The sequence below is a fragment of the Flavobacterium sp. Sd200 genome, assembly GCF_009826935.1.
Classification (GTDB): Bacteria; Bacteroidota; Bacteroidia; order Flavobacteriales; family Flavobacteriaceae; genus Flavobacterium.
Map to the genome: position 1 here is coordinate 57672 of NZ_WUMN01000005.1, position 57671 is coordinate 115342.

Sequence of the window (57671 nt, forward strand, 5' to 3'; positions counted from 1 at the left end):
AATGCTGTGAATTTCCGGTTTCCTTGTTAGCCCAGCGTTGTTCTTTGCTTTCATCCCATCCATGAAATAATAATCCTGATTTTTGGTCGCGGCTGTGTTTTTGAATTAAATCAAACTGAAGTGTTACATCGTCAAATATTTTCTCAGATTGAGCAGTGCTTTTTACGTATTCTGCTGCATAACGCGCATGAAATGGCTCAGCCATATACAAACCATCCAGCCACATTTGAAAAGGATAAACTTTTTTATGCCAATAACCACCATCTGAAGTTTTAGGTTGCGATTCTAACTGCTTATTTAAAGTTGTTATCGCCTTTAAAAAACGTTCTTCTTTTGTTTTTGGATATAGATAAAGCAAAACGTCTCCTGATTTTATCATATCCAGATTTTGGTCTGATAAATTGTATGTTTTTATTGCTCCGGTATTATCTATCATCGCATCTGCATAAGCATAGATATAGTCGTAAAACTTTTGATTTTTAGTTTTTTCATACACTTTAGCGCAGGCACTTAAAACTAATCCGTTAGTATAGCCCCATCGGGGTTCTGAAGTAAAATCTAATTTTGTTGCCTCCGGAAACCGATGAATTTCTGAAAGCATCATCCGTTCTGACCACTTTAAATTTTCAGCTACAATTTTTTCATCTGATTTTTTATTCTCTACTGTATTAATTCCACTTTTACATGCTGCAAGAAATAAACCTGCAACTATTAAATAAATAAAGGAAATTCTATTAATTTTAATTAATGCCATTTTAATTCTTTTTTGAGGTTTACTTCTTACTACTTTGATTATTAAAAACTTTGGTTAAAAAATTATGTACATAATTTACCGTTGGGTCAACCCAGGGATTAAACAACCAAAATGTATGGAGCTGTACATCAAACTTATAAGCTTCGGTATAAATTCCCCAATCTTTCATCATACCTATCAACTCATCCTGGCCGGCATGAAATCTTGGAAACCCACTATTCAAAAATAATATAGGGCATGATTTCTCATTGGCCCAGAAAATTCCCGAGGCATCTTTCCATATTTCCGGTTTTTCATAAAAACTGCCCCCCAGCCATGCAATATCCGGCGAATCAGGTTTGCGATCTAAATTAAGAGACAAAGGAGCCATGAAATCTACTGCACCATCCATATCTACAATGGCCTGTATATCACTCGAAAAGCCTAAATTCCCCTGATTGCCTTCTTTGCCCTCAACACCATTTGTAAGTCCCACCAATAAAGCTAATTGCCCTCCTGCCGAACAGCCCGAAATAGCTATCTTATCAGGATCAATTCCATATTTATCGGCATTAGCCCGCATCCATCGTATAGCCGATTTTATATTAAAAACAGCCGCCGGATATTTTGCTTCCATCGAAAGCTGGTATTCCACACATACCGTTACAAAACCTTTAGCTGCTAATTTTTGGGCCATAGGAACCTGCAATGATTTGTCTCCGGCCCTCCAGCCACCTCCATGAACCATTATTAAAGCCGGATATTTACCTTTCTTCTTGGGCGAAAAAACATCCACATGCAGATCTCTGTCTCCAAAAGGAGTATTTTTTAGTGTGGTATAAACCACATTTCTACTCTCTTTTACATTTGCGGGTAAAGAGTCTATAGCTGGTTTTATTTGAGGGTAATATTTACGGTATTTTTTAAACTCATTTTTTACCGTATAAGAAGTATCTTTTGGAATTTTAATTGCTTTTTCCTGAGCATTTATGCTGAAAGAAACAAAAAAAACAATTAGTAATATATTTTGAAAAATATGTTTCATTGTGTTGAAATTTTATTTGCTAAAAACTTTTTTTAAAAAGCTATCGATATATTGTATTGTTGGGTTAAACCATGGGGCATACAAACAAAATGAATGGGGTGCATCTTTAAATTCTTTTACTTCAGAATAGATTCCGTTTTCATCCAATACTTTAATGTAATCTTCCCGCCCGGCGTGCATCCACGGAACAGAACTATTTATAAAAAGTGTTGGGGGTGTTTTAGAACTTACGTAGCTTAATGGCGATGCTGCCTGCCATAACATTGGATTCTCTTTTTTAGAATATCCAAACCAGTATGTAGCTGCCGAAGTTGATTTAGAATCATCTCCTTCTCTGCCATCGGGATGTACAAAAGATAGCGTTCCGTCAATATCAACTACAGCATTTACCTTAGATTCCTTGTCTGTATTGCAAAGAGTACCTTCAAACAGAGGCATGTTTGCTGTGGTTCCCATAAAAGAAGCCATTTCTCCTCCTGCAGAAAAACCTAAAACAACTATTTTATTTTCATCTACATTATATTTTGAAGCATTACTCCTTACCCAGCGAATTGCCGATTTAATATCAAAAATGGCTGCAGGAAAAAGTGCTTCGGTAGAAAGCCGATACTCCGGTGTAAAACACACATAGCCTAAACTGGCTAATTTTTGTGCCATTGGGTAGTGCTGTTCTCTGCTGCCGGTACGCCAGCCACCACCGTGAATAATAATAACTGCCGTTTGTTTCGGGTTTGTTTTTGGGGTAGTATAAAAAACATCCAGGTTTAATTTGCGCTTGCCTATTTCACAATAACTAATATTACGCTGCTCCTTTACAGAGCTAAACTTAAATTCGGGAACAATTTTAATTTCAGGATGTGTTTTAACGTCATGTTTGTAAGCGCTATGTGTAGAATAAGAAGTATCCCTAACATTTGTTACCCCTTTGTATGACTGGGCATTTAAAGCACTGCTTATTAATAAAACCGGAGCAAAAATTACCTTGAATGTTCTACAGGTTAAAAATATTTTTTTCATTTTACATTCAGTTGCAATTAAAAAATACCCATGCCCAATAGAATTTCTACAAATGCATGGGTATTTTGCCTGTTATAACATTAGTTTGGATATCCCGGATTCTGACCTAAATTAGGATTAGCAGTGCGCTGTTCCTGCGGAATAGGGTAAATTCCCCTAAACCTTTCTGTCTGTGTTGTTTTAAACGTCCATGTACTTGTAAAATAAGACCCAAAACGAATCATGTCTCTCCTTCTGTGTCCTTCCCAAATAAATTCTCTTGCTCTTTCGTTTTCAATATCACCTAAAGTTACACTTGCCAAAGCAGAGGCATTACTCCTTGCCCTTACCTGATTAACTAAATTTAATGGTGTATCGGCTATTGTTGTAGTGCCGCCCCTTAATAAGGCTTCTGCCTTTATCAGTAAAATATCTGCATAGCGCGTTAGAACCAGGTCATTATCTCCATTAGCGCCAGACCACGAAGTACCTACCGGGGTATATTTTAGCACTTTATAGCCTTCGTTATCTTCTGCACTGATTAAATCATTTACTGCAATTAAATTTAACTGCGTTCCGTCAGGATAGGCTAAAGGGGTAACACCGTCTAAATAAAACTGTGGCCCGTATTGAATCAGAGATTTACGTACATCCTGGTCTTCATACCTGTCTAAAGCCTCCTGGTAGGTACTGTATCCGTTTGCAGGAGCAAAAGGTAAATTGTATCTTAATTGGTCTAAGCCATTTTGGGTGTAATTAATAAACTGGTTACCACCTGCATTATTTGAAGGGGATATTGAAAATGATGAAATAACTTCCCTGAAATTTTGCTTATTTGTAGCTTTAAAATTGTCAAGCACCGTAGGTTCTAATGCATAACTGCCGGTTGTTATAATCCTGTCGCACATGGCAACAGCTTCTGTCCATTTAGGGGTTCCTGTATACACTTCGGCATTTAAATACATAGTGGCTAAAAGTGCATATATAGATTCTTTTGTAAATCGGGGGTAATAGCTCGCTCTGCTTACAGTTGTAACCGATGGCATATCTTCTATAGCGGCTAACAATTCTGATTCAATAAATGCAAATACTTCAGCCCTTGGTGTTAATGTGGGTAAATTATTAGGGTCTATCCTTGCTACGGTAACTAACGGTACATTTCCCCAAAAGTCCATGGCATAGAAATAACCATAAGCCCTTAAAGCCCTTGTTTCGGCAATTAGCGCCGTTAAATTTGCACTGTTAGGAGATGCCTGCAAACTTTCTAAAACAGCATTAGCAATACCTATTTCCTGAAAAATATTCTGCCAGGCCCTGCCTGTAGTTGCATTTGTTGGGTCTACAACATGGTTCATTATGTCTATATTGTTTTGGTCAAACCAGCCACCACTTGCCCTGCCCGGTACCAAAAACTCGTCAGTGCCAAACTCGGCAACTCTCCACGGGTCGCCAATACTGGCTACCTGTGATAACGATTGATAAACTCCAACAACAGAAGAAAGTGCTTCGGCTTCGCTGTTATAATATGTTTCCGGAGATAAACTCCCAAAAGTTTCTTCCTCTAAATCGGTGCATCCCTGTAATAATAGCGATACAAAAAGTATAGACGTTATTAATTTAATAGTATATATTTTCATGATAGTAAACTTATTAATTGAAATTATTTTTAAAATGACATGCTTAATCCAATGCTTACAGTTTTAGCTTTAGGATAAGCTAAATAGTCTACGCCCACAGGAGCAATACCGGTTCCTGAAACGTCTGAATTAACTTCCGGGTCTAAACCGGAGTATTTTGTAAATAATAATAAATTTTGTCCTGTAATAAATAATCTTGCACTAGATATAGAAGGAATACTTTCGGTATTAAGGTCATACCCTAAAGTAGCATTATCCAGTCTTATAAAAGAACCGTCTTCTATCCATCTTGAAGAATATTGTTTGGGCTGCGTTCTTGAAACACCGCTTGTTACCGCTTCGCTTAAAACATTTCTACCCGGCAGATTGCTTAGGTAGGCTAAATTATTAGCCGTTAAATTATAAACATCATTACCTTGAGAACCCCTGAAATTAAATCCAAGAGAAAATCTTTTGTATGCTAATGAATTAGTAATGCCAAATGTAAAATCAGGCTGGGCACAACCAATAACTTTCATTTCCGGGTCTATAATTTCAACCCCATTCTCGATACCTTTAAATTCTCTGCCGTAAAAGGTTCCTACCGGCAGTCCCGGCTGTATAAGCTGCGCATAAATTCCCGCAGATAATCCTTGTCCCTGCAATGGGGCCACCTGAATATTATCTCCTTTGTACATACTGTTAGACAGGCTTAAAACTTTATTTCTGTTTCTTGTAAAGTTTATAGAAGTACTCCAGGTAAAGTCGGATTTTCTAATAATCTCGGCCGATATTTCAATTTCTATACCCTTGTTCTGTACACTTCCTACGTTTGCCAGTTGTGTACTAACCGCAGTAGGCGAAGGCACAGGAAGGCGTAATAAAAGGTCTGTTGTTTTTTTAACATAATAATCCACGTTACCACTAATACGCCCTTCAAACAATGTAAAGTCAACACCTGCATTGAATTGGGATGTTTGCTCCCATTTTAAATCAGGATTAGCATATTGTAATGGCAGTACGGTAGTAATTCTTTGCCCGCCCACAATATAACCAGTAGAGGCGGCACCAAGCCTGGTTGTAGAATTTAAATTCCCTATTTCCTGATTTCCGGTAACACCATAACTGGTTCTCAGTTTTAAATCTGAAATGGTATTTGATTTAAAAAATTCCATGTTAGAAACCCTCCAAGCTAAAGACCCCGAAGGAAAAACACCCCATTTATTTCCTGACCCAAACCTACTCGAACCATCCCTTCTTACTGTTGCCGTTGCAAGAATCTTATCATCAAAGTTATAGTTTAACCTTCCGTACATCGAAATTAACGTGTTACTCCCTTTAAAGGATGTTACACCCTGGTTTGTACTGGCTGCCTGCAAACTATACCATTTAAATTCGTCAGATAAAAATCCGGATACAGAATTGCGAATTCCTTCATCAACAAAATATTGATATGAGTATCCTGCAATCGCGTTTACACTGTGTTTACCAAACTGGTTATCATATTTTACAATTGTTTCTAATAACTTACTGTAATCTTCCAGTTTTTGCACACTTGCATAGCCACCCATTCCCTGTCCTAACGGGTTAGACTTTTTTATGTAAGAATTTCTGTTAATACCCTGGTTTGTATAACCTAAATTTACGTTTACACTTAAAGGTTTTAAAATTTTATAGGTAGTAGACAGATTACCCAAAAAACGATTATTAGTAACCTCATCTAAAACATCATTAGGAAACGAAACCGGATTAACCCTATAGGGTAATACGTGGTTGTAATTGCCGTTTTCATCATAAATGGGATACGTAGGGTTAAAAACATACGACTCGTAGTTAATACTTGTACCTGCTTCGCTTCCTACGGTATTTGATACCGGCGAATTGGTTGAAAAAGTTTGTCCGTAATTTACCCTTAAATCAAAAGTTAACTTATCATTTAGCGCCGTATGGCCTACATTGATCCTGGCATTGGCCCTTTCTAATCCCGAGCCAATTAAAACCCCTTCCTGATTGCCATACGCTAATGAAGCCCTATAGTTGGTCTTGTCTGTACCTCCGGAAAATGACAAATTATAATCCTGCGTTTTGGCAGTCCTGTAAATTTCATCCTGCCAGTTGGTATTTGCCCCTAAATCAGAAAAAGTTAGATCTAAATCATTGTTTATTCTTCTGTACTCATCGGCAGATAGTACATCTAATTTATTTGAAACGGTCGAAATTCCTCCTGTAACATCAAGGGTAACTTTTAAATTTCCTGTTTTTCCTTTCTTGGTTGTAATAACAATTACACCGTTTGCACCTCTGGAACCATAAATAGCTGTTGAAGATGCATCTTTTAAAACCGTTACCGATTCTATATCGTTAGGGTTAAGGGTCATTAAGGGATTGGTAGGTTCCTGGTCAAAAAAATTAGTGCCGCTTCCACTGATGTTAGCCGAACTAACACCTGCGCTGGTAGAAATAGGAACGCCGTCGATTACATATAATGGGTCGTTTGTACCTGTTAAAGAGGTGCCCCCACGGATTACTACCCTGTTAGACCCTCCCGGTTTTCCACTGTTTTGAGAAATAACTACACCTGCCATTTTTCCCTGAATGGCCTGCTGCGCACTTAACTGAGGGCCTTTATTAAAGTTTTCTGCTTTTACAGAAGATACAGCCCCCGTTAGATCTTTTTGTTTACTGGAACCGTAGCCAATAACTACAACCTCTTCCAGATTAGAAGCCGCCGGTAAAAGCTGAAAATTTATTTGAGACTGGACATTAACTTTCATTTCCTTTGTTTCATAACCTATATAAGAAACAACTATAATGCTCTCAGTTGTGGGTACTTTTATAGAATATTTACCATCTATATCGGTTTGAGTGGAAATCTGCGTGTCTTTCACAAAAATATTTGCACCGGGAATAGGAACACTATTTTCATCGGTTACTGTACCTGTCACTATGATTTCCTGAATCGCATTTTCTGTAATATTTTCTGCTATACCTGCAATCGGTATCTCTTTAATTATAATGTTTTTATCATTTGTTATCTCAAAATGCATACTGCTGGAGGTAACAATCTGATTCAATAGCTTAGAAATTTCAATAGTACCTTTCTGTAACTGAACCTTTGGTGCAACTTCAAAAAAGTCGTTAGGGTAAATAAAACTGTAATTGGTTTGCTTTTGTATTATTTTAAAAACCTGTTTAACGGATACCAATTGATTTTTTTCAATCGATATTTTTTCCTGTGAAAAAGTAGTTTCGGTCGTGAAACTAAATACGGTTGTACAGAATAGAATTAAGTATGCTCTCATCATAATCAGTAGCAGCCGTCTTTGAAGTACAAAACGGCAATTAATAAAATTAATTTTCATAATTTTGTTTAAGTTAATTGGACAATAGTTTAATTAATACACAGAGAGGTAAGTAGTTAGGACACCGCTAAATATCTATACTACGCCTCTCTTTTCTTTTACCTTAGTATCAGGGTTTTATTCTTAAATTCATATTTTTTTATAATACCATAGTTTTTTATAGACAATAAAATATCTTCGATATTTCTGTTTTTCATTAAAACGCCATTAAATTTTTCCTGCTTAATTGATTCATTTTCAAAAACCACTTCAATATCATACCATCTCGATAAAACTTTCATGATTTCGCTCAGGGATTTGTCTTCAAAACTAAAAACACCTTCTTTCCAGGATATGTCGTTACTAACATCTACCTCGGCAATTTTAATTTTGTTGGTTTCAACATTAATACTAACACGTTGGTTTGGAGTCAGGTTTTGCTTAATATTTTCAAACTGCATTTCAACTTTTCCTTCCACTAAAGTGGTAGAAATGCACGAATCATCTTTATATGCCTTTATATTAAACTGAGTACCTACGACATGAACCTCCTGTTTTTTTTGAAAAACTGTAAAACCGGCTCCATTGTGGGCAGTACTTGGAGAAACATCAAAATAAGCCTCTCCATAAACCAGTTCAACCCCTCTGGTTTTACCTTCTAAAAAATTTACCGGAAACTTAAGTTTCGTTTCAGAGTTTAGCCAAACTTTTGTACCATCAGAAAGGATAATAGAAAACTGCCCACCACGCGGAATGGTCAAATAATTATAAACTACCTCTTTTGATGCTGATTCAGATTGTATATAATGTACTTCTTTCCCGGTACTATTTATGTTTTTGTTTTTATATACTTTACCTTTCTCTAAAATAACACTGGTGCCGTCTTCTAACGTTAATGTTGCTTTATCTGAACCGGCTTCAATTTTGTTAGCAGCAACCTTAGTTGAAATTTCATGGTTTTTATTCTGAAAAACGACTGAAAGAGTTATCAATAAAGCTATTGATGCTGCTACGGTATATTTGAATAAAGACTTCCTGTAAAACGGAATCACCTTTGTTTCTTTAATACCAAAATCCAGCTCTGACCGAATTTTCTCATAAATTCTTTCTTCTACCGTTTCTTTATGCTCAAAGTAAACAGGCCAGTCTTTAATTTCCTGGTTATTTAAAAAGATATGGATAAGAGTATCCCTGTCTTCTTTGGTTATTGAACCGTCAAGAAGTTTAGTGACTAACTCTGAAAAATGCTTTTGGGACAGTTTGCTCATTATCGTTTTTTCTATGCTTATATATATAAGTCTTCAAAAAAGCGATTCACACCTGCTTGATTTGTAATTTTATTTACTTTTTTTTATGTATATAAAAATTTTAACTGTAAATAAATATGATAAACTCAATAGCAGCAGCGGCTCCAAGCGATTCTTTTAAAATTTTCAGGGCTTTAGAAATATGTCCCTCCACAGTGCGTTGCGATATATCCAGATGATCTGCAATCTCTTTATTAGATAACATATTCTCCCTGCTGAGTTTATAAACTTCTTTGCATTTAGCAGGCAAAGAATCAACAACAGTATCTAAATAATGAATTAACTCCTCATGCATTAATTTAGTTTCAGGATTAGCAGCTTCAATATTATTATCAAATAATTCCTGCTTAAGCAACTTTTTATTTTTCTTTAAATGGTCATACACCTTATAAATTGTACTGGTGTATAAATAACTTTTTATTGAAACTTTTATCTCTAATTTTGCTCTCCTTTGCCATAATGAAACAAAAACTTCCTGCACAATATCTTCACTAACCGACTTATCTTTTACAAGATTATAAGCCGCCAAATACATAATTTCCCAATTTTTTTTATAGATAACTGTAAATGCTCCCTCGTCATCATTTTTGATTTGTTCAATCAACTCTATATCGGTAAATCTGTCTACGAATGCCATTTAATTACATTTTGAAGCGTTGTATATCAACTTTTAGATACTATCTGTCTTTAAAATTATGGTTATAGAAGAAAACCATGTTTTATTTGAGTTGGGTGTATTTTACAGACAGGTTGTTTTGGGAAATACAAAAAAGGTGCATGTGCAGTTAATAGTAAAGTGATAAGAAGTAATACTTTTTCCATTCTAAAACGTTTTCGCAATAAATTTAAAATTTATTTAAAGAACTTGGCTATTGGTGCTTTAGTTTTTTTTGTAATCGATTACGAGAAGGTTAGAAATATCAATGACACCTTAAATATTAATATTTTTTGAGTCCTGTCTTTTCTCGTTAAAAGGAAAATTAGATTTCGAATACTGTAGCCAAACATTTGCAGCACAAGCTAAGGAGAAAATTCAATCTTACATTGATAAATTCAGATGAGATATTGAGATATAAAAATCTGATAAACAACTAAATAATTTTTATTCATTTTGAAATTGACAAACATCGATCGCATTACATATTATTGAATACAATGTGATTGATGTATAATATCATATTCAATATTTGTTGCAGAAGTTTACTATCTGTACCATTTTTTTATATTCTTTACTGATTCATCTTTGAAGTTTTTCACCTTAAGTTCGACATGTCAATAATCTAAATTAACTGGATAATATCAGTAGTGTAAGAAATCACATAATCCATTTAGACTATTATATACTAGTCTAAATGGATTATAGATCTCTGATAATTGAAACGTGAAATTTTGAAAAATTGTCAATCTAAACATTATTAATATCCAAAGATTAGGAAGTAAAAAATTATATTGCTTGTTTAATGGCCTATTTGGGTAACGTAATGTCTTTGATAAAACAGAATTGATTACAAGCGACTCCTCATTCTATGGTTTATATTTTTCAAAGAAGGTAAATCTTTGTTATCATTGACTAAATTATAACTTTACATCTATCTACTATGAAGGCTATTTTTTAAGAGTCAAAAACAGCAAAAAAATAATTAATTATTTTAAAACTATCTTTTGCATTCTGGAACCGCCGCTGTATATATAAACAATGTTATCAATTAGACAACTTGGACGTACATGATTCGACTCGTCTATTTCTTTGATATGCCATGTTTTACCTTTATCTAAACTATACAATAAATCATATTGAGTAAAGGCTCCTTTTATATTACCAAGAAATCCTATTATAAGTTTATTATTTGATTTTAAATCTTGAATAATAGAATAATTTTTAAACTTCTTCACTATCTTTTGTTGTTTAGTATCTATATCATAATTTACTATACAAATTTCATTCTGGTTGGTCTTAACATTTCCCGCAATAAGAATCTTGCTATCACCTTGCCTTACTATATTTTTTGGAACTATAGGTAATTCTATTTCTGTTTTAATATCATCAATTTTACCAAAATATGTTTTTTCACTATTGCTAAAAATTGCAAAGGATTTACCTCTGATATTTAATCCTGATAGTATATAATCTCGAACATTGATACTATCTATTATTTGATTATGCTGAAATGAATATAATTTTATTATATCTCTATTATTTGTAAAGTAAATTTTATTATTATCACACCAAATTGAAGATATATTTTTTACTTGTATTAAAGTATTTTTCATCTCTTCTTCTATTTTAAATTGAGTAATAAAAAAATTAAAATCTTCTCTAACATCACTTTGCACTATATAAATTGAGTTATCATAATAAGTTGAAATATCATAATAATGATAATTTGCATTTGAATCTATTTTCATCCAATTATTTCCACCATCAACAGTCTTATAGATATTTGCTTCATATGTTGATTTTGGTAATATATTAGGATCATTTAATTCATCTTCATTTAATTCTTTATAATCTGTTAATGTTCCAAATAAATATCCTTCATTTTCTGTTTTGAAAAACATGTAGGTAAAAGATTGATTTATAGCAGGTATACCTTTACAATTGTACATATAATTATTTTTCTCACTACAGCTAATTAATAAAAGTAAGATCATACTTAATATTAAAAATTTATTCATTAGTTTGTTTTTATTGTTGGTATTTTATCTAAAATTTTATCAATTATTGGGATTGCTTTGTCAGGATCGATACCTTCTCTTAAAGCTTTAGCTTTGACCATAGCTTCGATTTTTTTTCTATTCATTATTAATTCTCCTCCTCTTTTAAGTCCCTCGCCCGGATTGTCTAGCCAATATTCACTGAGTTTTCCCATCATTTCAGTTGCCTGTTCCAAACCTTCTTTACTAGTCAAATCTTTAAAATTTGGAGTAAGGACAACTGCTACTAAATCAACTGTATTCAGCTTATATAATCCTGCATTCCAATAAGCATCTACATGAGAATCGAAAGCAAACTCTTTAAAATCTTTTCCTCCGTTTCTTAATTCAATGGTCGGATCCACTTTTAATTTATCTTCGATTGCAACTTGTAGATTCTTACGTGCATTTTTCAGCCATTGTTTACCCTGTTTAGATAATTGATTGTTTGTTTCATTGGTAAAACGTTGAATATACTTATTACCATAGTTTAAATAATAATCAGGTGCTTTCTTTCCAGGGTTTTGTTTTATAAAATCACGATGTCTCCATTTATAGTAATCAACAGAACCCAATAATGCCTTTGGAAAAGGAGTTGGTTCCATCCCGTCAGGGTCAATCAAATTAATCGGATTCTGATTACAATACACATAAGGATTAACCCCCGGATACTTCTCCATCAACGGGTCAGTACTCAACCAAATACTAACCCTTGGGTTGTAGTACCTTGCGCCGTAGTAATAAAAGCCGGTTTCGGCATCAAGCTCCTTACCGTTAAACTTGTATGGCGTTTCATAATCTTCGGTCAGGCTGTGCTGCTCTGCCATGGTCTCGCCAAAAGGCAAGTTAATAAAAAACTGGTAGGGCTGGCCATTTGCATCTGTTAAATAAGTGCTGGTCCCCAAATGGTCGGGGTGGTAAAAATAAATATTGCCGGGCTCTGGGGCTCTTTGGGCAGTATTATCTTCTTTTACCGTGGCAGTGTTGGGTTCATCTGCGTCCTCATTTTCGGGTTTATACTTTTTAAAGCCGGGCACACCTTTATTGTCTTTAGCCAGCATAGCCGCAAGATCGGCAATTTGCAGTTGGCGCAACTGGTCGGCATTAAAACTATTACCCTCCTTTGGTGCAGGGTTAGCAGTTCTAGGCTCAACAGGCTGCTGTTCGTCTAAAAATATATCGGCCGTCATTTCGCCAATGGCACTCACTATGCGCTGGCTGCCTGCATAATAATGCTTAGAATATTTGCCCTGAGGGTCTACCACAATAAATGCGCTTGGATAGGTAGTGTAGGCATCAAAGGCAACAGTGTTATTTACCAAAGAGCCATTTTCATACAATGCTGCCGAAGCTGCCGATGCTTTTAGCACCCGCTCCCCCCCTGCATCATAAATGTAATGCTGCATATCGTTACCGGCCACCACACGCAGGCGGTTGCTTTCGTCCCAATATAAACTGCGCGGTTGCTGTAAATTATAATGGGTTACCATGTTACCATTTGCATCATACTTGAATTCGTCTGTAACAGTACCTCCGTTTTCAATTGAAAGTACTTTGTGGCTATTTTCTATATATTTATAGGCATTTTTATAAGTATTTTGATTAACAATGCTGCCTCCGTTTTTATGATGCTCCTGATTTTTAACTTCTATACCATGGGTAGTATTATACTCCATCCCTACCTCATAAGTAGAGTTGAAATCATTATTATTTTCATGTTGAGAAATATCTCCAGAAAAATGCCCTTCGGCATGTATAAGCCTGTTTAGGTTGTCGTAAGTATATATATTTTCAAAATCGCCTCCCATATTATTATAAGTAGTAGGACTCGCAGAATTGTATTGCCATGTTATATTACCTACTCTATCATAACTGTACTGATTTTTAATAATACTTTCGCCAGTGGCTGTTAATACATTAAGGTTTTTAAGTCTGCGCATTTCGGGAGTATATTCATAATACGTGTCTGTGCCATTACCATAAAGCAGATAGGTTCGCTGCTCATAATAATCATATTCCATGCGCTGCACATACAGGTAGTTATCGCTGTTTCTTGTTCCTTCTATAGTGTTTAAATTTCCTCCAAGGTCATAACTGTAACGCACCTTTTCTCTATCAGGATATATAATCATTTTAACCCTGTTCCAACTGTCATATTCAAACATAGTTTCAAAAGTACGCGTAGGTATGTTAGGACCTACAATTGTACGCTTATTATATATCATTTCGCCCATGTTTCCATATTCAAAATGCTGCTCTCCGGTGGCATCTTTTTGATAGATGAGCCTGCCGGTAGTATTTCCTGAACCGGGCACACCATATTCATAGACAACATTGGCTATGTTATCGTTTCCGTTAACAGGAGGATATTTAATTTTTTTAAGACGGTTAAAATCGTATTCGTATTTGATAAACCTGTCTTCGGGCAAAAGATTTAAATTTGCCGCAAGGTTTGCCGTTTGCAGCTTGACAAGGTTGCTTGCAAGATCATAATAGTAAGTTGTTCTACCATTATCCGGATGGTCTATACCTTTTTTACGACCAGCAAGATCATAAATATACTTAGTAACCAAGCCTTCATTATCTGTATAGGTTTTTATCTCGCCAATAGTAGTATAAGTAAATCTTGTCCAAATATTGGTAGTACCGGTACTGCTCTCCAATATATTTTTTGTAGAAGTAACTTTACCTGTAATATCTTTAAAAACTTCTGTAATTATTTTATTATTATTATTTTGTTCTACAACAGATCGAACCGAAGCAGCCAGATTACCATAAAAATCATTTTGTATTGTGTATATATTTTCAGAAATATTACCCTCCTGATCCATACTTGAAGTTGGCCTGTCTGCCACATCATATTGTGTTTTTGAAAAATGTTGCGTTTGATATTCATTAAACAGTATATTAACTTCGCAATTTTTTTCTTCATACCATGGGTTGCGCTGCTCTGAAGCACGACCAAACTCGTCATAGAATACTATACCAGACACAGACATTCGCTCCTGCATATCAGGTTTTTCAGGCAATCCGGCATTCATTTCAATATCTTTTTTAACCTGTACAGGTCTGGCAAGCCCATCAGAAAATGTTATGGTTTCTATATCGTTTCCGGGATGGTCCGGGTCATAATGTTTAGTTATGGCAAGTGGCATAAATCTATCATGATAAATACTATCAAAACATGCTAAATTGTATACCTCATTTAAAGTAGGATAATACTCAAACTTAATAGTATAAGGTATCGCCAGCTCTGACTCTTTGGGACCTATAATATATCTTAACCTTCCAAAGCTGTCATATTCATACTGAGAGATATTAGAAGCCATGTCTTTAGTTGATAGTATTTTGTCAAATCTGTAATCATATTCACTTATAGAGCTTTGTCCATACGCATCTGCTATTGCTTTAATATATTTATGTTCAACATCATCATATTTGTAATCGTAATACATGCTTTGACCTGATAAATTAGCAGGATAAGTTACTTTTTTGAGGTTACCATAAGAATCATATTCCATTGTAGTTATTAATTCATCTTGGCCGGCTCCCATGTAAACATTTATACTAAGAACATCACCTGTATATGTATCTACCGTAGTAGTCCTTTTTCTTAATATGGCAGACGAATTGAGTGGCGTTACCACAATACTTTTAGGCACATTGATAATATGGTTTTCATTTAATCCCGGTTCATCATGATACGTAATTTGGGTACTATAATCATCTTCTGTTATTTCGGCACCGAAATTGATATATTTAATTACCCTTCCATACGAATCGTAATCCATGAAAGATTGTGTAAACAAAGGATTAGTAGAGTCAAATTCATATAAATAAGTATCAGTGGCGGTAAGTACAACTGCTGCACCTTTTCTTCCTTCCTGCCCTCCTGTATCAAAATTTGAAGGAAGAAAACCCGTTTCCAACAATCCGGTACTTGTGTTTAAGGGTCTAAGCTTATAGGTATTTAACGTTTTAGAATAAAGTGCATCTTCATCACTGCCTTTCATCATATATGCCTCTTTAAGAAGACCATTCAAAAAGTAGCTTTCGTTATGGTAAAGACTAATATTCGTTCTGTAAACATCGCCTGGTTGACCATCTACTTCAAGCCTGTCAATAGTTTTTACAGTTTCAAAACCATAAAATTCTCTCTCCCTACGATCGTAGCGGGCGTTTATGTATTCGTATTTTTTACGATAAACATCTACACCATCTCCCTCCATATCATATCCGTCTTCTACTACAACATCGGTCATTACCCATTTTGCATGGGGATTATCATACGTAGGACGCACAACATCATAATTTACTGTAAACCTGCCTCCAAGCGGGTTGTATACTGCCTTGAGCATATCTGTTCTTCTTATTCTTGAAGGGTGTACTTTAACGCGCCCCGGAGAGATCTCTTCTAACAGATCGGGGTAGCCATCTCCATCAAAATCTGAAATAGTTTTTTGAGTATTGCTGGTAGAAGTACTTCTCGAAACAGATGCAGATGCAGAAACTATTTTAATAGGAATTACTGTAAAAAATAAATATAGCGGAAAAATATAAGAGTATGTAAATCCTACATTTATAGATGAAGTTGTAGTATTATTAGCCCTTTTGAGATTAAAATCAGACCATGTAACCTGTGGCTCAAAACTATTACCGTCATTCAGCCTTACATATAATCCGTTATTATCGCTTGTCACAATATCCGGCAATCCATCAGAATTTATATCTATGAGTGTATTTTCTGTGTGACTAAGGCTTTTTCCAAGAGTATAACCGCCCTGTATACTGGCATTATTAATACTGGTTCCTAATCCTAAACCTGCTCCGTAGGCAGTAGAACTTCCTTTATTAATTTCAAAACCTTGCCATAATGACTCCTGATTAGGCTGATCATATTCATTTGTATTAAACTGGTTATTATTACCATAACTCATTTTAACAAAGATATTATTACCTGATTTTTCCAGCCTGTCGGCAAGACCATCACCATTTATATCAGCCCACAATTTTGTACCTTCATCACGGCCACTGCTAAATTCTCCTGAAATACCCGCACTAACGCCGCCATTAAATAAATTAAATTTAGCTTTCTTTATATTTGTCCCTGCTGTTTCGGCTGGAGTACCCACAGGAGCAGTAGAACTTTGCTGGTCTGCCCCTTCAGAACCACCGTTTTTCTTACCCATGTAAAAACTGCCACTGGCCGATATACCCCAACTGCTGCTGCCTGTTTCGCCTATATTACCCTCAAACGGGCTTGTTATCTGGCTTGTATTATATAAACCACCCGTTCTTCTTGTAAACTGTACATTACTGTGAGAAATAAGATCGGGATAACGGTCTCCGTTTAGATCCACATAATCAGTAATAGAGATACTTTCTCCATCAAGAGATTTAGAGCCTGATACGTTTACCTGTCCAAAACCTCCACCTGCAGAGATATTTTTGCTTTGACCTCTTGAAAATCTTGATATAGCATAAGCCCCTGTTTGTAAAACATCCTGTGTAATTTCTGTTTCAGGTTCTTCAATTCCATCAAAAACCCTGTTAAGCAATTCTGCCCTGTATGAAGATGCCGAAGCATAGCTTTCAAAATGGCTACCCACCCAACGTTCTACCACCCCACCGTTTACATAATCGCGCTGTGGCCTTGCAGTAATAAACGGTACATTAATTACATCCGAATATTCATTTTGAAAATCAAGTAAGTCCTGTTCAACCGTATTAGAAGGATTGTCAAGGTCTGCCTGATCAAGGTTCATATCGTTAATTTCGTTTACAGCCTCGTTTATGCGTTCACCCCTTTGCTGGGTTATTTCAAGGGCTTCTTCTTTAATTAAACTTCCCTGAAGTCCACCTGACAATGGTGTTGTAGGGCCAGTAACATTTTCGGGAACATACATAAACTGACCCCACTGGCGATACATTGGTCCAAACTGGGGTGCTACCTTGTGGTACAGGTTTACATTTTGTTTATAAAGATCGTAAACCTGGTTATTGGACGTAAAAGTTACAGTAGCAACCTTTGCTGTTGCCTGGGCTATTTTGCCCAATAACGACTCTTGACCTATATTTAGTGCAGTATCATCAATATAGTATCCTATTTCTATTTTATTACCTGCTGTAATATTAGTAGTTATATCTCCGGTACCATAAGATACTGAGCCGTTAGTAACAGTAATTTGCTTTTTGCCAACAAGGTCCCCGTTTTTCTTAACTACAAAATACAGGCTGCCATTATCTGTACCGGAAAATATATTGCTCAAATAAGGCTGTATATTGCAACTGCCCGTCATGAGTGGTGTGTACCTGCTATAAGGTTGCGAACACGCATACATTTTATATATAGAATAATCAGGTATAGGATATTTATTTTCGTTAGTTTCTACACTTCCTTCAATAGTATTTCCATTTTCTGCAATAATGTTCTGATCTGTATTACAAACCATTACAGGCTTCCATTCACATTCTTTCCAGTTAACATTAGAAGTGGCACTTACCTTAAAATAAAATGTAGTATATCCGCCCGTACTGTTTGCCGTAGCCTCTATTTGGCCAAGGTCAATCCCCGAAATTTGGTTAGAGCCTTCGGTTACCAGTACATTTTGGTTAGCAGGGCACACTTTCCTGAATATTGGTGTCTCCGTATATGCCTGATGACTATTAGAATCGTTATCCGAACTTTGGTACACTCTTTTAAATATTTCGTAGGTAATTTCGTCGCTTGGATTGTGGCTTAGCTGTATATCGGGCCATGAAATAGATGCTGTTCCGGTACCCGGAAATACCACCTCTCCACTACTGTCTGCCAATATAAACCCATCAGAATAGGAGGTTTTATATAAATCTAAACCATTCTCGTCAGTCTCATTAACAATGGCTGCATTAGTATATTCCACTCTTGGGTTCCAGTTTACAGCAGGATTGCCATTGTCTATGCTATGCACCCTAAAGTATATTTTGTCACCTTTTTTTACATATAAAGAAGACTGGTGAGGATTGCATGAAGTACTATAATTTGTTATGGTGTTGTTAACGCTGGCATTGCCTGCATTTAACTGTGCACCAAACAACTGACAAAGCTCGCCGGGCTGTGGGCAGGTTGTAGGAGTTGACGGTTCAGGATTGGCGGTTCGTTGTTGTGCTTGTTCATGTTCTATTTGTTGTAGTTCTTTTATAGCTTTTTCTTTGTTTTGGAGCCTTATTTTCCTTTCTAATTCCTTAAGCCCTTTTTGATAAGCATTGTATTGAACTTCAATATCAAGAGGTAACATTTCATTTAGTTGTTCAATTTGTTTCTGGTCATTGATAATTTCATTCTTATTGTCATACCAAGTCGAATGGTCTTCATATTTTTTAAAAATATAAAGACTTTTAAGTGATCGGTAATTTTTGTTGTTGTTGTTGTTGTTGTTGTTGTTGTTGTTAAAATCAAATACCATTTCTAATGGGGATGAAATAAAAGAAGTATTCATAATTTCATCTGAAGCTTCCCACCTTTTTAAAGCTAATATCTCTGACTCTTTTGTAACTTTGGCATTCTGAAATGGATTTACATATTCATAATTAATTTCTCTGGGAAAGAGAGATTCACAATTTTGTGAAATAGTGAAATTATAAGTAGCGGATTGATTAGGATTACTTACAGATACAAAACTTATTGTATTTAGAACATCATTACTTAATATTTTCAACCTATATTCCTGATTACCTATTGGCTGAAGTACTTGTACAGTGGGGTAATTTAATTGCAATGCTTGTTGAAATGCACCAAAATTATTGATCAAGTTAAAAGGGCCACCTGGTAATAATATTCCATCAATGTAGCAGTTAACTGATACTCCAGCCAGACCAGTTGATAGCAATGTGCCAGACATCTCTGACTCTAACACAAAACCTGGGCTATCAGACCAATTTGTCCCATCAAAAGAAAATTCTCCTTTAAGAGTACCTGTCAGGTTTGCAGTTGAAATAAAATAAATTAATTGGTCCAATCTCTGTGTAAATTGCATTTCAAAATCAAAAGCCCCAGGATAAGGAGCTAAAAATGCTGCTGCTTTATTTTCATAACTTAAACCCGAATAAGGTATATTTGAAGTGTTTAAAATAGTTGATATCCATGCTGGTATATTTACAGAAGAGTTTAAACTTCGCATTGATGTATCAAACAAAGAGTCGTCATAGTAATTTGAATAATCGTAGGTATAGAAAGGTGGCAGTACTGTTAGATCACTTGGGCATTGATTTAATGCCCCGACAAATTCATTTCCATGTATTATAAATAATTTATTCGGAGAAGCGTTCATAATACTAGAGTCGTATATGGTATTATTCAAAATAAGGTGTTTAAACCTATTTGAGAAAAATGTACATTGACCTGATATATTGGGATAGACTGGATTTTGAGAATTAATATATAATCCTGGCGCAAAAAAAGTTCTTCCACCCATCATAAGATAACCAGTAATATTAATTGTAGTCGTTGGAGCAAAAAAACTGGTATAATAGCATGCCGGTGAATCATCATTTTTCATCTCCACCGTTACCATCGATTCCTTATTGGTATCAGTAAGTTCAATATCATTAATAATTTTAATATTACCATCAGCCGGGGCTTCCCAAACTTTTACCACATCCTGCTTTGGATATTCTATTTCTTCCTCGTCAACAATCTCAATTTCTTTTGGTGCTGCAGTAATTACCATATTTTCGGTTAGTTTACTGTCTGCTTCAAAAAAAGGTATGCCATTAGCATCAAGCCTGTTAAAATACACCCTGCCATAGCGCACTATATCGGGCAGGCCGTCGCCATTGCCGTCGGTAAAAAATATATCAGCCTCCGAGTTTGAACGCGCAGTGTTTAAGCCTGCAAAAGCACTCACTCCAAACAACCCTGCCGATATACTGAAATTTGTACTGCGCGATGTGCCTTCCTGTCGGTAAAATTTATCCATACCCTGTATAGTATGTACCGAACCAAAAGAGTGGTTTACCTGTACCCTGTTGTCTTGATCGTAGGTTACGTTAATAGCATGCTTTTTATAAAATATAGTGCTGCCATTGCTCCACACAATATCTTCAAGGCCATCGCCATCAAGATCTATAAGCTGTGTTAACGATTCTGATTTATCCCATCCAAAATCCATCCCTAAACCAAAAGTAGTCATGTTAGAAAATGTATTCCACCCTATACCAATACCTACCCGTGCCCCGGCATTATATGAGGTAGATTTTGCACTCCCCAACGCTGCCCCGGCACTTTGGTAAGATGGTATAGTACCCTGAATTAAAAAATCCTGGTTTCTGAATGTAGGACAATCAGGATTTCCTGAAGAGGAAGAACTTGTTAGCCCAATAGTAAAATCATTACCAACGGTTGAAAAATAATTATATGACAATGAATTGTTTGAAAATCTTGGTAATGACGATGATGGCGAGGCACAATGCACAAATGGATATGTTTGCCCACTTACGGCTATGGTACTCATTATTGTTTGGGCATTAGGTATTGTAATGGTAACATTATTGCCCGCTACAGATACCTGAGCTCCGGGATATGCATTTTGAAGTGCAGTTACAAATGCTGAATTTTGACCTGCTGTTAAATAATATCTCGCAGCATAGTTCCCTAATCGCTGGCCGTTTATGGAAACAGATAACTGGAGGGGCTGGCTACTGTTGCTCACATTTAAATTTTCATCAGCATAATCAGATGCCCATGCCGGAATATCAACTACATAAGTACCAGGGTCTGCATCAGTCTCTGAAATGTAAGTGTTAAGACTATAGTCAGGTCTTGAGGCGTAAAATACTATCGAAAAGAAATCTCTTTCGTACCAATTAGTGGTTGAACTTGTACCCGGTGGAGCATAAGATACATCCGTAAGTCCATGATACAAGTAAGATTGATTAGTAATTGTCTGTACTGTTATATCCTTCCCTGCAAATATATTGTTAAAAACACTGGTTGCCTTATTACCGAATAAAGGAGATTGCACAGCAAATGAATAACTGTCTATTGGAACAGTAGCAGGACATAAGTTTTGCATTACCACAGTATTATTAGGACCACTTACAGCATGTGTTAAACTAATACCAGCTGTGTTCGTTACCATGTTGCCTGAAGTACCAAACGTTACACTATATACTCCAGTTGGATGAAAAATACATTCTGTCGTAGCAGATGTGGGTAAGTAATGTTCCAAACTTTTACTTGTATAACTATATCTATACGTTTGCGGTATAGGAAATGTAACAGTATAGCACTGTCCCGGTGCCTCTGGGCAACCATGATACAATATTAATCCTGCAACCGTGGGGCAATTATCTTCAATATCGCAAATACCATCGCCATCACTATCTACACAGGGCTCATCTTCGGCACATATACTTACTTCCGTTTCCGGATCAAAATACGTAACAGTACCATTTTCTGTAAGATCATCATAATACTCAAAAGTATGTGTATAATGGTCTTCATCATTAGGGCTTGCTTCTGTAACACTAAGCAGCCTTGTTTTGCCAAGCCTGCTTAATTCCTGGTCATGGTTAAGAGTATATCTGCGTATAAGGTCTTCTTTATAGCTTACATCTATATACTTTAGAAGGTAGGGGTCTACCTGCTTAATACCAAGCCTGCCCGATACTGTAGCATCCTTTCTTATATTAGTATCTTTAATAAACTTAACACTATAGTGCCCTGATTCTCTCAGGTCTCCAGTATACCAAATCTCTTCAAGATAAAATACCTGCCCATTTTCAAGATTAGCGTTTGCACCTGTTGGTGTAGGTATCACTGTATTATCATATAAATAACGCATTGTATTGCCATATATATCCTGTACAGAGCACAACCCCCAATGCACTACCCTTCCCTGTGCATCTTTTATAACTGCATTGTCCATAAGACCGCTTCGGTCTCCGCCATACCAGCTTATGGTTCCATCTGTGTCCGTAACTTTCCAGTAATATTCTTCAGGTGCACCACCCAAACGCTCAATTTTTGCAAAACTTCCCTGTTTACGGGGTATAAATATTTTTGCATTACCGGTTAATTCATCAAAACGGTATTGCGGTTCTGTACTGTACACTCCACCGGTAACATCCTGATGGCGGTGTGGCATATAACCATTAGGATACATTAACTGTTCTCCATTCAGACTATACAATTCTGTCTCCTCTTCCGGGTCAAATATTGGCGTTCCCCATCGGGTGTCTATACTAATGGCAGGAGTATTTAGGCTCCAGCCATTGCCTACCCAGCTATTGCCTCCATTATTACTGTATTGCAACCCAATCTGTGGCTGCATACCACGACGTCCTGCTGGTATTTTTATTGGATAGGACACATTAGCATCTCCCTTTTGCGATGCCTCCGGCGGACTAATAAGTGTAATCTCTGCCGATGGATCGGCAGCTTTAACATCGCTCATCATTGTGGGCATAAAGGCATTGGTTTCCGGACTATCAGGTGCTTGTATTACTCCATTAATATAATCAGTAAAATGAGTTGTTTTAGAAAATATTACTTGCTTTTTCGCATCTACACTGTCTACTTCTATAGCTCTCCAGCTTTTAGAACTTGTATCAAAATAATAAGTTTTAATGTCTTTTGGAGAGTAACCTGTTGGTAAAAGTTTTGCATCATAACTTATACTTATATTTACAGCCTTATTAAAGCGAATGCCATCCGGAAGAAATCTATAAGCACTCGCGCCTTTGGTCACATTTATTACGCCCGAACCTAATGGTGCAATATCTATATGGCGCAGTTTAGTTACAGAAAGTATTTTATCTGTATTTAATGCGCTGTCATTGATTGTTAAAGATGCTCCTTCTAAACTTAATTCATTAGAAGTAAAAGATTTACATTCTATAGTTTTAGTAAAATCCTTTTCATCTATGGCAAACTTTTGATCTGCCTCCAAAATATTGTCAATAAACAAAAGCTCCTGCCCTAAAAAACCTTGCGTGCTTACTGCTTTAACAGGTATAAATTTGTTCTTTTTTATTTCTTCAGTAATACTTATAAATCCTTCAAATTCGGCATTTGTAATTTTAAGTTCTTCACTGCCTGCATATACTTTGGCACTTTTATCATTACTCCTTAAAAATCCTTTTATATATAATTTATTGTCTTTGACAAGTGTAGTAACATTGCCCGGTAAAACTAACTGCTGTTGTATTTCGTTAGTCTTTTCTATTTCTATAGTTAAATCCTTTATTTTATAATAATATCCGGCTTGTTTAGGAATTGTAAACAATATACTATTCTCGCCCTCTTTTAACCACTTACCGTCTATCTCCTCTTTTTGCTGGGACCAACCAAGTTGCTTTTTTATAATATGCCCCCCTAACGACTGCCTTTCGTTAATACTGCGGGCAACCGAAAGATGATCGGTAAGTCCATAAAGTTTATAGCTCAGATACACTTTTGTATTGGCTTCCGGTAACTGATCTATTTGTATTTTAAAAAGATTATCCTGAGGGCTGTCAACCGGGTTTTCTTTAGACATGCCAATTACACCCTCTTTTATATCAGCACTGAAAACCATACGGGAATTTACATTGCCCCCACTAACTTTCTTATGACCTGTATTAACTTTTTGAACAGAATTAGATAATGTTTTACTGCTTAATGAGTTTTGCAGAATGTTACTATTTATTTCTTCAGATTCTTCCCATTTGTAATATGAACCTTTATGAATATTTTTTTCCTTTTTATGAATATATGCATAAATGATGCCCTGCGCAGGTGCAACAAATGTACTGTGAAGCATAGCAAACAAAACAATATGGTGTAAAACGCCTACAACGCGTTTTTTATTTGCGTAGGTTTTATTGTGGCTCATAAATAAAGTGGTGATTTAGTTTGGTTATTGTTTTATTCGATGATTAATTTTACAGATTCTTCTTTACCATCTATTACCGCAGTAATTAAGTAAATACCCGCTGTTGATAAACTCTCGGTATACGTATAATCCTTAATTCTTCCCAAGTCTTTAACTAAGTAAGACTTGCCTTCCATAGAGTTTATCTTAAGGACTACAGAAGATTCTTTACTGAGTTTGAAGTCTACATTAAAGGGTAGTGAATTTTTAGATGGGTTGGAATAAACTGTCCAACCCGAATTTAAAGCAGTTTTCACAACTGTAAACGGCATTTTTTTTTCACAACCGTTAGCATTCACTACTTTCAGATAATATTCACCAGGCTGAGTAGCCGTAAAAATTTCTGATGTTGAAACAATTTGATCATGAGATAGCCATTGATAAGAAAAATCATTATTACTTATGGAGGCAGTAACTAATGTTTCTTTATCATTACCCATATACCATATAGGAGCAATTGAGATATCTTTATCAGTAAAAGGCTCTAAATCTATGTTTGTAGTTTTGGTATTTTTTTTTGCATCAGTAACCGTAAGTATATACTTACCATATTCCAATCCCGAAAATTCAAAACTACCGTCTTTAATTATTTGCTCTTTGTTTGTATTTTTAGACTTAAGAGTAATCTGATAAGGAGACTCTCCACCAGCTACAGATAATTTAATACTACCTGAAGATGTTTTGCTACAATCAGCAACATTCTCATTATTAAAAAAGAAATCCGGTCCTTTAATAAAGGTAAAAATATCAGAACCGCTATTATCCTTATCCCAATAAACTTTATCAAAATAAATATAATCGTTGTCTTCAAATGTTTGTTTGATATAACGCGCAGCTGTATAATCGAATGTTCTGCCATTAATATCATTAATAGCAAGCCAAAAACTTTCGGTATCACTCTCTTGGGTTAACCCTAATTCTTTTTTGCCTATACGCACTTGGGTTGAAATAGTATCAAATATATTTTGGTTAGTGCATTGCATCTTCCAAAGGCGTTTAATAATTTTTATATCATCGCTATTTTTATTCTTTTTAAAATTAATGTCGCCCAAATTATCACCCCAAACATAAAACAACTGATTTCTAACATCATATTTGTTTTTAGCATTTGTAGTGTCAATAGTTCCAAATCCGATGTAAAGTCCATCTTTTTCTGCATTCCCGGATTGTTTCTGATACAGGCTCATATCATTATCGCGCCCAATACCGGTAACACGGTTGCTAAATATTTTATTTTTTTTATAATTCCAGATTGTATCTTTCGCTGTACTTAAATAATTAAATTCTCCTAATACCGAAATACCATATTTTAAAGACAAATACGTTTCGATACTTTGTCGTTCATTAGCATTTAGAAGTCTTGGATAATAAATTACTTCCAAAAGCTGACGCTGGCCTAACTTATCATCAATGTAGAGGTCATCAATAGTAATGTGATTATTTTTTTTACCCTTTTTATTGAGAGCAGAGATATAACTGATAATTATGCCATTTTTAGCGTCAACTTTTTTATAAGCTATTTCTTCCTCATTTTTAAGTTGCTTATTACTTATAAAAGTTTCGCTTTTACCTTTAGTTATTGTAAAAGCAATTTCCTCCTGATCAATTTCAGATTTAAAAACACAAAAAAAAGAATATTTATCTTCAACAATATTTTTATAATTTGTTTTTTTTAAATCATTATGACTGAGTATTTTATTAAAGTTAAAATACTGTTTATCAATATTATCAAAGTTATTTTCAATACTTTTTTCTTGAGCAACCAAATCAGTAGCTTTTAACCAGATTGAATATCCGTCAATACCGCCCGGCGATTGGGCATTTACGCTACATAGAACAACAAATAGAAGAAGAACATAAAAATATTTCATAACGTGGTGTTTATGAAACAAATATATATTAAAATACAATTCAAAAACAAAAATTATGTTAAATTAACATAATGTTTTAAATTAAATTCAACACTAAATATAAATACTCAAATTATATTTAGGATTCAAAATAACAAAAAAGGTTCATTAATAATATTTAAAGAATTAATAAAAACACCTACAAATGAAATTTTGATGTTTAAAAAGTTGGATAATTTTAATAAATATTTACCGATTAATGGATTAATAAATGTAGATAATTAATAGTAAAAGAACTTAATGATAAGTTATCTCACCTATCTTATTATATCTGATGTAAACACCCTTAAATTAGTTTTGAACTTATATGAATCAAAACTAATTAAATGTTCGCTATTATTTAATTTTTCATTTACTTATATCCGGATGCCAAATCAAATGCTCTTACAGAACAATATCAAAATGAAAACATATAAAAAAACAGAAGCAACCCGAAAGCTACTTCTGTCAAAAAAATTAATTTTCACCATCATTAATCCTATATTGCTATTTTAGGATTAGTCAAAAAAACTACAACTTTAGTTAATTACTGTTTTAAAATCCTGATTGTTTTTACAGCTTGTCCTGCTGATACTTTTACAAAATAACTACCTGCGGGTAGGGCCCTTAGATCCATTTGCGCCTCAGTTGATCGAACATTAGCACTTAGTACTTTTTGTCCCAGCATGTTAACAATCGTAATATTAGATATTTCGTTACTAGATGAAAGCGTTAATACACTCTGTACAGGGTTAGGATATGCAGTTACTTCAATATTGTTAAAATCATCAACACCCATAGCATCACATGCCGCAGCTACAGCCTCTTCATTTATACACTCAGCCAGGTTGCCCGCAATAATCCTCGGGTGTGTATCGGAAGAGTTGGCAAGATAAGTACAAAAATTAGGCAGGTTACAAACTGCAAGAGCCGTATTGCCTGTTATGGTTAGCCCATATCCGTCATAAGGCCCAAATGTAGTATTTTGTAAAGCTGAAATATCTGACAGTGCGATATTGTCTACAATATAAATATCATGGGTTATACTCTCCAGGTTAGATAATCCATCCAGGTTAGTTAGGGCTGCATTGTTTTCAAAAAATAGATAGCTACCAAGACTCGTTAAACTGCTTAATCCATCAACATTGGTTAATGCGGCATTACCGCCTATAGATAGAAACCCACCAATGCCAGTTAGACTGCTTAATCCGTTAACATTGGTTAAGGCAGTATTATCGCCTATAGATAGAAACCCACCAATGCCAGTTAGACTACTTAATCCGTTAACATTGGTTAAGGCTATATTATTAGCAAAAACCACCGAGCCTACAATGTTTGTTAAACTGCTTAATCCATCAATATTAGTTAAGGGAGTATTAATAAACTGTACATCCTGTCCCACATTTGTTAAATTACTTAAGCCGTTTATGTTTACAAGAGCTGTGGCATTGCCCGCATCTATAGAGACAGTTATCTCAGTTATGTTACTTAAGCCATTGAGATTCTGAACCTGATTTCCAATTGCAACATAACCGTTAATCTGTGTGCAGTTAGGGTAATCAATAATAAACTGGTCTACCTGTGTTTGTGTTGTAAAGGTAACATTTCCGGGAGGGCATAGCGATATGCCACAAGCCTCGGCAACAGCTACTTCATTTATACATTCGGCCAGGTTGCCCGAAATATTTCTGGGAAATGAGCCTGCCGGGTTGCTAAGGTAAGTACAAAAGTTAGGCAGGTTACAAACTGCAAGGGCCGGGTTGTTTATTATGGTAAGGCCATAACCATCAAGAGGCATAAATGTTGTGTGTTGCAAGGCAGAAATATCGGTTAATACAGAGTTGTAACTTATATAAATATCTTCTGCAACACTTGCTAAACTGCTTAGCCCATTTAGATTTGTAAGTTGTAGATTTGTATTTATATTATCATCTCCGCCTATAAATAGCCACCCACCTACTGTTTCAATTTGTAAACCGTTGATATTTTGTAAACTACCGTTGTTTTGTATGTATAAGTTACCACTAACATTAGTAATATTTTCCAAAGGTGAGAGATCAATTATATTACTCGGGGTAAATTGAGTAGCCGGTCCTATTTGTAAATGTCCGGATACTGAGGTACAATTAGGATAATTAACCAAAAACTGATTTACTTCTGCCTGGGTAGTTAAAGTAACATTTCCGGGAGGACATTGGGCGAAAGCGTGAGCACAAGCAAAGATTAAAAATAAGGTTGTTAAAAATATATTTTTTTTCATTTTTATAAAAATTTACGGTTAGAGAATATGGTCAAAAGAGCACTACTTTTGACCATATTGCTATTATTACTTTTTAAGTTTAATTTTCCATGTGCCACTGCCTTTATCCCTGTTTTCAGAGATTGCAGTAGATACACAAAGATGATTACCTGTTTTCTCAAAATCTTTTTGATATCCTCTTGTATCTAAATATCCTCCATTAAATTTGTTCCATCCATTTTTTAAATAGACCTCAGAACTATCTTTAAGAGGAGTACCGTTATTTTTCCCGATAATTTTCCAGGTGCCACTGCCACTATCCCTGTTTTGGGAAGTTGCCGTAGATACGCAAAGATGATTACCTGTTTTTTCAAAATCTTTTTGATATCCCCTTGTATCTAAATATCCTCCGTTACCATTATTCCACTGATTTACTAAATAAACATCATCACCTATCAAAACATTAGTGCCTATAGCTTTTCCTGATGCCGACAGTACTTTCCAGCTACCACTGCCTTTATCTCTGTTTTCTGATAGCGCTGTAGATACACAAAGGTGATTACCAGTCTTCTCGAAATCTTTTTGATATCCTCTTGTATCTAAGAAACCACCTGCATAGTTGTTCCACCCGTTTTGAAGATATATAATATCTCCATATTTAATTCCTTGCGTTAAAGAAGCATCTTGTGCAACTACCTCAGGATTAACTTCTACTAAATACCAAAGCTGTCCGCTTACATTTTGCTGCTTTTCCATATAGGCATTTCCGCCTTTGCCGCCCTGAGCCTGGTTACCTTCAAGCGAAAAATTAGCTCCTTGAAATTTGGTCTTTAAACGGTAATAGCCATTCCCGGCATCTTCAATTTTCCACAGCTGCCCGGTAACATTTTTAGTATCGTCCATAAAAGCGGCTCCATTTTTAGCCTTTCCATTTATTTCATTGCCTTCAAGGCTCTTTTTACTGCCATGAAGCTTACTTTGCAGGCGGTACCATCCCTTGTTAACAGGATCCTCAACAAATTGCCATTGTTGCCCCACAGGATTACCTTTTTGAGCAGACATAAAAGCTGCGCCATTCATAGTTTTGCTTTCAGCCCCATTGCTTTCCAGCGCTTCTCCATCGCCCCTAAATTGGGTTTTCAGTAAATAATACCCTTTGTAAGAAGGGTTAAACTTTACCCCTTTTGTTTGTGCTGTAACGCTAACTGTAGCGAGAAATAGTACAGCAATTAAAAATTTAATTTTTTTCATGGTGTAATGATTATTTGTATATGCCTACTCTTGTGATGCATTTTCGGCTCCCTGCATTTTGACTGCAAATATTTTTAACATTTGTCTAACTATAAATTTTTAGGGATAGAATGGCTATTTTAGGGATATAATCTAAAAATCGACTATATTTTAATAAAAATTAAAAAGCAAGCGCTCCTATATCGATATAGGAGCGCTTGCTTTTGATTATTGAAGATGGGAGATGTTTAAAGAAACTGCTTTACTTCCTCCAGATAATTTTCTGAGATAGGAATACTGGCATTTCCAATGACAAGGCTTTTATTACTGAACTTTTCGATCTTGCTTTTGTTTACCACATATGCCCGATGTGTTTGTATAAACATCGAATCAGAAAGCTCATTTAGTATGTTTTTAATTGTAGAGCGTGTTTTATATACTTTTTCATCAGTATAAAAAAGCAGATAATTACCTTCAGATACTATATAGTTGATTTTTCCCTGTTCCAATTTCACATTAAGATCGCCTTCTTTTACATGGATGAACGGCTTTTGCTTTAGAAAATTGGCAGAATGCCTGATTGCAATTTCTATTGCCGCAATCAGGTCGCTGTTCTTGAATGGCTTTGTGAGATAAGAATAAGGTGAAGTAGAAACTGCCCTTTCTATTATTTCCTGATTTTCATAAGCGGTCAAATAGATAAATGGAATTGAGAATTTATCTTTTATTTGCTGACCCAGCGAAATACCATCCTGTTCATTTACCCCAAGATTGATATCCAAAACTATAAATACAACCGATTCTTTTTTTAATACTTCTAAAGCTTCTTTCGAGTTTTTAGCTTCTAAAACATTATACCCGTTTTCCAGCAACACTTTCTTTAAAAGCCGTCGGTTTAGAAAATCATCTTCTACTATTAAAATTGATCTTATTGGCATATTTTTTACTTGAAATAAATTATTAACTCGAAACCCCTATCCGTTTTAGCTTCAATAGTCCCGTCAATTTGGTCTATCAAACCTTTTGTAATTTCCAAACCTAATCCTTTATCAGTAGTTTTATTGAAGTCAAATCCATCACCATTGTCAGAATAATATATCTTATTTGCATTATGTGTTTTAGTAAGTTCAATGTTTATAATCCCAATACTTCTTTTTTTGAAAGCATGCTTTATACTGTTACTAATTAGTTCAACAAGTATTAGGCCTATAGGTAATGCCTTTTCTATTGATATTTTTTGTATCTCACAATTAATATTGATGTTGATTTTCTTTTTGTGATTATCATAAGATTCTATTACAACCTCAGACAGTTCAGTAATGTATTTTTTTAGATCAATATCCTTTACATTGTCCGTTAAATTCAATTTCTTATGAAGTAAAGCCATCGAGTGAATCCTGTTTTGATTTCCTCTTATCAATTCGTCAATGTTATTAAAATCCGCAGACTCCTTTTGTATTTCAAGGATACTGATAACATGTTGGAGGTTGTTTTTGACGCGATGTTGCAATTCAGACAAAAGCACCTGTTTTTGCTCCAAAAGCTTTGTCAACTCACCCAACTGTTGATTGATAATACGGTTTCTATGGTTTATCTGTTTGTTCTTTCCTAAAAGTAAAATAGATGCAAGTATAATAACCGCCAGTAAACTGGCAATCAGGATCATTTGTCTGTCCTTATCTTTTATAGTGGCTTCATTTTTATCACTTTCATACTGTTTCTCTATTCTTTTTATTTTTAGCTTCTCTTCATGAGCCAGCAGTAGCTGTAAGTTATCATGATATTGCTTGAAGTAATAATATGCTGAATCTGTATTGCCTAGACCTTCATATATCTGATACCTGATTTGGGGTAAATACTCTTCATTTTGAGAATTGAACTTTTTTTGAAAAATATAGGCCGAATCGTTGTATTTCAGAGCCTCGGTATAATTTTGCATTTTTAAATACTTAAAAGAGACATTATTGTACTGAAACATTATTTCATGATATTGATTTTGTTGTTTTTTGTACTTCAGTATCCTTAAACCATATTCTAATGATTTTTGATAATCTTTGCTTTTTGAAGCATACGCTCCTATCAATAAATAAGCATCTAATAAATCTCTTTCATTATTAAACCTTGTAGCATATTTTTCAGCCTGCAGGGCAAAATAGTTGAGAGAATCAAGTTTATTTATTATTCTGTAATATGAACTTCTTCTGATGCAATATGTACTGTAAAGTTCCTTTAAATTATGAACTTTATATTTTGAAAAAGCTTTGTTCAGGTATTTATCAGTGAGTTCAAGATGGTTAGATTTTTCATAAGCCAATGCAATCATTAAGTAAATCCTGCAACATAGCGAGTGTAGATTTTCTTTTTCTGCCTCGTCGATTATTTTCAATAATATTTTCAGAGGCTCAACTGAAGAATTTTCGTTCTCATCATATATCACGGCTTCTCTAAACTGTAATTCCAGTAATTCAGTTTTGTACTTTTCATTATCTGCTTTCTCAAGATTATTGTATAAAACCTTTGTTTTTAATAAAGCTTTTTCAAAATGGTCATATCGGATGAGACTATCTATTACTTTTATCTCTTTAGTAAAAGAAGTATGTTGACCCCACAGATTATAACCAGTGAGTAAAAACAAGCAACTAAAAAAATGATACAGCAATTTCATACAATTAATAACTAAAGTTTAAAATTAAACAATCTGTTACCTAACTAATGAATTTAGGGACACAAAAGCACTTTTGGGGATAGAATTACAATATCCAACCTTTAACCCAAAAAATCATCAAGAGATCTTTAAATTCACTATCACTATAAAGTAATTAAAGAATATAAAAAACAAAAGCCGGAATTTCTTCCGGCCTTTGTTTTATTAAAAAATTATAAACTGTTATCGCTTAAGAGCAAAGTGAGCTTTAAACTCCCGTACTGTATTTCCTTCAGGGAAGGTTACAGTAAACCAGTAATCATCAGATGGTAGCGGCACTCCATTGAAAGTACCATCCCATCCTTGGCCTTCGGCAGGATTACTCTTAGGGCTAAGCTGTTTGATGAGCTTGCCATAACGGTCAAAGATGAATATTTGAGAAGACGGGAAGTTGGCAAGACCAATAATGTTCCAGTAATCATTATAGCCATCGTTATTAGGCGTAAAGAACTTAGGATAATCTATAGTACTTACATTTTCGATCGTTACGACATCACATCTCAAATCTTCATTCTCTTCGGTAATGTCTCTTATGTATATTGTATGGTAACCTGTAGCTACATTAGTAAATACATTAGAGTTTTGCCAAGGTCCGTTAGGATACATACTATATTGATAGTTACCAAAACCTTCAACAAGCACCGTTATAGATTGGTTTTGAGAGAAAGCATTGCTAACTACATAACCATCGCCAATAAGGCTTGCAGGGCCAGATTTAACCACATCATATCCGGCAGACGGCTCAGATATACAACCTGTAGGACCTGTAGCTACTACCGTATATGTGCCGGTTTCTACAGCATCATAAGTAGAGGCTACTGCTCCAGGTATAGCTACCCCATCTACAAACCACTGGTATGTATGACCTGCACCGGCAGGTATACCACTATCTAAGCGTACTGAATTATAAACTAAAGTATTATCTATAAAGTCAACACAACTTGTATGAAGATCATCTCCATTTATACCAGTAGGCTCAGGAAGCTGTGTTACCACAAGATTGAAGCTTACATAAGCTGGACAACCGTAATCATACTGATTGTTTCTAACCTCTGCCCAAATAGTTTGGCTGTTAGCCGTTACATTAGTATAAGCTGTTGGGTTTGGTATTGGGTTAACACCTGCCAGGGCATCTGTTTCTGTCAAATAGAATGTAACATCATAGTTTGCAAGCGGACCTTGTGCACCAACAATATCATCATTGGCAAGGGTAAGATCAAACTCGAAGAAACCATCGTTAGTACCGTCATAATCACATTCAATAAATTCAGAAGCATCTACAGCATTAGCTATAGTTTGCGGTTCTACTGATAACAGTAAAGGCAGTACTATCTTACATTCCGTAGCAATATTCTCTGCCGAAACATATATTGTTGTTGTGGCAGTGTTATACAAAAATGGTAACGTAGGATTGTTAATTCCAGGAGCTACAACATTAGGATCATCAGCATAAAAACGAACAATATAATCTGTTTGAACAGCACCCGGTCCAAGTATTTCGTTACGATAGTTGCCAAGGTCAAAAGTAGCAGTTCCTGTATAAGGTTGCTGACAGATTGCATAGGTTTCTACCGATGTCATTGGCATTGGGTTTACTATAAGTTCTAACGGCACAACTTGTGCACAACTTGCATCGCCTGTTTCGCTTCCTGCAAGAGAAGCGCGTACATATATAATAGCACTTGCACTCTCATACTGCGTAGGATCTGGTATTTCAGTACCCGGAATACCCAGCTCAGCATCAGCAAGCTCAACATAGTAAGTAAGAACTGTATTAGCCGCATTTCTAAGTATGTTTCGTGCAGCCAGTGTAAGGTCAAACTCTTCAACAAGATCACCAGGATTAGTTTCATCACATAGTTCTAACGGATCCGGTGCCGGATTAGGCGTAGGCTGTGGTAATACCCTAATGGTTAGGTATGTCTGGCTAATACATCCCTCAGGAGTAGTAACCACAACACTCAATGTTTTAGGGTTCTCACCGGGAGGGTTGGTATAAGTCTCAGGATTTGTAATTGGATTGTTTGCTGCAACATCTGCATCGCTTTCATAGTAAGTAACTACATTAAGCTGGCCAAGACCTGTAGGGGCAAGTATCTCTTCGTCTTTAACTGTAAGGTCAAACTCTGCCTGCGGGAAAGGGTTAGATAACACCGGATCACATTTTACAAGCTGTGTAGGTTCTGTAACATCAACTGGCTTATTAACAATAAGCTCAAAGCTTGTAACACTAAAACACTCTGTAAGTGGGTCTTCTGTGCGCACCCAAATAAAGGTTCCGCCAGTACCAACGTAACGCGCCGGCCTTATAATTCTTGGCCCACCATTTCTGGCATCTGCCTCACTTGCATAATAGTATATTAAAGTAGAAGATGTAATGCCCGGAGCAACACGAATAATCGCATCCTGCTCTGTAAGGTCAAACTCTACCCTGTTATCCTGATCGTCATCGTCGTCATCACATTTTTCTAAAGGATCAAGATCCGGAACCTGTGGTGCAGGCGAAATAGTAAAGGTTAACATAACCGGAATAGACGAACAACCGGCAGCGTTTTCTGCAACCACCCAAACATTATGGCTGAACGGATTAAGGTTCATATATTGTGCAGGGTTCAGTATTGGACGAACACCATCAAGCGCATCTTCTTCTGTTTCATAGAAGTTAACTGTTACACTTGCTCCACCATGGTTCACCATATCGGCAACAAGGGCAGTAAGATCTATAATAGTATAACCGTCACCATCTGTATCACATAATGCAAGGTCATCGGCAGTTGGAAGTGTTAGTGTTGGCAATGCCTCTACACGAACATCTAAAAGAACAACGCGGTAGCATCCGGTATCTCTGTTAGTAACCCTCACAAATATAGTTTCAACACCAGGCGAACTATTAGTGTAGTTAAGGGTTTGAGCTTCTGTATAGGCATTTGTGCCGCCATCAGCATCCACAAACGTATCATGGAAAGTTACATCTACTCCATCAGCACCACCTGTAATTTCAGGTATTTTAGTTGTCAGGTCAAATACCTGGTTTTGGTCATTATCATCATCACATAATGAAATTGGTGTAGGCTGATTAGCAACCGGCAGCGGATTAACCGTTAGTTGCAGGTCTACTATATCATAACAGCCAGTTACACTATTTGTAACTTTTATATAAACAATTTCAGATGATGAAGAGCTTAAATAAGCAGCCGGGTTTGTAATAGCATTGCTATCGTCTGCCGCATCATCATAGCTATGGAAATAACTTAGAAGGAACTGCGCAGGGTTCATAGTGTTTAACACTGTAGCGCTGTAAGATGTAAGGTCGAATACCCCAAGGCCATCAGTATCTACTGCACCGTTATCACAAATCACATAATCCTGAAGTGGGTCTGTAGCTTCCGGCACAGGATTTACCACTATGGTAAGCTCTGCTACATTATAACATCCGGTAAGGTTATTTTCTACGCGAACATATAACGTTTGTGAACCATTTACGGTATATCTTGTAAGGTTAGTATAGTTAGATGGATCAGGAATTGGATTTCTTCCTCCAAAGTAGTAAGCATCCTCATGAGTTTCATAAACCGTTACCGTTACATTACTGTTGGCTGCAGAAATTGCATCAAGCGTTGGCTGTAGATTAAATACAGTTACATCATCGTTGTTAGGGTCACATGAGTTTACAATTGCAAGGCTCGCAATAACCGGCAACGGCTGTACCTCAAGTTGTACAGGCGTAACAGTATAACATAAAGTCCTGTAGTTTTCTACCCTTGCATATATAGTTGTAGATGCTGTTACATAGCTATCAGGAAGTTCGGTAGTTGTAGTAGGGTTCTCTGCATCCGCAAGTGTTGCATAGTAGGTAACAGTATATCCGGCTGCACCAAGTGTAATTTCGGTATCCATACCAGGCAGGTCGAATATACCTATGCCCGGAGAAGAAACCTCTTCACAAACATAAAACGGCTGTAAAGCTGGATTAGTAACAGGAAGTGGTGTAACCTTAAACAGGAATGAACCTACACCTACACAGCTAAACGGACTGGTTACACGTACCCATATACGTTGTTCCCAAGGAATGGTATTTCTAAAATGTGTTGGGTCAGCAATACGGTTCTGATCCAGTTGTGCATCAGTATTGCTAAGATAATATACTACAGTATTAGCAGGATCGCTGGTAACCTGAGAATCCCATACATGTAAGTCTGCTTCTTCTATACCATCAGGCGAGTTGTTTACATCACAAACGGTATAATCGGCAAGTAATCCCGGTATGGGGTTAGGATGCACTGTAAGTTGCAATGTTTCTATTGACGGACAGTTTGAAAGGGCTCCCTGTTCTACTACACGTATATATATAGTAGTAGTACCTGTTCTATAAGTAGCCGGACGCTGAATTGCGTTAGCCCCGATCTCTGCCTCGGCATAAATATTATGGTAAGTAACCACAAGGTTAGATTGTCCACCAACAACCTGCGCACCTGCAATAGTCAGGTCAAACTCTTCCAGACCATCTGCATTAAAGTCATCACAGGTTTCCATAGCGGTTGGAGCCGATATAGTTGGAGGTATTTCGATGGTTACATTGAACGAAACTTCATCTGTACAGATTCGTGTAGCAGCACTACCCGATTCATTATAAACATACAGTACGTTTAAGCCAGGAGTAGTTATAATACTTCCGGCAAAAAGTTCTGTACCACCACCTGTAGGGCCACCCGGTGCTGTAAAATAACGGTTACCGGGATCTAAAGGTAAAAGCTCATAACTGCTACAGGCAACTACAGGAGCCAACACCTGAGCCACCGGTTCAGGAATAATTGTTACAGTAAAGCTATCCTCATCAGTACAGTTATTAGGTGTAGTACCCGATTCTGCATATATATATATAGTACTGTCTGTAGATATAGCCTCTCCAACCGGCATCCTTCTACCCGCTCCACCCGGAAGTGTATAATATCCACCAACAGAAATTGCAGGCAGAAGATATGGATCATTAGTACAGCCATAACCCGGTGCCGGAGGCACGATTATAGGATATGGTGTTACTATAAGACGGAATGTAACAACATCATAACAAGTAAGGTTATTGGCATTACTCACACGTGCATATATGGTTTGACCACTACTTGACACACTTGTTTGTCGCGGTATGGAAACCCCTGCCACAAGATTAGCCATAGAACTGTGGAAAGACAAAAACACTTGTGTTTCATCCTGATCACCTAAAATATCATAATAACGAGATGTAATATCAAATATTTCTATGCCCGGGCCACCATTGGCTACGTCGTTAGCAGGATTATCACACACCTGTATATCGGCAGCAAAGTTTGCAACCGGAGACCAGTCTGCACTCAATGTAAAAGAACGAACTATATGACAGCCTGTAATAGCATCATCGATCCTTACAAAAATCTGTTCACCACCACCCGGAGATATATATGCCGTTGGTGCAGCAATTGCAGGCGTACCCGCGTTGGCTTCTGCCGAACTGTTATAAAATGAGGTGAGGTATCGCGTAGGATCCTGCGTATTGAGTATTACAGGATCGTTATCCCGCAGATTATAGGAATACGGAGGCTGGAGATTGGGTGTACAAAACGTGAGGTTTTGAGGGTTGGAAGTAGGAAAAGGTGCCTGCGCCGTGACCACAAAGGTTTCGCTAACACCGCTACTACCACAATAAGTATTATTTGCCGTAATTGTATATACACCCGGAGATGATATATTTAAGGTTGGCGTTACCGCTCCAGGAATATTAGTGCCCGGTGCACCTGCCAGAGTAGCCGACCTTGACCATTGATATGTAGTTTGAGCAGGATCGTATGTTGATATTGTTGAAGTTAACACCGCTGTTACAGGGTGAATTTCGCCATTACAAAGTGTAAAATCATCTATTTCCTCAAATTCACAACCAAAACAGTTCAATGTACCTGTACCTCCTGTTTGTTCAAAAGTAATAAGCCCCGGCCTGTTACTAAAGTTTGTCAATAAGAGTACATAATACTGTCCTGAAACAGCCGATGGTATAGTAAAGGTTTCTACCGCAATAGGAGAATAACTACACCCAACCTGTGTTCCTGCATTTAAGTTTGAAGGTCCACAAATTGGCGGCGGCCCGGTAAAAGGCCCCCAGGCAATAAAATCCACGTCGATACCATTACCGGCAGCATCTTCCTGAGAAATGGTAAAAGTTATACTTCCACTCTCATCAACCTGAGTATAAAACCAGGCAGGGTTAGGATAGGTAAATAAACAACCATAACCTGCAGCCTCGTTTAAAGAGGCAGAACCGGCATTGGTACTGTTAGGAAAAGGAGGCAGTGTAACGTCTCCGCAAAACTGCGTTTGCGCACCACAAGTGGGGCTCTGGGCAAATACGGAAACATTAAATGCAAGCAAAAGTAAGAGGAGGTACTTTTTCATCATTTTTTAAGATAATTTTAAAACGCGAAATTTACAATAAATTGGTATTAAGCCAATAAAAAAAACATATTTTTTTACTACAACAAATCAAATACAAATAACCCTACCGCAAAAGTTAAAAATAATTCAATAAATCTCTAAATTTCATAAACATAGCACATAATCAACTGCAAAGCAACATTTTACAAAACGTTAACATTAGCCTACGTATTAATACTTAATACTTTAAATTACTAAACACAATTTTAACACTCAAAATATCACGATAAAAACCTCAAATGTTATAAAATTTAGACCCAAAATGCGCTCACAAATTCCAATGACACCATCAGGCTTAAAATCAACTTTTATAATTATCTTTGCATTCTGATTTTTTACAGTAAAAACAATATAAATGATCCATAGCGACGATAACCGCGACGAAATTGGGGAAAACCATATTGCAACAAGCGCCCAGACGCCTTTAAGGCCGGATGCTTTTGATATGGGCGACGAAGACAAGATTGCCGCAATAAAAAAAGATGTTGAAAATATTTTGCTAACCCTTGGAATGGACCTTACTGACGACAGCCTGAAAGGAACCCCAAACCGTGTAGCAAAAATGTTCGTTAAAGAAATCTTCGGCGGGCTTAACCCAACTAAAAAACCGAGTTCTTCTACTTTCGAGAACAAATACAAATATGGCGAGATGCTTGTAGAAAAGAATATTACCGTATATTCTACCTGCGAGCACCACCTGCTGCCTATAGTAGGCCGTGCACATGTTGCTTATATTAGCAACGGCACTGTTGTGGGGCTTTCTAAAATGAACCGCATTGTAGACTATTATGCAAAACGCCCTCAGGTACAGGAACGCCTTACCATACAAATTGTTCAGGAACTTAAACGCGTTCTTGGCACAGAAGATGTTGCCTGCGTTATAGATGCCAAGCACCTTTGTGTAAACTCGCGCGGCATTCGCGATATTGAAAGCAGCACGGTAACCTCTGAATTTGGAGGTAAATTTAAAGACGAACACGTAAGGAGGGAGTTTTTAGATTATATTAAACTGGATACTCAGTTTTAATTTTCAACACCTATTATATATATGCAATTGTACCAGGACCAATCTTTAAAGATATACAACTCGCTTAGCGGCGAAAAGGAAATGTTTACCCCCCTGCACCCCGGCAACGTGGGCATGTATGTATGCGGTCCAACCGTATACAACAATGTGCATTTGGGCAACTGCCGCACCTTTATATCTTTTGACCTTGTGTACAGGTACTTAAAACATCTTGGCTATAAAGTGCGCTATGTGCGCAACATTACCGATGTGGGACATATAGTAGATGATGCTGACGAAGGTGAAGATAAAATTGCAAAAAAGGCAAGGCTCGAGAAGCTGGAACCAATGGAAATTGTTCAGCGGTATTCGGTAGATTTTCATCAGATACTGGAACTGTTTAACAACCTTCCTCCGGGGATAGAACCAACAGCAACCGGCCACATTATAGAGCAGATAGAAACTATTAAACAAATAATAGACAACGGTTTTGCTTATGTTAGCAACGGATCGGTGTATTTCGATGTAGTTAAATATAACGAAGGACACGACTATGGCATTTTGAGCGGACGTAATCTAGACGACATGCTGGCCAACTCGCGCGAGCTTGCCGGGCAGGAAGAGAAACGCAACCCTGCCGATTTTGCCCTTTGGAAAAAAGCCGAACCTGTACACATTATGCGCTGGCCTTCGCCATGGGGAGACGGTTTTCCGGGGTGGCACCTTGAGTGTACTGCCATGAGCACCAAATATCTTGGCAATAAATTTGACATTCACGGTGGTGGTATGGACCTTAAATTTCCACACCATGAGTGCGAAATTGCTCAAAATAAAGCTGCTACAGGCCACTCTCCTGTAAACTACTGGATGCATGCCAATATGCTTACGCTAAACGGCAAAAAAATGTCTAAGTCTACAGGCAATAATATTTTGCCTCGCGAAATATTCAGCGGTAACAATCAGGTGCTGAGCAAGGCTTTTAGCCCATCGGTTACCCGATTTTTTATACTGCAGGCACATTACCGCAGTGTGCTTGATTTTAGTAACGATGCCATTCTTGCAGCAGAAAAAGGCTATAACCGCCTTATGGAAGCGCTTGATAACGTTACAGAAATTAAGCCTGCCGCAGCCTCTACTATAGATATTGGTGTATGGAAACAGCATTGCTATGATGCCATGAACGACGACTTTAACAGCCCTATACTTATAGCACAATTGTTTGAAGCCGTTAAATACATCAACCTGCTTAAAGACGGCAGGGAAACCCTGAATGCCGTAGACCTTGAAACACTGACAAAACAATTAAATATGTTTGTGTTTGATGTTCTTGGCCTGAAAAATGAAGCTGGAAACGAAGCTGGAAATGATAAGCTTGAGGGTGTTGTAAACATGCTGATTGGCATGCGCAACGAAGCAAGGGCAAATAGAGACTTTGCCATGAGCGACCTTATAAGGAATAAACTTGGCGAATTGGGCATAGAACTGAAAGACAGCAAAGAAGGCACTACGTTTACCCTAAACTAAACTTTTATGAAGGCAGGCCGGATCATAACACTTCCGTTTGTTTGGCTGGTACGCCTTTATCAGGTTGCTATATCGCCGCTTCTGCCATCGGTTTGCAGGTACACTCCTACCTGTTCTCAATATTCAATAGAGGCTTTGCAAACACATGGGCTGTTAAAAGGCGGATGGCTTGGACTAAAGCGCATTGCAAGCTGTAACCCCTGGGGCGGCAAAGGATATGACCCTGTGCCGCAAAAAAGTTGCGCCCATAAACATTAACCAACTAAAATTGCTATAAAAAATGACACACAGTTTAAGCATGACCTGGAATTTTGAGGGAGCTTTTCATCTTGGTCCAATAACCCTGAGACTGTACAGCCTTATGTTTGTGGTTGCCTTTTGCCTTGGCTGGGTTATCATGAAAAAGGTATTTGACCGCGAAGGCGAATCGGCAGATAAGCTGGACAAACTTTTTATATATACCCTAATTGCTACACTTTTAGGCGCAAGGCTTGGACATGTATTTTTTTATGACTGGGAATATTTTAGCCAGCATCCTGCCGAAATACTGTTGCCTTTTAGATGGGACGACAAAGGCGAATTTGAATTTACAGGCTTTGCAGGTCTTGCCAGCCATGGTGCTGCCATTGCCATTATACTTGCCGTTATTTGGTACAGTAAAAAGATTATTCACCGCCCGGTGCTTTGGGTTTTAGACAGGATAGTTTTACCTGTTACAAGCGGTGGTATATTTGTGAGGCTTGGCAACTTTTTTAACAGCGAAATATTAGGCAGCGAAACTTCATCGGATACTCCTACTGCAATCAGGTTTATTCGTGGAGAAGACCATCTTGGCAAACGTGCCGTTTTGCAAATAACAAAGCAAACCGATGTTAACAAAGCATACGAAATGATAGAGTATGACCCAAAATTTGCCGATACACTGGCCACTATTCCGTTCAGGCATCCGGCACAATTGTATGAAGCCATTTGCTATGTATTTGTTTTTGCCATTATATTTTATATGTATTGGAAAACACCTGCACGCAAGTACCATGGGCTTATATTTGGTGTGTTTTTAGTATTGCTCTGGACAGTGCGCTTTGTAGTAGAATTTGTTAAGCAAAGCCAGGGTGGCTTTGAAGGTGAGAACCCGATATTGCTAACCGGACAGTGGTTGAGCATACCATTTATGCTGGCAGGGCTTTATTTAATATTTACAGCCAAAAACAGGACAGAAACACTATAATAGCAGACACATTATAAACAAAAACCGGACTAATGCCCGGTTTTTGCATTTATAATAAATACATTTGTAACAATAAGGTTAATCTTACTACTTATAGAACAAATACCCATTAATGACAAATTTTTTAAGCATTACCTGGAACTCAGATAAAGGCATTCCTCTTGGCCCGATAACCCTGCACTACTATAGCCTGATGTTTATGGCTGCCTTTTTATTAGGCTGGTTTTTAATGAAAAAAATATTTGACCACGAAGGTGAGAATATAGAAAAACTGGACAAACTTTTTATATACAGCCTTATAGGGATATTTCTTGGCGCTCGTTTAGGGCATGTATTTTTTTATGACTGGGCTTATTTTAAAGATCACCCGGCCGAGATTTTAATTCCTTTTCAATTTGAACCCGAGCTTACATTTACAGGCTTTACAGGCCTTGCCAGCCACGGGGCTGCAATAGCTACTATTATAATGGTAGTGTGGTACAGTAAAAAAATAATACACCGACCAGTGCTTTGGGTACTGGACAGGATTACCATTCCGGTTGCTATTGGCGGAGCATTTGTAAGGATCGGAAACTTTTTTAACAGCGAGATATTAGGTAGCGAAACCTCTCCTGCCCTACCCACAGCCGTGCGGTTTGTGAGAGGCGAAAACTGGCTTACAGATGAACAGGCCATGAGTATTACACGCCAGGCCGATGCAAATACTGCTTATAAAATGATTGCCGGCAACCCCAACTTTGCCGATACGCTTGCTAAAATACCTTTCAGGCATCCGGCACAATTGTATGAGGCATCTGGCTATATTATAGTATTTGCCGTCTTGTATTATATGTATTGGAAAACCGATTCGCGAAACAAACCGGGATTACTGTTTGGAGTTTTCCTTATACTGTTATGGAGCATAAGGTTTGCTGTAGAATTTGTAAAACAAAGTCAGGGTGGTTTTGAAGAACAACTCCATGTTTTCTCCACCGGTCAATGGCTAAGCATACCGTTTATATTAATTGGATTTTACCTTATATTTAAAGCAAAGGAACAACCCAAAATACTATAGTTTTAATTTTTCCAGCGTTTTAACTTTGGAATTCCTTTGGCAAACAACCCTGCAAGAAATCCCGGGAAACCCATTTCTTTCATTTTATGTTTTACAAAATCCTGCACTTGTACAGCAGTCATGTCTGGCTTTGTAAAACTGCCATTTTGGTAACAGTAAGAGCAATATATTGTGCTTTTGCTGCCATCGGCATTAGTACCGCCGCCATCGGGCGATTTTTTTAAAGGCATTCCACAACTTTGACAGTTTTTATACACTTTCTGTTCCATTTTGTTTAAAAATATTTTTATAAATTTATAAAATTAAGAGTCATGAGATATTCATCTCTAACATTATTTTAAATACAGTAATTAACATATAAGTCACAATTCGTTAATTAATCATAATTGTTAAAAACACCTTATTCGTGTTGCAGTTTTTTCAATAAATTAGCGCATTAAAACTTATACTTTACATTAAATGAAAAATACAGCGCTTACGCACATACATGAAGCACTTGGTGCAAAAATGGTTCCGTTTGCAGGCTATAATATGCCTGTACAGTATGAAGGTGTTAATGCAGAACATGAAACCGTGCGCAACGGTGTGGGTGTTTTTGATGTTTCGCACATGGGTGAATTCCTTATAAGCGGACCTAAAGCGCTGGATCTTATACAAAAAGTTACTACTAACGATGCTGCTACTCTAACTATAGGCAGGGCACAATACTCATGTTTGCCCAATCTTGACGGAGGTATTGTAGACGACCTTATTGTATATAAAATTAAAGATGAAGAGTATTTGCTGGTTGTAAACGCTTCTAATATAGAAAAGGACTGGGCATGGATATCATCTCATAACGATATGGGGGCAACTATGCGCAACCTGAGCGATGATTATTCGCTTTTGGCCATACAGGGTCCTATGGCAATGGAAGCTATGCAATCTTTAACAAGTGTAGACCTTGCTGCTATAAAATACTATCACTTTGAGGTAGCCGATTTTGCAGGTATAGAACATGTAATTATATCAGCAACAGGATATACCGGAAGCGGTGGCTTTGAAATTTATGCAAAGAACAGCGAGATCGAACAGATATGGAATAAAGTATTTGAAGCCGGCGCTGCTTATGATATTAAACCAATTGGCCTTGCTGCCCGTGATACACTTCGTTTAGAAATGGGCTTTTGCCTTTATGGCAACGACATAAACGACAGCACCTCCCCTCTTGAGGCAGGATTAGGATGGATTACCAAATTCAATAAAAATTTTGTAAATTCAGAGTCGCTAAAACTACAAAAAGAGACAGGTGTAACGCGTAAGCTTGTAGGTTTTGAACTGACCGAAAGAGGTATTCCGCGTCATGATTATGAAATTACCGATGCACAGGGAAATGTAATTGGTATTGTAACATCGGGTACTATGGCACCATCTTTAAATAAAGGTATCGGCCTTGGCTATGTTCCTGCCGAGTATGCTGCTCCCGGAAGTGAGATATTTATTCGCATCCGTAAAAACGATGTTCCTGCAACAGTAGTAAAACTGCCATTTTATAAAAAAGAAGAAACTGCATAAAATATGAAAAAAATAGCTGTATTGGCCTTATTATGTTCTCTTAACGCACTGGCACAGGGGCATGATAAGGCATGCAGCGTTTTTAGCAGTATCAACAACATAATGCAAACCAGGCATTATAAACCCAAACCTGTAAACGACAGTCTTTCGGGTTATGTTTTTAATACGGTTATGAGCCAACTCGACGATAACCGCATATTGTTTTTGCAAAGTGAAAGCGAAATACTTGAAACCCACAAGTATAAAATAGACGATTATATTAAAGACAGGAACTGCGCATTTTTTGAAGACTTTATAAGCAACTATAAAAAGGCGTTGGAGCGCAACAAAAAATTTGTTGAGGAAATAGCTAAAGAGCCACTTACTTACAACACTAAAGACACTATTTATTACAGCAAAAAAACGTTCCCTTTTCACTCAGATCCGGAGCGGATCAAGAAATTTTTGCGCAAAAAAATTACGTTTGATATACTCGAAGACATTTCGTTGTTAAGTAAAAATAAAGATTCTCTGCGAGGTAAGGTCCCAGCGTTGTTTGCAACGTCAAAAGCAAAAGTTATAGATACTTATTTATGCCGTGTAAACAGTTTGCTTACGCCGTCTGAAGGATTTGAAAACAGCATGTATAACCGTTTTTATTCGGTTTTCTGCTCTTATTTTGATCCGCATTCTACCTATTTCAATTATAATGAAAAGGCATCGTTTGTTTCTTCCATCTCAACCGAGAATTATTCGCTTGGCCTTTACGTTAGTCAAAACGAAAAAGAAGAAATAATAGTTGAAGAAGTTGTGCCGGGCGGCCCCGCTTTTGGAACAAAAAAAGTAGACAAAGGAGACAAAATAATTAAGCTTGCCGCTAATGATACAGAATATACCGTATCGTGTGCATCGATGGAAACTATAAATAACATTGTTTTTAGCGACAGCTATAAAAATGTGGAGATCACGCTTCGAAAAAAAGACGGTACACTTTATAGTGTAAATCTTAAGAAAGAAATAATGAAAGCTGATGACCACAGCGTTTACAGCTTTGTACTGGGAGAAGGCAATAATAAAACAGGCTACATAAAAATACCAAGTTTTTACAGCGCTTTCGATACTGGTGAGCAAAACGGCGTGGCTGAAGATGTAGCAAAAGAGGTTGAAAAACTTAAAAAAGACGGTATTAAGGGCCTTATAATAGACCTGCAATACAATGGTGGTGGCTCAATGGACGAAGTTATCCGCATGGCAGGGATGTTTATAAGCTTTGGCCCTATTGCAGTGGTAACGGATAAAAACATGGATTATAATGTAATTCGTGATTATAACCGCGGCATGCTATACAGCGGCCCAATGGTAGTTTTGGTTAATGGTTTTACGGCTTCGGCAAGCGAATTTTTTGCGGGCGTAATGCAGGATTATAACCGCGCACTTATTGTAGGCACAACAACAGTAGGCAAGGCAACAATGCAAACCATACAACCGCTTGACGATAGAAACCAGACTGATTTTGTTAAGGTTACTATTGATAAATTTTATAGGGTTAACGGACAAAGCAGCCAATATACAGGTATTGTTCCTGATGTGGAACTGCCTACATTTTTTAACGACATGCTTCCAAGGGAAAGCACAATGCCTACCGCTATAAAAAACGACAGCATAAACATTACCCTCCGCTACTCTAAAATGCCGGTCAATGCTTTAAAACAAGCTATCGAACTGAGCAGAAAAAGAATAAACGAGAACAAAACCCTCACTGATATTAAAGCAGCTAACGTAAAAATTAACAGTATATATAAATCTCAAAAACCACCTTTGCCCGTAACTTTTGAGAATGTGTATGATGAAGTACACATAACTGATGCGCTTTGGAAACAAATAACATCGGACATGGAAAAAGAGAACACCATAAACGTTAGCAACACTACTGCCTCTGTAAAAACAAACGACGATTTTTACAGATCGGTAAATGAATCTAAGATAAAACTGGTAAAAACAGACCCTTATATTTTTGAAGGGATGCAAATACTACAGGATATAAACAATTATAAACAATAACACACTAAATTGTTTTTGCAAAAACGGCTAATAATTATAAATTTGTGCCGCTAATTATTTAATTATGGGAAGAGCGTTTGAATTTAGGAAAGCCAGGAAAATGAAACGTTGGTCGGCAATGGCCAAAACGTTTACAAGGATTGGTAAAGATATAGTAATGGCCGTTAAAGAAGGCGGACCAAATGCAGAGACTAACTCAAGGCTAAGGGCTGTTATACAAAATGCCAAGGCAGCCAACATGCCTAAAGACAATGTAGAGCGCGCCATTAAAAAAGCATCAGACAAAGATACTGCCAACTTTAAAGAAGTATTGTTTGAGGGTTATGCACCACACGGAATTGCTATACTTATAGAAACTGCTACCGATAATAACAACCGTACTGTTGCAAACATTCGCAGTTATTTCAATAAATGCAACGGAGCCTTAGGCACTCAGGGATCGGTAGAGTTTATGTTTGATCATACCTGTAATTTCCGCATACCTGCCGAAGGGCGCGATGTTGAAGAGCTTGAACTTGAAATGATAGACTTTGGTGTAGAGGAGATATTTGCAGATGAGGATGGAGGTATTGTAATGTATGCTCCTTTTGAAAGCTTTGGCGCTATACAAAAAGAGCTTGAAAGCCGTAGTATTGAGATTCTTTCGTCCGGATTTGAAAGAATACCACAGGTTACTAAAGAACTTACAGAAGACCAGGTTGCCGACGTAGAGAAACTTCTTGAAAAGATCGAGGAAGATGACGACGTAATGAACGTATATCATACAATGCAGGAATAGTATTGTACTGCATAACACAATATTTAGAGGCTGCTTTTGCAGCCTTTTTTTATAACAGCGTACAAAACACTTTTGCAAACCATTTCTTAACACTATTGCTACATTAAAGTATTGTAGCTACATTTGCAGTCCTTATGCAAAAAACGGTTAACATATTAAATAAGCGCGCACGGTTTGATTATGAAATAATAGACCGCTACACTGCCGGCATTGTACTGGCAGGTTCTGAAATTAAATCCATCAGGTTGGGAAAGGCTTCTATTGCCGAAAGTTTTTGCGAGTTTCAGGAACATGAACTCTTTGCCATAAATACTAACATAGAAGAATATGCCTTTAGCCGCAGTTTTAGCCATAAGCCCAAAAGCGAACGTAAACTGCTACTGAATAAAAAAGAGCTGAAAAGCCTCCATAAAAGTGTTCAGAACCAAGGATTAACTATAATACCACTAAGGCTGTTTACCAACGAAAAAGGGTTAGCCAAACTGGAAATAGGTCTTTGCCGTGGACGTAAAAACTATGACAAACGCGAAAACCTTAAAGAACAGGACACTAAACGCGATATTGCCCGTATTAAAAAAGAATACAGATCATAACAAAAAAGAGGTTCAAAATTGAACCTCTTTTTTGTTATATTTTGATACTACTAATTTTTATTTTCTAACAAAGGCACAAACCTAAATTCGCCAAACTCGTGCCTCTCAAACTGGGTTTCGTTTTTACGCACCAGCATGGTCATTATCTGCGGTTCGCCATCGCCACCAACGGGTATAACCAACCTTCCGCCAATTTTTAGCTGCGCCATTAGCGGCTGGGGTATCATTGGTGCCCCTGCCGTAACAATTATACTGTCAAAAGGCGCATAGTTGGGCAGTCCTTTATAACCATCGCCAAAAGTCAATAATTTTGGACGTATGTTTAATTTGGGTAGCAACAGAGAGGTAGATTTAAAAAGTTCATGCTGGCGTTCTATGCTGTACACCTTTGCCCCCATTGCATATAATACAGCGGTTTGATAGCCCGACCCGGTACCTATTTCGAGTACCATATCGTCTTTCTTTACTTCAAGCAACTGGCTTTGGAAAGCCACTGTATAGGGTTGCGAAATGGTTTGTCCGGCGCCAATAGGGAAAGCCTTGTCCTGATAGGCATAATCTTCAAAACTGGAGTTTAAAAATAGGTGTCTTGGCACTTTTTTAATGGCATCAAGCACATTTTTATCAGTAATACCTTTTTGCTGTAAAACTGAGGCAAGCTGATTTCTAAGTCCTTGATGTTTGGCTGTATCTTTCAAAAGAGGGAAATTGATTTTTTGTAAATTTAAAAAACAATTTATATAAAAAGCAAGCGTTTGGGGGCACACAATAGTATTAGTAATTGTAAAATATGCCTACTTAATTTGATGGCAGAGTTTTGCAAAATCAAAGTAAATAATGTTATTTTTGATAAAAATTAATTATTATGCTAAAAGTTGGCGTTTTAGGCGCAGGTCATTTAGGCAAAATACACCTGCGTTTGCTCAACCAGTCTCAAAAATATGATCTTGTAGGTTTTTACGATCCTAATAGTGATAATGCAGAAAAAGTTGCTAAAGAATTTGGCTACCAAAAATTTGATACTATAGCCGATTTAATAGCTGCTGTAGATGTGGTAGACATTGTTACTCCTACCCTTTCGCATTTTGAATGTGCTAAAGAAGCTATAAAAGCAGGCAAGCACATATTTATAGAAAAACCCATCGCCAATACTATTGAGGAAGCAGAAGAGATCCTGCAACTTGCCAATCAATACAACGTTAAAGGTCAGGTTGGACATGTGGAGCGTTTTAATCCGGCCTTTACAGCTACTAAGGCTAAGATAGAAAACCCAATGTTTATAGAAACGCACCGTCTTGCCGAGTTTAACCCCCGGGGAACAGACGTTCCTGTGGTACTCGACCTGATGATACACGACATTGACGTAATATTGAGTGTGGTAAAAAGCAAAGTGAAAAATATTTACGCCAGTGGAGTATCTGTAATTAGTGATACCCCTGATATTGCCAATGCCCGTATCGAATTTGAGAACGGCTGTGTAGCCAATCTTACTTCAAGTCGCATTTCGATGAAAAACATGCGTAAGTCGCGATTTTTTCAAAAAGATGCATACATCTCAGTCGACTTTTTAGACAAGGTATGTGAAGTGGTGAAAATGAAAGATGCACCCGAAATTCCGGGCGATTTTGACATGATACTCCAAAATGCCGAGGGGATCAAAAAGCAGATCTATTTTGATAATCCCGATGTGGCTGCAAACAATGCCATACTTGATGAATTGGAAACTTTTGCCGAAGCCATAAACAACAATACAACACCAGTTGTAACTCTTGAAGATGGTACCGAAGCGCTTAGAGTAGCATACAAAATTATTGAGTGTTTTAAAAAGTAAACTAAAAACACTCTGCAACAACTCAAACAAACAACTTACTACATAATGAAAAATATAGCAGTAATAGGTGCAGGCACCATGGGCAATGGCATTGCGCACGTTTTTGCCCAAAATGGTTTTAGTGTTAAGCTTATCGATGTTTCTGAAAAATCGTTAGATAAGGGAATGAATACAATTGCTTCCAACTTAGACCGAATGGTAGCGAAAGGCACTATTACCCCTGAAGATAAAGCAAAAACCATAACCAACATTATTACCTATACCGATATTGAAGATGGCGTAGTTAATACTGACCTTGTTATTGAAGCTGCAACAGAGAATGTAGACCTTAAGCTTAAAATTTTTAAGGATCTCGACAAATATTGTGGCGAGCATACAATACTTGCTACTAATACATCATCTATATCCATTACGCAGATAGCGGCAGTGACCAACAGACCGGATAAGGTTATAGGCATGCACTTTATGAACCCTGTGCCTATTATGAAACTGGTAGAGGTAATCAGGGGGTACAGCACAACAGATGAAGTTACAAAAGCCATTATGGATCTTTCTGAAAAACTGGATAAAGTACCTGTGGAGGTAAATGACTATCCTGGTTTTGTAGCTAACCGTATTTTGATGCCTATGATTAATGAAGCTATTGAGACTCTTTATAATGGCGTAGCAGGTGTTTATGAAATAGATACTGTAATGAAACTGGGTATGGCGCACCCAATGGGACCATTGCAGTTGGCCGATTTTATTGGTCTTGATGTTTGCCTTTCGATACTGAATGTAATGTATGATGGATTTAAAAATCCAAAGTATGCCCCTTGCCCCTTATTAGTAAACATGGTTCGTGCAGGCAAGCTTGGCGTTAAATCAGGTGAAGGTTTTTATGATTACAGTGAAAGTAAAAAAGCAGATAAAGTGGCGTATAAGAAATAATCAAAGTATTGTATGCTCATAGCATTCTATATTTCATGAAATTTTTAAAAGAAACCCAAAACAAAATCTTTGGCAACAATAGTCCCTTTTAAAGCAGTAAGGCCAACACGCGATAAAGTGAGTTTGGTAACTTCGCGCTCTTATGATGAATACAGTCCAGCCGAACTGGCATCGCAACTGGATTATAATCCTTTCTCATTTTTGCATGTGCTCAACCCCGCCTATATTAATCAGCAAAAAGCGTCGGCAACAACACGCTTTAAGCAGGTTCATACTAAGTATGAAGAGTTTAAATCCGAAGAAGTATTAAAACAGGAAGATAAACCGGTTTTCTTTTTATACGAAATTCAAAGTAAAAATCAGATCTTTACAGGTATAATTGCCGGGACGTCTATAGAAGATTATAAAAACAACGTTATTAAAAAACACGAAGATACGCTTGAGTATCGTGTGGAGTATTTTAAAGATTATCTTCATTTAACAGGCTTTAATACAGAACCCGTACTTATTACTTATCCTGAAAATACTGAATTACAGGAGTGGATAGCACAGCGTAAACAAAGGCGCCCTTTATATCTATTTTCTTCGCTTAATCGGGACAAGCATACGCTTTGGCGTATTAAAGACGCCAATGAAATACTTTGGCTGCAACAGCAATTTAAAAATATTAAAAGCCTGTATATCGCTGATGGGCATCATCGTTCGGCATCGGCCGAAATGCTTTATGACCAGGATAAAGCGGCGGGCAATATTAATCTTGACTATTTTATGAGTTTCCTTATTTGCGAAACCAACCTTAAAATATACGAGTATAACCGCATTATTCGAGACCTCAACGGTTTAACCAAAAAACAGTTACTTACTGCACTATCTGCTGATTTTACAGTTGAGAACAAACATTTGGAGTTATGGAAACCTGAACAAAAATTTAGTTTCGGGATGTATTTGGATGGAGAATTTTATGCACTTGCTTTAAAAGATGCTGAATTTAACTCAATCAGCGATTCGCTGGATGCACAAATACTATATGATAAAGTGCTCAAACCGCTGCTTGGAATAGATGATTTACGTAATGACGAACGTATAGATTATATTCCCGGAAGCAAATCTATTACTGCTATTAAAGAGACAGTGGATAGTGGTGAATATGAAATTGGTTTTATGCTCTATCCTGCCAGTATAAACGAAATAAAACAACTTGCTGACAATAGTCTTATAATGCCACCAAAAAGCACTTATATAGAACCAAAATTCAGGAGTGGCTTAGTTATTTATGAACTGTAAGTATTTGGATTTTTGACACTATTATAGATGTAAAACTATCATAAAAATTACTGTAGCAGCTATTACACATTGATTATTTGTTACCAAATTTTAAAACATACTGAGTATTCTATTCACTTTTACTTTAATAGTTAAAAAATTACAAATAAACATAATATTTTGGTAACTTGCGTGTTTATAAATTGCTAAAAAAGATTGCGTTATCAAAAATAATTTTACCATCGGCTATATCGTTTTGCTATTGCTGTTTTGCGGTAGCATTGGCTATGCCCAAAATTTTACGTTACAGGCTACCCCAACTGAGGTAACGTGTAGTACTGCCGGTTCGCTTACTTTCTCTGTAGAAAATGCGATACCGGGCGTGCCTATAAACTATAATGTTTATATTTTACCGGACATTGCCAACCCTGTTGCACAAACTACAAACAACACTGTAACCGGTTTGAGTGCAGCAAACTATTATATTACGGCCACACAAAACAGTGGAGGCAATGAAGTTTCTGCTATAGCCCAAACAACCATAGAAGATAATTCTCAATTGGCATTTAGTATAATAAACACTACGCCTTTATGCCCCGCTGGGATAGGTTCATTTACTGTTAATGTAACCTCAGGAACACCTGCTACCTACGAAATTTTAGATTTACCCACATTGTTTCCTCCACAGGCATCGCCAGATTTTACAAATGTGCCACCCGGTTATTATGGGATAACTGTTACTGATATTTGTGGCAGTCAGGTTACCGAGTATCGTACAATTGCACAAGGTGATGTTTTTGGTGTTGGTGTTGCCAGAAAAATACCCGGCATGTATTTAAACTGCGAAGAAGAGGTTGAAACCAGCCTGCTTCTAATTGCCGACCCTGAAATGAATATGTCACCTATGCCTTATCCTCTTACAGTTGAATATACAGTACATCCTCCTGATGGCAGTGCTGATGTTGTGATAGAACAGGTTATAACATCGGGCGATATGTGGAGGGTAGAAGTAATCCAAACATTGCCTTATGCCATAAGAGGAGAGTATCTTGATGTAGACATTTGGGTAGAATATCCTTGTGGTAGAAGGCAACATACCGCTTTTGGATCACCACCGGGACAACCTAAAATTTATATTCCGGAAATGGAAGCTACAGGTAATAATATGCCTGCAGAATGTGCTCAAAAGTATTTAAATGTAGTAGTTGAAAATCTTACGCCACCATATACAATTACCTTTAATAGTTACCCTGAAAGCTTTGTACCTGAATTATACAACACTAACTATCCGGGGCCTTATACGGTAGACTCGATAGATTTTGGAAGCTACGATATGCCTGCCCCAAAAGGGTTTTACAGAGCCACTATTACCGATGCATGCGGAGCAACGAAAAATGTATTCTTTACATTAACGAGTGCACTTAACACAGAGTACTCATCGTATAACTACGACTGTGTAAACAACCTTGGAGGATTAAATGCTAATTTAATAGCTAATGATGGAGTAACAGAAGTTAACCTTACAACAGCTATTATGACAAGCGCACCTGAAAATTATGAATTTGAACCTAATTTACCTCTTGATGTAAGTGCTTTTATAAATAACGATAATGAACTTGAACTTACCGGACTTCCACCAGGAAACTATGGATTTAAACTTTCTGACCAATGTAATAATACTCTGACTCAAACCATACAGGTAAGACCATTTGTACCATCTGTTATGGTTGGAGATACCCGCCCCGATTGCACACCCGGATTTGGTACTGTAAAAATAGATACACATAATCCACCGCTTACAGGCGTACGTATTACAAGAGCTCCCGAAGGTTTTCCTTATGAACTGCCATACGATGTATCTTTTAATGTTACAGACGGCGTTTTTTACATGGATAATGTACCTGCAGGGTCGTATGCTTTTATGGGCATAGACGCATGTTATAATCCGGAGTTTCCGAGATACTATTCTGTAATAATTTCAGGTTATCAGGTTACAAGAAACAATCTTCAGGTTATACCGGGCTGCAACAGCTACGACATTATTCTGGATTATTTAAGTAATGCACCCGAAGAGAAGTTTTGGCTGCAAAAAAAAATAACACCGGGCAGTTGGGGACATCCCGTAACAGGAGAGCTTTATACAGAAGGTAGTGTACCCACCGCACAAAATGCAATGGCTGTAACGATCTCAGATACCATCTCAGCCAATGGATGGTCTGGCAATTATCGCATTTTAAGACATTATCAAACGTATGGTTCGGGAATTCCGGTAAAAGACTGTATGGCCCAATTACATACATTCGATTTATATCAGGGACTTCAGCTTTTAGAGACTAATATACTAAGCTGCCCGGACGACCCGGTAGACCTGGAGGTTGTAAGCAATGGAACTGCACCTGTTATATATACAATTACCCATAGGAATGGTATTCCGTACCTTATACAAAACGGCGAGAACAATATATTTACCGATCTTGAACCTGCTGTTTATACACTAAACATAACCGATTCGTGCGGTAGGTTTATAAACCCTAACATAGACATACAAGCCGCTACGCCGCTTATTGTGGTTAACGATCCCGGTGTTTTATTTGCGTGCGACGAGGCTAACGACGGTACAGATGTATTTAATCTGCCATCTCAAAATGCAGGAATATTAGGAACTCAGGATCCCAACGAATATACCGTTACATATCATATCACACAGGAAGATGCAGATGCAGGTACAGCAGCTTTACCTGACAGCTATACTACCGAGCCTAGAACTGTTTATGCCCGTGTAATTCGTAACGACACACCGGGTTGTTTTAAAACAATTGCTTTCGAACTGCAACTCTATGACACACCTGTATTAAATGTTGGCACTCCTGCAGCTTTTTGTCCGGGTCAAAGTGTTACTCTTAATGCACCAAGAGGATTTGTATCTTACAGATGGTCTAACGGCGTTACAACACCCGATAATACTGTGAGCGCAGAAGGTAACTATATATTGACTGTAACCAATGCCAATGGCTGCCAGGTATCTCAAACCATTGCTGTAATAGAGTCACCCGTACCGGAAATAGATAAAGTTGATATTGATGATTTTGGAGACAACAACAGTATTACCGTTACTATAAAACCAACAGCACAACCTATGTTTCCTGAATACTCGCTGGATGGGATTACTTTTCAGGAAAGCAATGTGTTTGAAAACCTTAGTACAGGCATATATACAGTCTATGTAAGAGATCAGTTTAGGTGTGGGTTTGACCATAAAACTGTTTACCTGCTCATGTATCCTAAATATTTCACTCCAAACGGAGACGGTGTTAACGATACATGGTTTATAAAATATTCTACCGCCGCAGAGCCTGGCTTAACAGTACAGATATATGACCGTTTTGGCAAACTTATAGAAGGGTTTAACTCAAACAGCCGTGGCTGGGATGGTACTCTCAATGGAACAAAACTTCCGGCGGATGATTACTGGTTTATGGTAAGAAGACAAAACGGAGAAGAATATCGCGGGCATTTCTCATTGATAAGATAGTGCACAGAAACTTTAAATTTTAGAGGGCGTATATAAAACTTAGGTTTATATACGCCCTCTAAAATTATTATTTAACCTTAATACTCCATTCAAAATCCATTTCAGATACTTTATCTCCCTGTTCATCTACCCCAATGCTCTTCATCCAGAAAGTTTGCCCCTCGCCCGTTGCAATAGCCTTTTCAATAGCGTTGGCAATAAGATGACCTTCATTGCAGGTAAAGGTTATTCTACCCTTAGCTTTTTTAGTAAAGCCTCCTTTATTATTAGCCACCAGCATCGATATTTTTTTACCGCTATTCTTTATATGATACATTACTAATGCACCAGTAGTAAGCTCTGCCGCCATAGCCTGCACTGCAAAGTACATAGAGCTAAAAGGGTTTTGATTTATCCAACGGTGCTTTACTGTAACTCTGCACTGTTGTGTAGATATTTGCTTTACCTTAACCCCCGTAAAATAGGCACTGGGCAGCTTTAGAAGCAAAAAAATGTTAAGTTTTAATGGCGTAAATTCCATAGAATTTGTTTTTAAAGCTAATATACAGCTTATTAAGCATATTTTAAAATGTTAAATTTTTGTTAAATATAAGTACTATGCGTTGCATACTACCATACAATAACCATATATTTGCATAGAATATTAATATAGATAAACACATACTATGGAAACCCCAGTAAATAAAACTACCGCAACTCTTTTACAGCTAAGTGCTTATGCGCAGTATTTTTTTCCGTTAGGCAATTTTATCTTTCCTGTATTGATATGGAGCGTAAAGAAAAACGACTCTAAATTTGTAGATTATAACGGCAAACAGGCCATCAACTTTCAGTTAAGCCTTCTAATTTATACGATAGTTTTATTTGCAATAGCAATTCCTGTTTTTGTATATAACCTGTTTAACATTGCCAAATTTAATTATGTAAACAGCTGTCATTGGGTTATTGAGCAATTCAATACAGGAAGTATTACAAATATGGCATTGGTAGGTATTATGGCAGCATTTTTATTTATAGTAATGAAAGTTGCCGAGTTCTTTCTGATATTATATGCCGCTGTTAAAAACACAAACGGAGAAAATTTTAATTATCCGCTAACTATAAAATTTATTAAATAACAAGTATATACAACCATTTACTAACACAATTCGTCTTTATTAATAAACCAAACAATCATCAATAATAAGCAGGC

The 57671-nt window shown here is 36.9% G+C and carries 33 protein-coding genes (2 of these 33 cut by a window edge); 14 read left to right on the forward strand and 19 right to left on the reverse strand.

Annotation, left to right across the window (positions count from 1 at the left end; all coding sequences use genetic code 11):
- The 15 genes from GR160_RS13950 to GR160_RS14020 all read right to left on the reverse strand — a co-directional run.
- A protein-coding gene (locus GR160_RS13950; protein ID WP_160750503.1) for a glycoside hydrolase family 105 protein crosses the window boundary here: on the reverse strand, positions 1-754 show its 5' portion. It extends 491 nt beyond the left edge of the window; 754 of the gene's 1245 nt are visible here — the first part of the coding sequence; its start codon is at positions 752-754; its stop codon lies beyond the left edge, outside the window.
- A 19-nt stretch (positions 755-773) separates the two neighbouring features.
- The gene (locus GR160_RS13955) at positions 774-1778 is read right to left on the reverse strand and encodes an alpha/beta hydrolase (protein WP_160750504.1); all 1005 of its coding nucleotides are present in this window, start codon (positions 1776-1778) and stop codon (positions 774-776) included.
- Positions 1779-1790: 12 nt separating this feature from the next.
- Entirely contained in the window at positions 1791-2795 is a 1005-nt protein-coding gene (locus GR160_RS13960) for an alpha/beta hydrolase (protein WP_160750505.1), read from the reverse strand.
- An 80-nt stretch (positions 2796-2875) separates the two neighbouring features.
- Positions 2876-4411: a RagB/SusD family nutrient uptake outer membrane protein gene (locus GR160_RS13965; protein WP_160750506.1), complete on the reverse strand. Its 1536-nt coding sequence runs from the start codon at positions 4409-4411 to the stop codon at positions 2876-2878.
- Between the two features lie 29 nt (positions 4412-4440).
- Entirely contained in the window at positions 4441-7695 is a 3255-nt protein-coding gene (locus GR160_RS13970) for a TonB-dependent receptor (RefSeq protein WP_202390793.1), read from the reverse strand.
- Positions 7696-7850: 155 nt separating this feature from the next.
- Complete coding sequence (locus GR160_RS13975) at positions 7851-8999, reverse strand: FecR family protein (protein WP_160750507.1); 1149 nt, start codon at positions 8997-8999, stop codon at positions 7851-7853.
- A gap of 100 nt (positions 9000-9099) precedes the next feature.
- Entirely contained in the window at positions 9100-9675 is a 576-nt protein-coding gene (locus GR160_RS13980; protein WP_160750508.1) for an RNA polymerase sigma factor, read from the reverse strand.
- A 1007-nt stretch (positions 9676-10682) separates the two neighbouring features.
- A complete protein-coding gene (locus GR160_RS13985) occupies positions 10683-11714 on the reverse strand; it encodes a hypothetical protein (protein WP_160750509.1) in 1032 nt (343 codons plus the stop codon).
- Positions 11714-24586 carry a SpvB/TcaC N-terminal domain-containing protein gene (locus tag GR160_RS13990; RefSeq protein WP_160750510.1) on the reverse strand — a complete coding sequence of 4291 codons (12873 nt, stop codon included), beginning with the start codon at positions 24584-24586 and terminating at the stop codon, positions 11714-11716. The genes GR160_RS13985 and GR160_RS13990 overlap by 1 nt, the downstream gene beginning before the upstream one ends.
- Positions 24587-24618: 32 nt before the next feature.
- Positions 24619-26496 (reverse strand): hypothetical protein, encoded by a 1878-nt coding sequence (locus GR160_RS13995; protein WP_160750511.1) that lies wholly within the window; start codon positions 26494-26496, stop codon positions 24619-24621.
- Between the two features lie 565 nt (positions 26497-27061).
- Positions 27062-28561 (reverse strand): T9SS type A sorting domain-containing protein, encoded by a 1500-nt coding sequence (locus GR160_RS14000; RefSeq protein ID WP_160750512.1) that lies wholly within the window; start codon positions 28559-28561, stop codon positions 27062-27064.
- A gap of 279 nt (positions 28562-28840) precedes the next feature.
- Positions 28841-30004 carry an RICIN domain-containing protein gene (locus GR160_RS14005; protein WP_160750513.1) on the reverse strand — a complete coding sequence of 388 codons (1164 nt, stop codon included), beginning with the start codon at positions 30002-30004 and terminating at the stop codon, positions 28841-28843.
- A 227-nt stretch (positions 30005-30231) separates the two neighbouring features.
- Positions 30232-30921: a LytTR family DNA-binding domain-containing protein gene (locus tag GR160_RS14010; RefSeq protein WP_160750514.1), complete on the reverse strand. Its 690-nt coding sequence runs from the start codon at positions 30919-30921 to the stop codon at positions 30232-30234.
- 5 nt (positions 30922-30926) lie between these two features.
- Positions 30927-32648, reverse strand: a complete 1722-nt coding sequence (locus tag GR160_RS14015; RefSeq protein ID WP_160750515.1) for a sensor histidine kinase — start codon at positions 32646-32648, stop codon at positions 30927-30929.
- Positions 32649-32870: 222 nt separating this feature from the next.
- A complete protein-coding gene (locus GR160_RS14020; protein ID WP_160750516.1) occupies positions 32871-39110 on the reverse strand; it encodes a T9SS type B sorting domain-containing protein in 6240 nt (2079 codons plus the stop codon).
- A 391-nt stretch (positions 39111-39501) separates the two neighbouring features.
- Here GR160_RS14020 and folE point away from each other — a divergent pair, with 391 nt between their 5' ends.
- The 5 genes from folE (at position 39502) to lgt (GR160_RS14045) (ending at position 43958) form a co-directional block, all read left to right on the forward strand.
- On the forward strand, positions 39502-40173 hold the full coding sequence (gene folE, locus GR160_RS14025) for a GTP cyclohydrolase I FolE (RefSeq protein WP_160750517.1): 672 nt from the start codon (positions 39502-39504) through the stop codon (positions 40171-40173).
- Positions 40174-40194: 21 nt separating this feature from the next.
- Entirely contained in the window at positions 40195-41676 is a 1482-nt protein-coding gene (gene cysS / locus GR160_RS14030; RefSeq protein ID WP_160750518.1) for a cysteine--tRNA ligase, read from the forward strand.
- A 6-nt stretch (positions 41677-41682) separates the two neighbouring features.
- Positions 41683-41934, forward strand: coding sequence for a membrane protein insertion efficiency factor YidD (gene yidD / locus GR160_RS14035; RefSeq protein WP_160750519.1), 252 nt, complete (start codon positions 41683-41685; stop codon positions 41932-41934).
- Positions 41935-41956: 22 nt separating this feature from the next.
- Positions 41957-42904 carry a prolipoprotein diacylglyceryl transferase gene (gene lgt / locus GR160_RS14040; RefSeq protein WP_160750520.1) on the forward strand — a complete coding sequence of 316 codons (948 nt, stop codon included), beginning with the start codon at positions 41957-41959 and terminating at the stop codon, positions 42902-42904.
- A gap of 112 nt (positions 42905-43016) precedes the next feature.
- Positions 43017-43958, forward strand: a complete 942-nt coding sequence (lgt, locus tag GR160_RS14045) for a prolipoprotein diacylglyceryl transferase (RefSeq protein WP_160750521.1) — start codon at positions 43017-43019, stop codon at positions 43956-43958.
- A 2-nt stretch (positions 43959-43960) separates the two neighbouring features.
- Here the strand turns inward: lgt (GR160_RS14045) and GR160_RS14050 are convergent, their stop codons facing one another.
- The gene (locus GR160_RS14050) at positions 43961-44227 is read right to left on the reverse strand and encodes a zinc ribbon domain-containing protein (RefSeq protein ID WP_160750522.1); all 267 of its coding nucleotides are present in this window, start codon (positions 44225-44227) and stop codon (positions 43961-43963) included.
- Positions 44228-44417: 190 nt separating this feature from the next.
- Here GR160_RS14050 and gcvT point away from each other — a divergent pair, with 190 nt between their 5' ends.
- The 4 genes from gcvT (at position 44418) to smpB (ending at position 48923) form a co-directional block, all read left to right on the forward strand.
- Positions 44418-45512 carry a glycine cleavage system aminomethyltransferase GcvT gene (gene gcvT, locus GR160_RS14055; RefSeq protein WP_160750523.1) on the forward strand — a complete coding sequence of 365 codons (1095 nt, stop codon included), beginning with the start codon at positions 44418-44420 and terminating at the stop codon, positions 45510-45512.
- 3 nt (positions 45513-45515) lie between these two features.
- Positions 45516-47552: a S41 family peptidase gene (locus GR160_RS14060; RefSeq protein WP_160750524.1), complete on the forward strand. Its 2037-nt coding sequence runs from the start codon at positions 45516-45518 to the stop codon at positions 47550-47552.
- Positions 47553-47616: 64 nt separating this feature from the next.
- Complete coding sequence (locus GR160_RS14065) at positions 47617-48330, forward strand: YebC/PmpR family DNA-binding transcriptional regulator (protein WP_160750525.1); 714 nt, start codon at positions 47617-47619, stop codon at positions 48328-48330.
- 134 nt (positions 48331-48464) lie between these two features.
- Entirely contained in the window at positions 48465-48923 is a 459-nt protein-coding gene (gene smpB / locus GR160_RS14070) for an SsrA-binding protein SmpB (protein WP_160750526.1), read from the forward strand.
- A gap of 50 nt (positions 48924-48973) precedes the next feature.
- Here smpB and GR160_RS14075 read toward each other — a convergent pair whose 3' ends face one another.
- Positions 48974-49621 (reverse strand): protein-L-isoaspartate(D-aspartate) O-methyltransferase, encoded by a 648-nt coding sequence (locus GR160_RS14075; RefSeq protein WP_160750527.1) that lies wholly within the window; start codon positions 49619-49621, stop codon positions 48974-48976.
- A gap of 167 nt (positions 49622-49788) precedes the next feature.
- Between GR160_RS14075 and GR160_RS14080 the strand changes: the two genes are divergently transcribed.
- From GR160_RS14080 to GR160_RS14095, 4 genes are all read left to right on the forward strand, one after another.
- A complete protein-coding gene (locus tag GR160_RS14080) occupies positions 49789-50754 on the forward strand; it encodes a Gfo/Idh/MocA family protein (protein WP_160750528.1) in 966 nt (321 codons plus the stop codon).
- Positions 50755-50799: 45 nt separating this feature from the next.
- A complete protein-coding gene (locus tag GR160_RS14085; RefSeq protein WP_160750529.1) occupies positions 50800-51684 on the forward strand; it encodes a 3-hydroxyacyl-CoA dehydrogenase family protein in 885 nt (294 codons plus the stop codon).
- Positions 51685-51753: 69 nt separating this feature from the next.
- The gene (locus tag GR160_RS14090) at positions 51754-52968 is read left to right on the forward strand and encodes a DUF1015 domain-containing protein (RefSeq protein ID WP_160750530.1); all 1215 of its coding nucleotides are present in this window, start codon (positions 51754-51756) and stop codon (positions 52966-52968) included.
- Positions 52969-53209: 241 nt separating this feature from the next.
- Positions 53210-56479, forward strand: coding sequence for a T9SS type B sorting domain-containing protein (locus tag GR160_RS14095; RefSeq protein ID WP_160750531.1), 3270 nt, complete (start codon positions 53210-53212; stop codon positions 56477-56479).
- Between the two features lie 67 nt (positions 56480-56546).
- On the opposite strand, the gene GR160_RS14100 is transcribed toward GR160_RS14095, so the two are convergent.
- Entirely contained in the window at positions 56547-56999 is a 453-nt protein-coding gene (locus GR160_RS14100) for a DUF4442 domain-containing protein (RefSeq protein WP_160750532.1), read from the reverse strand.
- A 145-nt stretch (positions 57000-57144) separates the two neighbouring features.
- Here GR160_RS14100 and GR160_RS14105 point away from each other — a divergent pair, with 145 nt between their 5' ends.
- Positions 57145-57597, forward strand: coding sequence for a DUF4870 domain-containing protein (locus tag GR160_RS14105; RefSeq protein ID WP_160750533.1), 453 nt, complete (start codon positions 57145-57147; stop codon positions 57595-57597).
- A 39-nt stretch (positions 57598-57636) separates the two neighbouring features.
- Here the strand turns inward: GR160_RS14105 and GR160_RS19505 are convergent, their stop codons facing one another.
- Positions 57637-57671, reverse strand: the 3' portion of a protein-coding gene (locus tag GR160_RS19505; protein ID WP_255478524.1) for a hypothetical protein. The gene runs 97 nt beyond the window's last position; only the last 35 of its 132 coding nucleotides appear in the window; the start codon falls outside the window, past its right edge; its stop codon occupies positions 57637-57639.

Excerpts from the sequence above, each read along its gene's own strand:
- GR160_RS13955 (WP_160750504.1), bottom strand. The coding sequence starts at position 1,778 with ATGAAACATATTTTTCAAAATATATTACTAATTGTTTTTTTTGTTTCT.
- GR160_RS13960 (WP_160750505.1), bottom strand. The coding sequence starts at position 2,795 with ATGAAAAAAATATTTTTAACCTGTAGAACATTCAAGGTAATTTTTGCT.
- GR160_RS13965 (WP_160750506.1), bottom strand. The coding sequence starts at position 4,411 with ATGAAAATATATACTATTAAATTAATAACGTCTATACTTTTTGTATCG.
- GR160_RS13970 (WP_202390793.1), bottom strand. The coding sequence starts at position 7,695 with ATGATGAGAGCATACTTAATTCTATTCTGTACAACCGTATTTAGTTTC.
- GR160_RS13975 (WP_160750507.1), bottom strand. The coding sequence starts at position 8,999 with ATGAGCAAACTGTCCCAAAAGCATTTTTCAGAGTTAGTCACTAAACTT.
- GR160_RS13980 (WP_160750508.1), bottom strand. The coding sequence starts at position 9,675 with ATGGCATTCGTAGACAGATTTACCGATATAGAGTTGATTGAACAAATC.
- GR160_RS13985 (WP_160750509.1), bottom strand. The coding sequence starts at position 11,714 with ATGAATAAATTTTTAATATTAAGTATGATCTTACTTTTATTAATTAGC.
- GR160_RS13990 (WP_160750510.1), bottom strand. The coding sequence starts at position 24,586 with ATGAGCCACAATAAAACCTACGCAAATAAAAAACGCGTTGTAGGCGTT.
- GR160_RS13995 (WP_160750511.1), bottom strand. The coding sequence starts at position 26,496 with ATGAAATATTTTTATGTTCTTCTTCTATTTGTTGTTCTATGTAGCGTA.
- GR160_RS14005 (WP_160750513.1), bottom strand. The coding sequence starts at position 30,004 with ATGAAAAAAATTAAATTTTTAATTGCTGTACTATTTCTCGCTACAGTT.
- GR160_RS14010 (WP_160750514.1), bottom strand. The coding sequence starts at position 30,921 with ATGCCAATAAGATCAATTTTAATAGTAGAAGATGATTTTCTAAACCGA.
- GR160_RS14015 (WP_160750515.1), bottom strand. The coding sequence starts at position 32,648 with ATGAAATTGCTGTATCATTTTTTTAGTTGCTTGTTTTTACTCACTGGT.
- GR160_RS14020 (WP_160750516.1), bottom strand. The coding sequence starts at position 39,110 with ATGATGAAAAAGTACCTCCTCTTACTTTTGCTTGCATTTAATGTTTCC.
- folE (WP_160750517.1), top strand. The coding sequence starts at position 39,502 with ATGATCCATAGCGACGATAACCGCGACGAAATTGGGGAAAACCATATT.
- cysS (WP_160750518.1), top strand. The coding sequence starts at position 40,195 with ATGCAATTGTACCAGGACCAATCTTTAAAGATATACAACTCGCTTAGC.
- yidD (WP_160750519.1), top strand. The coding sequence starts at position 41,683 with ATGAAGGCAGGCCGGATCATAACACTTCCGTTTGTTTGGCTGGTACGC.
- lgt (WP_160750520.1), top strand. The coding sequence starts at position 41,957 with ATGACACACAGTTTAAGCATGACCTGGAATTTTGAGGGAGCTTTTCAT.
- lgt (WP_160750521.1), top strand. The coding sequence starts at position 43,017 with ATGACAAATTTTTTAAGCATTACCTGGAACTCAGATAAAGGCATTCCT.
- GR160_RS14050 (WP_160750522.1), bottom strand. The coding sequence starts at position 44,227 with ATGGAACAGAAAGTGTATAAAAACTGTCAAAGTTGTGGAATGCCTTTA.
- gcvT (WP_160750523.1), top strand. The coding sequence starts at position 44,418 with ATGAAAAATACAGCGCTTACGCACATACATGAAGCACTTGGTGCAAAA.
- GR160_RS14060 (WP_160750524.1), top strand. The coding sequence starts at position 45,516 with ATGAAAAAAATAGCTGTATTGGCCTTATTATGTTCTCTTAACGCACTG.
- GR160_RS14065 (WP_160750525.1), top strand. The coding sequence starts at position 47,617 with ATGGGAAGAGCGTTTGAATTTAGGAAAGCCAGGAAAATGAAACGTTGG.
- smpB (WP_160750526.1), top strand. The coding sequence starts at position 48,465 with ATGCAAAAAACGGTTAACATATTAAATAAGCGCGCACGGTTTGATTAT.
- GR160_RS14080 (WP_160750528.1), top strand. The coding sequence starts at position 49,789 with ATGCTAAAAGTTGGCGTTTTAGGCGCAGGTCATTTAGGCAAAATACAC.
- GR160_RS14085 (WP_160750529.1), top strand. The coding sequence starts at position 50,800 with ATGAAAAATATAGCAGTAATAGGTGCAGGCACCATGGGCAATGGCATT.
- GR160_RS14100 (WP_160750532.1), bottom strand. The coding sequence starts at position 56,999 with ATGGAATTTACGCCATTAAAACTTAACATTTTTTTGCTTCTAAAGCTG.
- GR160_RS14105 (WP_160750533.1), top strand. The coding sequence starts at position 57,145 with ATGGAAACCCCAGTAAATAAAACTACCGCAACTCTTTTACAGCTAAGT.